Annotated in this window: 54 protein-coding genes and 6 riboswitches (2 of these 60 running past the window's edge); of the genes, 38 read left to right on the top strand and 16 right to left on the bottom strand. The window is 48.7% G+C overall.

Features of this window, described 5'->3' with window-relative positions; all coding sequences use genetic code 11:
* Positions 1-326, bottom strand: partial view of a thiamine phosphate synthase gene (locus AN477_RS21710; RefSeq protein ID WP_054971264.1) — the 5' end (the start) only. Its footprint begins 367 nt before the window's first position; the window shows 326 of its 693 coding nt (coding positions 1-326); it begins with the start codon at positions 324-326; the stop codon falls past the left edge of the window.
* A gap of 332 nt (positions 327-658) precedes the next feature.
* Here AN477_RS21710 and AN477_RS21705 point away from each other — a divergent pair, with 332 nt between their 5' ends.
* From AN477_RS21705 to AN477_RS21640, 14 genes are all read left to right on the top strand, one after another.
* Positions 659-1,678 (top strand): ThiF family adenylyltransferase, encoded by a 1,020-nt coding sequence (locus tag AN477_RS21705; RefSeq protein WP_054971296.1) that lies wholly within the window; start codon positions 659-661, stop codon positions 1,676-1,678.
* Positions 1,679-1,737: 59 nt separating this feature from the next.
* A riboswitch (TPP riboswitch) is annotated at positions 1,738-1,839 on the top strand.
* A 139-nt stretch (positions 1,840-1,978) separates the two neighbouring features.
* A complete protein-coding gene (thiD, locus tag AN477_RS21700; RefSeq protein ID WP_054971263.1) occupies positions 1,979-2,884 on the top strand; it encodes a bifunctional hydroxymethylpyrimidine kinase/phosphomethylpyrimidine kinase in 906 nt (301 codons plus the stop codon).
* A 4-nt stretch (positions 2,885-2,888) separates the two neighbouring features.
* Complete coding sequence (gene thiE, locus AN477_RS21695; RefSeq protein ID WP_054971262.1) at positions 2,889-3,518, top strand: thiamine phosphate synthase; 630 nt, start codon at positions 2,889-2,891, stop codon at positions 3,516-3,518.
* 271 nt (positions 3,519-3,789) lie between these two features.
* On the top strand, positions 3,790-4,347 hold the full coding sequence (locus tag AN477_RS21690; protein WP_054971261.1) for a histidine phosphatase family protein: 558 nt from the start codon (positions 3,790-3,792) through the stop codon (positions 4,345-4,347).
* 108 nt (positions 4,348-4,455) lie between these two features.
* A riboswitch (cobalamin riboswitch) is annotated at positions 4,456-4,640 on the top strand.
* A 109-nt stretch (positions 4,641-4,749) separates the two neighbouring features.
* Entirely contained in the window at positions 4,750-6,540 is a 1,791-nt protein-coding gene (gene cobT / locus AN477_RS21685) for a nicotinate-nucleotide--dimethylbenzimidazole phosphoribosyltransferase (protein WP_211266048.1), read from the top strand.
* Positions 6,537-7,139: a cob(I)yrinic acid a,c-diamide adenosyltransferase gene (locus AN477_RS21680; RefSeq protein ID WP_054971260.1), complete on the top strand. Its 603-nt coding sequence runs from the start codon at positions 6,537-6,539 to the stop codon at positions 7,137-7,139. The genes cobT and AN477_RS21680 overlap by 4 nt, the downstream gene beginning before the upstream one ends.
* A 6-nt stretch (positions 7,140-7,145) precedes the next feature.
* Positions 7,146-7,865 (top strand): adenosylcobinamide amidohydrolase, encoded by a 720-nt coding sequence (locus AN477_RS21675; RefSeq protein WP_054971259.1) that lies wholly within the window; start codon positions 7,146-7,148, stop codon positions 7,863-7,865.
* A gap of 34 nt (positions 7,866-7,899) precedes the next feature.
* Positions 7,900-8,077, top strand: a riboswitch (cobalamin riboswitch).
* A 120-nt stretch (positions 8,078-8,197) separates the two neighbouring features.
* A complete protein-coding gene (locus tag AN477_RS21670; protein ID WP_083486550.1) occupies positions 8,198-9,214 on the top strand; it encodes an ABC transporter substrate-binding protein in 1,017 nt (338 codons plus the stop codon).
* Positions 9,207-10,223 (top strand): FecCD family ABC transporter permease, encoded by a 1,017-nt coding sequence (locus AN477_RS21665; protein WP_054971258.1) that lies wholly within the window; start codon positions 9,207-9,209, stop codon positions 10,221-10,223. Before AN477_RS21670 ends, AN477_RS21665 begins: the two co-directional genes overlap by 8 nt.
* A gap of 4 nt (positions 10,224-10,227) precedes the next feature.
* A complete protein-coding gene (locus AN477_RS21660) occupies positions 10,228-10,998 on the top strand; it encodes an ABC transporter ATP-binding protein (RefSeq protein WP_054971257.1) in 771 nt (256 codons plus the stop codon).
* Positions 10,999-11,013: 15 nt separating this feature from the next.
* Positions 11,014-11,562 carry a bifunctional adenosylcobinamide kinase/adenosylcobinamide-phosphate guanylyltransferase gene (gene cobU / locus AN477_RS21655; RefSeq protein ID WP_054971256.1) on the top strand — a complete coding sequence of 183 codons (549 nt, stop codon included), beginning with the start codon at positions 11,014-11,016 and terminating at the stop codon, positions 11,560-11,562.
* Positions 11,559-12,521 (top strand): adenosylcobinamide-phosphate synthase CbiB, encoded by a 963-nt coding sequence (cbiB, locus tag AN477_RS21650; RefSeq protein ID WP_054971255.1) that lies wholly within the window; start codon positions 11,559-11,561, stop codon positions 12,519-12,521. Before cobU ends, cbiB begins: the two co-directional genes overlap by 4 nt.
* Entirely contained in the window at positions 12,509-13,255 is a 747-nt protein-coding gene (gene cobS, locus AN477_RS21645; protein WP_054971254.1) for an adenosylcobinamide-GDP ribazoletransferase, read from the top strand. The genes cbiB and cobS overlap by 13 nt, the downstream gene beginning before the upstream one ends.
* A 12-nt stretch (positions 13,256-13,267) precedes the next feature.
* Positions 13,268-14,365 (top strand): pyridoxal phosphate-dependent aminotransferase, encoded by a 1,098-nt coding sequence (locus AN477_RS21640; protein WP_054971253.1) that lies wholly within the window; start codon positions 13,268-13,270, stop codon positions 14,363-14,365.
* On the opposite strand, the gene AN477_RS21635 is transcribed toward AN477_RS21640, so the two are convergent.
* Positions 14,351-14,995 carry a histidine phosphatase family protein gene (locus tag AN477_RS21635; RefSeq protein ID WP_054971252.1) on the bottom strand — a complete coding sequence of 215 codons (645 nt, stop codon included), beginning with the start codon at positions 14,993-14,995 and terminating at the stop codon, positions 14,351-14,353. The genes AN477_RS21640 and AN477_RS21635 overlap by 15 nt on opposite strands.
* Positions 14,996-15,030: 35 nt before the next feature.
* On the opposite strand from AN477_RS21635, the gene AN477_RS21630 reads away from it, so the two are divergent.
* Genes AN477_RS21630 through AN477_RS21620 form a run of 3 tightly spaced genes read left to right on the top strand, consistent with a single transcriptional unit; the run spans position 15,031 to position 18,807 of the window.
* A complete protein-coding gene (locus AN477_RS21630) occupies positions 15,031-16,458 on the top strand; it encodes a cobyrinic acid a,c-diamide synthase CobB (RefSeq protein WP_054971251.1) in 1,428 nt (475 codons plus the stop codon).
* Positions 16,459-17,994, top strand: a complete 1,536-nt coding sequence (locus AN477_RS21625; protein ID WP_054971250.1) for a cobyric acid synthase — start codon at positions 16,459-16,461, stop codon at positions 17,992-17,994.
* 27 nt (positions 17,995-18,021) lie between these two features.
* On the top strand, positions 18,022-18,807 hold the full coding sequence (locus tag AN477_RS21620) for a cobalamin-binding protein (protein ID WP_054971249.1): 786 nt from the start codon (positions 18,022-18,024) through the stop codon (positions 18,805-18,807).
* Positions 18,808-19,788: 981 nt separating this feature from the next.
* Here AN477_RS21620 and AN477_RS21615 read toward each other — a convergent pair.
* Positions 19,789-20,061: a hypothetical protein gene (locus AN477_RS21615; RefSeq protein ID WP_054971248.1), complete on the bottom strand. Its 273-nt coding sequence runs from the start codon at positions 20,059-20,061 to the stop codon at positions 19,789-19,791.
* Between the two features lie 247 nt (positions 20,062-20,308).
* Complete coding sequence (locus tag AN477_RS21610; RefSeq protein ID WP_054971247.1) at positions 20,309-20,584, bottom strand: hypothetical protein; 276 nt, start codon at positions 20,582-20,584, stop codon at positions 20,309-20,311.
* Between the two features lie 146 nt (positions 20,585-20,730).
* Between AN477_RS21610 and AN477_RS21605 the strand changes: the two genes are divergently transcribed.
* The 4 genes from AN477_RS21605 (at position 20,731) to AN477_RS21595 (ending at position 23,652) form a co-directional block, all read left to right on the top strand.
* On the top strand, positions 20,731-21,345 hold the full coding sequence (locus AN477_RS21605; RefSeq protein ID WP_054971246.1) for a TetR/AcrR family transcriptional regulator: 615 nt from the start codon (positions 20,731-20,733) through the stop codon (positions 21,343-21,345).
* Between the two features lie 366 nt (positions 21,346-21,711).
* Complete coding sequence (locus AN477_RS24845; RefSeq protein WP_157062109.1) at positions 21,712-21,870, top strand: hypothetical protein; 159 nt, start codon at positions 21,712-21,714, stop codon at positions 21,868-21,870.
* Between the two features lie 348 nt (positions 21,871-22,218).
* Positions 22,219-22,995, top strand: a complete 777-nt coding sequence (locus AN477_RS21600; RefSeq protein ID WP_054971245.1) for a DODA-type extradiol aromatic ring-opening family dioxygenase — start codon at positions 22,219-22,221, stop codon at positions 22,993-22,995.
* 99 nt (positions 22,996-23,094) lie between these two features.
* Positions 23,095-23,652, top strand: a complete 558-nt coding sequence (locus AN477_RS21595; protein ID WP_054971244.1) for an NADPH-dependent FMN reductase — start codon at positions 23,095-23,097, stop codon at positions 23,650-23,652.
* A gap of 275 nt (positions 23,653-23,927) precedes the next feature.
* Here AN477_RS21595 and thiE (AN477_RS21590) read toward each other — a convergent pair whose 3' ends face one another.
* The 5 genes from thiE (AN477_RS21590) to AN477_RS21570 all read right to left on the bottom strand — a co-directional run bounded on the left by thiE (AN477_RS21590) (position 23,928) and on the right by AN477_RS21570 (position 28,485).
* Positions 23,928-24,599: a thiamine phosphate synthase gene (thiE, locus tag AN477_RS21590; protein ID WP_054971243.1), complete on the bottom strand. Its 672-nt coding sequence runs from the start codon at positions 24,597-24,599 to the stop codon at positions 23,928-23,930.
* On the bottom strand, positions 24,596-25,417 hold the full coding sequence (gene thiM / locus AN477_RS21585; protein WP_054971242.1) for a hydroxyethylthiazole kinase: 822 nt from the start codon (positions 25,415-25,417) through the stop codon (positions 24,596-24,598). Before thiM ends, thiE (AN477_RS21590) begins: the two co-directional genes overlap by 4 nt.
* A gap of 15 nt (positions 25,418-25,432) precedes the next feature.
* Positions 25,433-26,371, bottom strand: coding sequence for a bifunctional hydroxymethylpyrimidine kinase/phosphomethylpyrimidine kinase (thiD, locus tag AN477_RS21580; RefSeq protein ID WP_054971241.1), 939 nt, complete (start codon positions 26,369-26,371; stop codon positions 25,433-25,435).
* Positions 26,364-27,122 carry a thiaminase II gene (tenA, locus tag AN477_RS21575; RefSeq protein WP_083486548.1) on the bottom strand — a complete coding sequence of 253 codons (759 nt, stop codon included), beginning with the start codon at positions 27,120-27,122 and terminating at the stop codon, positions 26,364-26,366. The genes thiD (AN477_RS21580) and tenA overlap by 8 nt, the downstream gene beginning before the upstream one ends.
* 67 nt (positions 27,123-27,189) lie before the next feature.
* Positions 27,190-27,290: riboswitch (TPP riboswitch) on the bottom strand.
* 139 nt (positions 27,291-27,429) lie between these two features.
* Positions 27,430-28,485, bottom strand: a complete 1,056-nt coding sequence (locus tag AN477_RS21570; protein WP_054971294.1) for a BMP family lipoprotein — start codon at positions 28,483-28,485, stop codon at positions 27,430-27,432.
* Between the two features lie 193 nt (positions 28,486-28,678).
* Positions 28,679-28,819, top strand: a riboswitch (cyclic di-AMP (ydaO/yuaA leader).
* Positions 28,820-28,824: 5 nt separating this feature from the next.
* Between AN477_RS21570 and AN477_RS21565 the strand changes: the two genes are divergently transcribed.
* The 3 genes from AN477_RS21565 to AN477_RS21555 all read left to right on the top strand — a co-directional run bounded on the left by AN477_RS21565 (position 28,825) and on the right by AN477_RS21555 (position 31,165).
* Positions 28,825-29,688: a LysM peptidoglycan-binding domain-containing protein gene (locus tag AN477_RS21565; RefSeq protein ID WP_169787937.1), complete on the top strand. Its 864-nt coding sequence runs from the start codon at positions 28,825-28,827 to the stop codon at positions 29,686-29,688.
* Between the two features lie 223 nt (positions 29,689-29,911).
* Complete coding sequence (locus AN477_RS21560) at positions 29,912-30,673, top strand: peptidoglycan recognition protein family protein (protein ID WP_054971239.1); 762 nt, start codon at positions 29,912-29,914, stop codon at positions 30,671-30,673.
* A gap of 162 nt (positions 30,674-30,835) precedes the next feature.
* The gene (locus AN477_RS21555) at positions 30,836-31,165 is read left to right on the top strand and encodes a hypothetical protein (protein WP_054971238.1); all 330 of its coding nucleotides are present in this window, start codon (positions 30,836-30,838) and stop codon (positions 31,163-31,165) included.
* 131 nt (positions 31,166-31,296) lie between these two features.
* Here the strand turns inward: AN477_RS21555 and AN477_RS21550 are convergent, their stop codons facing one another.
* Positions 31,297-32,529: a murein hydrolase activator EnvC family protein gene (locus AN477_RS21550; protein WP_245631923.1), complete on the bottom strand. Its 1,233-nt coding sequence runs from the start codon at positions 32,527-32,529 to the stop codon at positions 31,297-31,299.
* A gap of 4 nt (positions 32,530-32,533) precedes the next feature.
* Positions 32,534-32,695, bottom strand: a riboswitch (cyclic di-AMP (ydaO/yuaA leader).
* Between the two features lie 379 nt (positions 32,696-33,074).
* Here AN477_RS21550 and AN477_RS21545 point away from each other — a divergent pair.
* Positions 33,075-35,234: a penicillin-binding transpeptidase domain-containing protein gene (locus AN477_RS21545; protein WP_054971236.1), complete on the top strand. Its 2,160-nt coding sequence runs from the start codon at positions 33,075-33,077 to the stop codon at positions 35,232-35,234.
* Positions 35,235-35,361: 127 nt separating this feature from the next.
* Here the strand turns inward: AN477_RS21545 and AN477_RS21540 are convergent, their stop codons facing one another.
* Positions 35,362-36,291: a DMT family transporter gene (locus tag AN477_RS21540; RefSeq protein ID WP_054971235.1), complete on the bottom strand. Its 930-nt coding sequence runs from the start codon at positions 36,289-36,291 to the stop codon at positions 35,362-35,364.
* 315 nt (positions 36,292-36,606) lie between these two features.
* On the opposite strand from AN477_RS21540, the gene AN477_RS21535 reads away from it, so the two are divergent.
* The 4 genes from AN477_RS21535 to AN477_RS21520 all read left to right on the top strand — a co-directional run bounded on the left by AN477_RS21535 (position 36,607) and on the right by AN477_RS21520 (position 41,178).
* Positions 36,607-37,581: a hypothetical protein gene (locus tag AN477_RS21535; protein WP_054971234.1), complete on the top strand. Its 975-nt coding sequence runs from the start codon at positions 36,607-36,609 to the stop codon at positions 37,579-37,581.
* Between the two features lie 237 nt (positions 37,582-37,818).
* Positions 37,819-38,583: a GNAT family N-acetyltransferase gene (locus AN477_RS21530; RefSeq protein ID WP_054971233.1), complete on the top strand. Its 765-nt coding sequence runs from the start codon at positions 37,819-37,821 to the stop codon at positions 38,581-38,583.
* 267 nt (positions 38,584-38,850) lie between these two features.
* Complete coding sequence (locus tag AN477_RS21525) at positions 38,851-40,242, top strand: HD domain-containing phosphohydrolase (RefSeq protein WP_245631922.1); 1,392 nt, start codon at positions 38,851-38,853, stop codon at positions 40,240-40,242.
* A gap of 300 nt (positions 40,243-40,542) precedes the next feature.
* Complete coding sequence (locus AN477_RS21520; protein ID WP_054971232.1) at positions 40,543-41,178, top strand: MarC family protein; 636 nt, start codon at positions 40,543-40,545, stop codon at positions 41,176-41,178.
* Between the two features lie 206 nt (positions 41,179-41,384).
* On the opposite strand, the gene AN477_RS21515 is transcribed toward AN477_RS21520, so the two are convergent.
* A complete protein-coding gene (locus AN477_RS21515; protein ID WP_054971231.1) occupies positions 41,385-42,308 on the bottom strand; it encodes a phosphotransferase family protein in 924 nt (307 codons plus the stop codon).
* Between the two features lie 285 nt (positions 42,309-42,593).
* Between AN477_RS21515 and AN477_RS21510 the strand changes: the two genes are divergently transcribed.
* Positions 42,594-45,116, top strand: a complete 2,523-nt coding sequence (locus tag AN477_RS21510) for a glycoside hydrolase family 3 N-terminal domain-containing protein (protein ID WP_054971230.1) — start codon at positions 42,594-42,596, stop codon at positions 45,114-45,116.
* Positions 45,117-45,159: 43 nt separating this feature from the next.
* Positions 45,160-45,636, top strand: a complete 477-nt coding sequence (locus AN477_RS21505; RefSeq protein WP_157062108.1) for a Chromate resistance protein ChrB — start codon at positions 45,160-45,162, stop codon at positions 45,634-45,636.
* Positions 45,637-45,651: 15 nt separating this feature from the next.
* Here the strand turns inward: AN477_RS21505 and mreC are convergent, their stop codons facing one another.
* Both mreC and AN477_RS21495 read right to left on the bottom strand, forming a co-directional pair.
* The gene (gene mreC, locus AN477_RS21500) at positions 45,652-46,470 is read right to left on the bottom strand and encodes a rod shape-determining protein MreC (protein WP_054971228.1); all 819 of its coding nucleotides are present in this window, start codon (positions 46,468-46,470) and stop codon (positions 45,652-45,654) included.
* A gap of 162 nt (positions 46,471-46,632) precedes the next feature.
* Positions 46,633-47,271 carry an undecaprenyl-diphosphatase gene (locus AN477_RS21495; protein WP_083486547.1) on the bottom strand — a complete coding sequence of 213 codons (639 nt, stop codon included), beginning with the start codon at positions 47,269-47,271 and terminating at the stop codon, positions 46,633-46,635.
* Positions 47,272-47,421: 150 nt separating this feature from the next.
* On the opposite strand from AN477_RS21495, the gene AN477_RS21490 reads away from it, so the two are divergent.
* Positions 47,422-48,030, top strand: a complete 609-nt coding sequence (locus tag AN477_RS21490) for a DedA family protein (protein WP_054971227.1) — start codon at positions 47,422-47,424, stop codon at positions 48,028-48,030.
* 2 nt (positions 48,031-48,032) lie between these two features.
* Here the strand turns inward: AN477_RS21490 and AN477_RS21485 are convergent, their stop codons facing one another.
* Positions 48,033-48,656 (bottom strand): undecaprenyl-diphosphatase, encoded by a 624-nt coding sequence (locus AN477_RS21485; protein ID WP_054971226.1) that lies wholly within the window; start codon positions 48,654-48,656, stop codon positions 48,033-48,035.
* Positions 48,657-48,944: 288 nt separating this feature from the next.
* Here AN477_RS21485 and AN477_RS21480 point away from each other — a divergent pair, with 288 nt between their 5' ends.
* The 3 genes from AN477_RS21480 to AN477_RS21470 all read left to right on the top strand — a co-directional run bounded on the left by AN477_RS21480 (position 48,945) and on the right by AN477_RS21470 (position 51,548).
* Positions 48,945-49,409: a hypothetical protein gene (locus AN477_RS21480; protein ID WP_054971225.1), complete on the top strand. Its 465-nt coding sequence runs from the start codon at positions 48,945-48,947 to the stop codon at positions 49,407-49,409.
* A 2-nt stretch (positions 49,410-49,411) separates the two neighbouring features.
* Complete coding sequence (locus AN477_RS21475; RefSeq protein WP_054971224.1) at positions 49,412-49,912, top strand: hypothetical protein; 501 nt, start codon at positions 49,412-49,414, stop codon at positions 49,910-49,912.
* A gap of 238 nt (positions 49,913-50,150) precedes the next feature.
* A complete protein-coding gene (locus tag AN477_RS21470) occupies positions 50,151-51,548 on the top strand; it encodes an MATE family efflux transporter (protein WP_054971223.1) in 1,398 nt (465 codons plus the stop codon).
* 84 nt (positions 51,549-51,632) lie between these two features.
* Here AN477_RS21470 and AN477_RS21465 read toward each other — a convergent pair whose 3' ends face one another.
* Entirely contained in the window at positions 51,633-52,067 is a 435-nt protein-coding gene (locus tag AN477_RS21465; RefSeq protein WP_054971222.1) for an RrF2 family transcriptional regulator, read from the bottom strand.
* 118 nt (positions 52,068-52,185) lie between these two features.
* Between AN477_RS21465 and hmpA the strand changes: the two genes are divergently transcribed.
* From hmpA to AN477_RS21450, 3 genes are all read left to right on the top strand, one after another.
* Positions 52,186-53,400, top strand: coding sequence for an NO-inducible flavohemoprotein (gene hmpA / locus AN477_RS21460; RefSeq protein WP_054971221.1), 1,215 nt, complete (start codon positions 52,186-52,188; stop codon positions 53,398-53,400).
* A gap of 321 nt (positions 53,401-53,721) precedes the next feature.
* Positions 53,722-56,256, top strand: coding sequence for a beta-mannosidase (locus AN477_RS21455; protein ID WP_054971220.1), 2,535 nt, complete (start codon positions 53,722-53,724; stop codon positions 56,254-56,256).
* Between the two features lie 12 nt (positions 56,257-56,268).
* Positions 56,269-57,671, top strand: partial view of a glycoside hydrolase family 3 protein gene (locus AN477_RS21450; RefSeq protein ID WP_054971219.1) — the 5' portion only. It continues 1,372 nt past the right edge of the window; only the first 1,403 of its 2,775 coding nucleotides appear in the window; the start codon lies at positions 56,269-56,271; the stop codon falls past the right edge of the window.

Raw genomic sequence — 57,671 nt, 5'->3', positions numbered from 1 at the left:
CATCCAATTTGTCCCGACCAATTTACCCGTCGGCGCAACTGGTCAACCACCGGAATGGGCAGAGACTTCGAAGCTAGGTGTACCCCAGCGAGATTGGCGGCGAATGCGACATCGACTCGGTCATTGACAAAAAGCGCTGGTGACTGTTGCTTGGCGAAGAGCTGCCGTTGTAACTCCGTGACCAAGGAGTAGGTCTCCGACACGGGGGCTTTCTTTTCTCGAATTTGAATGACATCAGCACCACCTTCGGCTGAGAGGCCAAGGGCCTCGAGCAGAGGTGAGCGGTGCCTGGTTCTATCACTGATGACATGCAGGACTGCGCTCATTTTTCACCTCAATAAAAAAAGCCGTGCCTAATGAATAGGTACGGCGGGTTTCCAATCTGAACCCAACAAACGACACCTTGCTTTGGTGTGTTGCATCGATTGTGCAAGTCTATGGACTTCGCGCCGGCTCAACCATTACGTTCCGGAATTCATCGCAAAGACGGACTTAGGCTATCATGCAGGGGGTAATACCGTCAAGAACGCTTTTACGCCGCCAACCAAACGTGACCTTGCGCAATGGTTTAAATTCAGGTAAAACTGAGCCATTCACGGCGATTCATATGCTGATGGATGGAAACGTGTCAATGAAGGGGAGAGACACGCCTATGCCCATGCAAAATGAACGGTACTCACGACAAATCCTATTTCGTCCAATTGGAATTGAAGGGCAGACAAAGTTGTCTGAGGCTCGAGTTGCGATTGTAGGCGTTGGTGCACTCGGAACGGTATTGGCGACTCAACTTGTACGAGCGGGCGTTGGCTTCGTGCGTTTAATTGATAGGGATGTGATTGAGCCATCCAACCTTCAGCGACAGTCTCTGTATGACGAAGTGGACGCGGAGGAAGGTCAAGCCAAAGCGGTTGCGGCGGCTGAGAAATTGCGAGACGCCAATCGAGACATAGCCATCGAGGCTGTGATTGAGGATGTGACTTGGCGAAACGCTGAGACTCTTCTTACCAACGTGGATGTTATTCTTGACGGAACCGACAATTTCCAAGTCAGATACCTCATCAACGACGTTTCGGTAAAACATAACATTCCTTGGTCCTACGGCGGCGCGGTAAGCTCATATGGAACTACCTCCTTCTTTCGCCCTGGAAAGACACCATGTCTTGTATGTCTATTTGGAGCGGAGTTAGGCGGAAACCACGACACATGCGACACTGTCGGTGTGATAGCGCCTGTTGTATCTATCATCGCTTCGTTTCAAGTTGCAGAGACCATAAAATATCTGACTGGAAATGTAGAGGCGCTCAATGATGCCCTGATCCATATCGATGTTTGGGGCAATGAGTTTCGCAGTGTTCAAATGGGCAATCCGAGAATGAACTGCTCTTGTTGTCATGATAGACAGTTTGATTCGCTTCAGCCGAACTCAGACAGTCTGACTGTCTCTATGTGTGGAAGAAGGACCATTCAAGTTTCCCCTTCTGGTGGATTTCATTTAAAGCTTGATGAGATGGCCAGTCGGTTGTCCCAACTTGGACACGTTCGCCACAATGCGCATCTTTTGCGATGCGATTTTGGAGACACCCAAATTACGTTGTTCGCTGACGGGCGAGCCCTTATTCACGGGGTGGAAGACGAAGTGATTGCCCGCAGCCTATATGCACGGTACATCGGCATGTAGTTTAGGCAAGAAGCATTGCTATAAAATTCATGATTCGTGATATATTGACCCTAACAGAATAGAGCCACTAGGGGGGCAATCTGCTGAGACAGGGAATACTCCTTGGACCCTTAGCACCTGATCTGGATAATACCAGCGTAGGAAAGTGGCAGAAGTCCGTCACGGCGCTCCTGTGGATTCGGAGCTTCCTGTCCCCTAGAGGCCTCTATGATAAGGAGGCTTTTTGCATGTCGTTTTTGAATAACCTCGAATGCAATACAACTCATTTCTCGATTCCTCTGAACGCGTTTTGATGGCATCATGATTCGAACGGATCAGGGCCATGTTGTCAGGGCACTTACCATTGCGGGATCGGACAGTGGAGGCGGTGCTGGGATTCAGGCAGATCTGAAAACCATGCATCAGTTCCAAGTCTACGGAATGTCAGTGTTGACATCCCTGACCGCACAAAATACAAACGGCGTACAGGGGATTTATGAAGTAACCCCCGAATTTGTGCGACTTCAATTGGAGTCCGTGTACACGGATCTTGGGATAGACGTCGTGAAGACGGGCATGCTTGTCAACACTAAGATTATACATACGGTTGCTTCTTTTCTTCGAGAAATAGACATTGAAAAAGTAGTAGTGGACCCAGTGATGGTTGCGAAGGGCGGGACTCCTCTACTTCGACAAGAATCCGTCGAGATACTCAAGGACGAACTGTTGCCTTTGGCAATGGTCATTACACCGAATGTGGTAGAGGCTGAAGAGTTGTGCGGATACTCTATTCGTGATTTTGAGGACTGTCACCGCGCCGCTATCGATATTGCAGCCCTCGGGCCACGGGCAGTCATCGTCAAAGGCGGCCATATGCCACCAGACTGGATAAAGGATGCCCCGAATTTAGTCGTGGATCTCGTGTATGTAGGTGGTGAATTTACCTATTTTGCGTCAGAAAGAGTGGACACGTACAAGACGCACGGGACTGGGTGTACGTTTTCTTCCGCGATAACCTCAATGTTGGCTCGTGGAGCATCGATTTTGGAATCCGTAGGTATGGCGAAAGCCTTTATATATGAAGCCGTGAAACGGGCGAAAACGTGGGATGTAGGTGCGGGGCATGGCCCGACGGACCAATCTGCCCCAATTCCTGCAAGGTTTGAACCGATGTCTTCGGCGTTCTACGTGTTTCGAAATGGACGATGGAACGAGGAGAGTAGATAAAGATATGGCATCTATTCGCGATTTGCGTAAAAGACTCGCGTTGTATTTGGTAACCGATGACAAGAGTTCACCAGAACAACTTCTTACAACCGTCCGAAGTGCGCTTGAGGGTGGCGTAACGACCGTACAACTGCGCAGGAAACACGATGACGGCCGGAGGCTTGTTGAACTCGGTCATGGCATTCGAGAGCTTACGAAATCTTTTGGTGCATTGTACATTGTGAATGACAGAGTGGACATTGCGTTACTTACCCAAGCGGATGGGGTTCACGTGGGACAAAGCGACATTTCTTGCCGAGATGCGCGGAGGTTGCTAGGAGATAAACTCATTGGCGTGTCGACATGTACGCTCGAAGAAGCAAAGACTGCTGAGCGGGACGGGGCAGATTACTTGGGCGTCGGTGCTGTATTCCCGACGCGGTCTAAGTCAGATGCGGATATGTGCGGGATCGACGGATTGGCCGCGATTACACAATATGTTTCGAGCCCGGTCGTTGGCATCGGGGGCATTGCATTAAACAATGTAAAATCAGTCTTGGAAGCAGGTGCGGACGGCGTCGCTGTCGTATCTGCCATTTTACACGCAGAAGATCCCCGTAGAGCGAGTGTCGAACTAAAGCAGTTTCTCACTTAATGGCCAAGAATCAAAGGTTTGTGCGTAAACGGGCTACCAAAATAGCACGAGGTGGCTGGGATTTCCGACCACCTCGTTTTTGATGCTCAGTTTGACAGTTTGCTAATGTTCACGAATTTCAAATCGGGATTTCGGAGGACGTTCAGACCACGCTGTCTGCCGGGAAGAGAGCACGTACGCTACGGGGTGGAAAAACCATGGGCCGCCCGCAGCAGTGTTTGCGGACGAACAAACAGGCATGTAAAACCAAAAGAATTTCTGGGGGCCGGAAATGAAAATTCACCTGTTACGTCACGGGCAGACTGACTGGAACCTCGAAGGACGTCTACAAGGGCAAATGGATGTTCCACTCAACCAGACAGGTGAGCAACAAATTGTCCGATTCTCTGCTCGAGTGGAGTACCCTTATTCACTGGTTGTTACCAGCCCATTACGACGAGCGGTTCAGTCAGCCGAACTTTGCTCAGTATGGCTGGGTCTTCCTCTTGTAAAAGAATCTCTTTTTGCAGAACGGGCCTTTGGTATGTTCGAAGGTCTGCGAAAAGATGAGGTTTATGAACAATTTCAGATTGCTGACATCGAGATGCTGGATAAGTTTCCTGGTGTTGAACTGATGTCGAGTTTTCGAGGGCGCCTAGAAGCAGGACTAAGGAGACTCACAAAACAGTATTCTGAGGAGCGTATTTTACTGGTTACGCACGGAAGCGTGATTCGTTTACTTACGATGATGACCAGAACAACCTCCACTAAATCCACACAGATCACGAGAATAGATGATTTACCACCGATTGTAGCGAATGGTTCTGTTGTAGAAATAGACATATCTTAAAACAGTAACTCCGCGTAGAAAGGACAATTGGTGTTGATATCCTTAAAGTTTCCTCAGTACCTAGACATGGACATCTGTTGGGATTACGATGAAAGTGTAATGATGGACAACTTCATAGTCAGGAAAGGTGTTCACTGAGAAGTGAACAAAATAGGGAAACCGGTAAAAGTCCGGTGCGGTCCCGCCACTGTAAGGGTGAGTCCGGTTCGACACCACTGAACATATATGTTTGGGAAGGTGAACCATGGACAATGATCCTAAGCCAGGAGACCTGCCTTTCCTGTTGTTCGACCATAGCCTACGGACGATAGGTGAGTGTCACTCGTGAAAAATACGTGTATGACAGCTATCTCCGGTTGGAGATAGCTTTTTTCATGTCATCTTGACTTGGAGGAGTAGACTTTGACATCTGCGTTGAATCGCGTCTTAGGTGATATTCCACCACAAAACAAGGAGGTCACCGAAAGAGCGCGTCACCGACTCGACGACCTCACAAAGCCGATTGGCAGCTTGGGGACACTTGAAAACATCATTCTTCGACTGGCTTCTATGACGGAACGGGTCATCCCTACTCTTCAGTCGCCTCATGTGCTCATCTTTGCTGCTGATCATGGGATCAGCGCCGAGGGTGTGTCTGCGTACAAAGAGGAAGTGACTGAACAAATGGTGGTCAACATGTGCATGGGCAGCGCTGTGAGCAGCGTGCTGGCCCGGGAGCAAAATATACCGCTTCAGGTCGTAGATGTAGGGATCCGTTCGCGCGTTCGTCACCCAGATGTGCTGGTTCAAAAAGTTGGGCTCGGAACAAAAAACTTCGTTCATGAGCCTGCCATGACCATAGACCAGGCGCAAAAGTGCGTGGAAATTGGAATTCAAGCTGTTGAGAAACACGTCAGTCAGGGGGCTGATATATTTGTCATCGGGGAGATGGGCATCGGAAATACCACTTCCAGTACCGCTCTGCTCTCTGTGTTTCTGGGCCTTTCTCCCGGGCTTCTAGTTGGTGACGGCACTGGTATATCCACAGAGCAGAAGCGGTTGAAGATTCAACTGATTGAGGCAGCGGTAAAGCACTTGTCACCGGATTCGAAGGATCCCTGGGACGTGTTTCGGAAATTTGGCGGATTTGAAATTGGGGCCGTGGCAGGAGCCTATCTTGCCTGTGCTTATCATCGTATCCCGGTACTGCTCGACGGCGTTATTACAACAGCTGCGGCACTCTTTGCTTGTAGATTGAACCCAGCCGTAAAGGACTACCTGATTGCTTCTCACGAGTCTTCTGAACCAGCCCATGCTTACGCACTAGCTGCGCTCGGCTTCGAGCCGTTGGTAAAGTGGGGCATGCACCTCGGTGAAGGGTCTGGGGCGTTGTCTGTACTGCCTGTAATTCGAAACATGTGTCAGGTCATGGCGGAGACTGCAACATTTGAAGACGCGAGGGTATCAAACCCCCATCGAACTCATCACGATTCCGAGTTTCGTCCTGTGCACGGTAGCGCTGGTTCACCGATGATATCTGGAAGTCCGACCGTGACAGATTTTACAGAAGCAGAGCGAAACGCGGTGTATAAGGCCATTCTTGCACGCCGGGATATTCGGTCCTTTCTACCGGATGAAATTGATGAAGGTGCCCTCTGGCGGATTCTTGCGGCGGCACATCACGGGCCGTCTGTCGGCTTTATGCAACCGTGGAATTTTATACTGGTTCGAGACAAGGAACGCCTTCGTGAGATCCAACAAACCGTTGAGGGAGAACGGGTACGGGCAGCGGACAATTATCAGGACCTCAAGCAAGATTACTATTTACGATTAAAAGTGGAGGGGCTGTTGCAGGCCCCACTCACGATTTGCGTAACCAACGACTCCACCCGCGGCGGTCCACATGTGCTGGGGAGAAATACCATTCCTGAAACGGATCTGATGTCTACTTCCTGCGCGATTGAAAACATGTGGCTGGCTGCGAGGGCTGAAGGCATCGGATTAGGATGGGTGAGTATTTACCAGAAGGCTGACATTCGTCGAATCCTTCGGATTCCCGAGCACATCGATCCGGTGGCGTTACTCTCCGTAGGTTACACATCGCATTTCCCGGACATTCCGCTACTCGAACGTGTCGGCTGGGGAAAGCGATTGGAATTGCAGAGTCTAATCTATCAAGACTATTGGGAAAACGAGGAGGATACAAAGTTATGAGAATTTATACACGTGGTGGAGACAAAGGGAAGACTGCACTGATTGGCGGAGAGCGACGTTACAAGCATGACTTGCGTATTGAAGCCTATGGAACAGTGGATGAGGCAGGGGCGTTTATTGGCATGGCAATCAGTGAATTGAATGAGTCAACGGATGCAGATATCATCAATTTGCTCTATCAGGTTCAGCAAACCTTGTGGGATGTAGGAGCTGACTTGGCTGCAGTTCCAGGTGCCAAGTATACATTTCGGACCAAGGAAGAGGCAGCGGGAGAACTCGAACCTTTCATTGACCGGTATAAGGAGGAGGCAGACAAGGTTACCAGATTTATCTTACGCGGCGGTGATAAAGCGGCGGCAACGCTTCATGTTTCCTGTACGGTTGTCCGGCGAGCTGAGCGGCATGTGGTTGCGTTGATGCAGGTCGAAAATATCTTCGAACCTACGCTTAAATACTTGAATCGTCTCTCCGATTTGCTCTTTGTCCTCGCGCGCGCCGTCAATGCGAGACGGGAACAAAAAGATGTCCTTTACGAGAACAGTACAGAAGTTTTCCGAGAAGGAAGAAATCATTCAAGCACCACCTCTACGGAGTCTTGACGGATAATGTCTATGAAAGACCCTCGGCAATCCACTCTGTTCTGGGAAAATCGTGGTGTTCACTGGACGCAAAATAGGGAGCTCATTCATATTAGATCCAATGGAAGATTACGCACCATCAGTTCAGCCATCCACGGCGGAGGCATGAACAATTTGTGTGATATCGTGAACTTCAAAGTTCCCAAGACGTACAACTGCGAAGCCCCGAAACTTGATCTGTCTCTCCAGTTGTCTAAGTTGGGGATTCAGGAGAATAACGCTGCAGCTCTGATGACGGCTGCACGTCTTGAAGACGCTGGATGGGCGGAAGTGCAAGGGGCACAGTGGAGTATTTTAGTATGTGTTACAGCCGGATTTTCCAATGCAGCCCGTGTTGGCGGCGAATACCTCAAGTCTTTGGAGCCCGGCACGATTAATACGATTGTTATCGTTGATGGATACATGACTGAAGAAGCATTCGTTGAGTCGGTGATCACTGTAACAGAGGCAAAGGCTGCGGCGCTTTCCGATCTTGCAGTCACGTGTCTTGACGGGCGAATCGCAACGGGTACAACAACAGATGCTGTGGTCGTCGGTGCTACTCAAAATCCCGAATATCAAAGGGAGTGCCCCATCGAGTACACAGGGCTTGCTACCGAGTTTGGAGAGCGACTCGCCACGGCTGTGTACACTGCGATTTGTGAGTCTGGGCAACGTTATATCCTGCGGCAGCAAAATGATACTTGACGTACTATCCGATATTCAATAGGATTACTAACGAATTGAATCTATCTCTTCAGGTGCTCTGGGAACAGAGATAATAGGGAAACCGGTGAAATCCCGGTACGGTCCCGCCACTGTAATCAGCATGTTTCGGAACAACACCACTGCAATACGTGGGAAGGTGTTGAATATACCGAGCTGAGAGTCAGGAGACCTGCCTGAAGAGCCAGAGCGAAACCTTCGAGGAGAGGTTGCGAGGATAGGTAATTTATTATCCGACCAAACAATCTCTGCCTATGGCAGAGATTTTCTTTTTTGAAGGGGACGCCTCATGACCTATATCAGGAGGTATCTCGATGAAAAAGTCTGTCTTCATCATCCCCACCGTGTTAACTGCTTTGACACTGGGTGTTGCAGGTTGTGGTACGAATACCGCATCCGACAATGCAAATGCTGCAACAACGTCCACAGGGTCTTCAGTCAGCACAGCCAATCAAGCGTCATCATCCTCGCAAACTACTACGTCTCAGGCTGCATCTGCGTCGTTCCCAGTGACGTTAAAAGACGGTGCAGGCCATACGGTGACCATCTCCAAGCAACCGCAGCGCATCGCCTCAACAACGGAAGGAACGGACGAGATTCTGACAGCGTTAGTCCCGAAGAAAGATATCGTTCTCGTGACGAACTACGCGGATGATCCGCAGTACTCGAATGTGACGTCCTTTGTCAAAGGAATTCCCACCATCCAGAATCTCACGGCTGAGCAAGTTATTGCTGCCAAGCCGGACCTCGTATTAACGGCCTCGTATGCGAAGCAAAGTGTGATCAGTCAGATTGAACAAGCGGGTATTCCAGCATATGAGTTCAACACTTTTAATTCCATTGCTGATATCGAACGAAACATTCAGGTCGTTGGCAAATTGGTTGGGCAAGAAGCTAAGGCCGCGAAGGTTGTTACGACCATGCAGTCTCAGTTGCAGAACGTAGAAGATGCGGTCAAAGGCCAGAAAAAAGTATCTGTTCTCGACTACAGTTCCTATGGGTATGCGGCTGGCTCCTCCACGACAGTAAATGATGTCATCGTGGATGCTGGTGGGATTAATGCTGCATCTAAGCTGAACGGATGGAAGCAGATTACGGACGAAGAAATTGTGAAATTAAACCCGGATGTAATCATCGACGCAAACAATGATAAGGGATTTGTTCAGAAAATCCTTTCTGACCCGGCCTTGAAAGATGTTTCCGCCGTGAAGAATCACCGCGTTTATAGTGTTAACAGCGCAGATTTGACAAGCGTCTCGCAGTATGTGACACGGGGAGTGCAAGATGTGGCAAAGCTGTTGTATCCGAATGTACAGATTGGGAATGAGTAATCTTCGGATTCGGTGGACTTTTGTTGCTCTCGGTATGGCACTGTTGGTGGGGGCAGCGCTAGAGCTGTCTCTGGGACCTGTGAGTATCCCGGTTCGCCAACTCATTCCAGATGCATGGGGCTATTTTCAGGGTGTGCATGATACCAACGCCATTGTCATTGGAGCCATTCGTATGCCGCGACTGTTTGTTGCGGCACTCGTTGGAGCCGGATTGGCCACCACCGGGGCTGCTCTCCAGGCCGTTTTTCGGAACCCGATGGCTGACCCATCGATTATTGGAGTGTCAAGCGGTGCTTCCCTTGGAGCAGTGTTGACCATTCAATTAGGTTTATCTCAGCTGAATGAGTGGTATACCCCTGTAGGAGCGTTCGTGAGTGGGCTGATTGTAGTGCTTGTCATCTATCGCATAGCCACTGTGCGTGGAAAAACATCCATTTATTCCTTACTCTTGTCAGGTGTTGCGTTTAGCGCACTATGCAGTTCTATTGTGACATTGGTTCTCTCACTCGCACCGCTCGAAACGATGCAACAGATGCTATTTTGGTTGATGGGCGGGCTGGATGGAAGTACATGGCGCGAAGTTTTAATGCTCCTTGTATTTGTTGTTATCGCGATTGGAATTTACCTGACCCAAGCACACGCACTTGACGTACTGTCATTGGGAGAAGAGCAGGCGCAAGGAGTTGGGGTGTCGTTGCAACTGACAAAGCAGGTCGTGCTCGTTACCTCTGCTTTCGTGGTCGGCGCATGTGTTAGTTCTACAGGGGTAATCGGGTTCGTTGGATTGGTCGTACCCCACCTGTTACGGATTTGGATTGGGCCTGCAAATCGGCGGCTAATCATTTCCTCAGCCGTTGGAGGTGCCGTTCTAATGCTGTTCGCGGACTTAATCTCCCGAATGATACTGTTGCCGACGGAGTTAAATGTTGGCATCATTACGTCTTTACTTGGGGCACCATTCTTTCTGTTCCTGTTGCGCCGTCAAGAGTCGCGCATGTATCGGGGGTAAGGAAATGAACCAAACTGCAGCGCTCCATACGGAGGACTTATCTTTCGACGGTATATTGGAACGTATTCAGTGTGAATGGGCGAGCGGGCAAGTCGTCGGGCTTGTGGGCCCGAATGGAGCAGGTAAGTCAACGCTATTGCGTCTACTTGCAGGGGTGATTCGACCGACTCGAGGTCGAATCTATATCCGTGGCCAGTCGATTTCCAAAGTATCTCCGAAGGACCGGGCAAGGGACGTGGCTTATCTGCCGCAACAGATTCCGGACAACGCATCGTTTACGGTTGAACAGTACGTAGAAATGGGACGCTTCCCTTATCGTACACTCTTTGGAGGCCTCGATAGGGAAAGCCGTGAAGCTGTGAATCGAGCAATGACTGGCTTGAACTTGTTGTCCTTTCGAACCGCCCGGCTTGATCAAATATCCGGTGGAGAACGGCAGCGTGCAGGCGTTGCACGTTGTCTGGCCCAGGGCAGTCCAATCATTCTGCTCGATGAACCGATTGCAAACCTTGATGTTCATTACCAGTTGGATATCCTTCTTCATCTGCAAAGGTTGGCCGAAGAGGGGCGACTCATCGTCATGGCGATTCACCATCTTGAGCTTGCCGCCAGGTATTGCGACAGGCTGTTATTGCTGCATTCAGGTCGAGTGTACGCCGAGGGACCTCCGCAGGATGTTCTGTCAGAGCGTGCTTTAGAAGAGGTGTTCCAGGTGAAAGCCAAAACGTATGCTGATCCGTTTGGCGGACACCTGCGTGTGAGTTATTCGCCTTGAAGGGAGGAAATTGTGTTGGGATATACCTTTGTTCTTGGCGGTGCGCGTAGTGGAAAGAGTTCGTTCGCAGAACAACTGGCACTGCGCCTATCCGAGATCCATTCCATGAATGTTGCGTACGTGGCAACCGCACAAATCAGCGATGATGAGATGCAAGAACGTATCCAACGTCACCGTTCAGGGAGGCCGTCACAATGGGAGACGGCTGAAATCCCACTCAACGTTTCCAGTTGGCTCCAAACAGAGCGTGCGCCGCAGGTTATTCTCATTGACTGCCTGTCCCTGCTCCTAAACAACTGGATGTTTCTCGAGGGCTGTGACGAAGAGCAGGTCTTCGTCAGAATTGACGCGCTTGTTTCGGCAATGGCAGAAACGGAGCACCGCGTGATCGTTGTCAGCAATGAGGTTGGGCAAGGCATTGTCCCGGGGGATGGCGTGTCACGCCGGTACCGGGATTGGCTCGGTGTCATGAATCAGAAGACGGCCCAATCTGCAGAGAAGGTGATTTGGGTTGTTGCGGGAATCCCAGTAGATTTACGAAAACTGCAGGTATCCATTCCATGAATCTCCTCTTCGGTGCTGCCCTAGCTCTGTTCGTTGACAGAATGATAGGAGATCCGAGATTCATTCCACATCCCGTAGTATGGATTGGTAAGTACATCACGCTGTTTGACCGCCGATTGAACCGAGCCGTTACCTCGCGCAACGTAAAACGCGCCTTGGGTATCTTCCTTACCCTCACCACCGTATTGATTGCAAGCATTATCCCGTGGTTGTTCCTTTTTTTGCTGAAACGATACACGACGGTGTGGGTGGCTTGGACGATAAACGTGTTTCTCATCTCTACAACGATAGCTTGGAACGGTTTGGTGAAGGCAGGGTGGGGCGTACTCCATCGGTTGCAAACAGAGGGGATAGAAGCTGCACGGCGAGAAGTATCCATGATAGTCGGGCGGGATACTGAACATTTATCGGAAGCCGAAGTGGTACGTGCCACGGTAGAGACCCTTGCGGAGAATATCGTGGATGCGATTGTCTCCCCTATATTTTATGCCTGCATCGGTGGGGCCCCATTGGCACTCCTTTACCGAGCAGCCAATACACTCGACTCTATGGTCGGGTATAAAAATGAGCGTTATGTGGACTTTGGGTGGTGTTCTGCTCAGCTTGACGACGTATTGAACTTCATTCCGGCCCGTCTGACCATTGGTCTCCTATGGGTTGCCACGTGGATGACAAAGAACAACGCACGCGAGGCAATCCGAATCATGCAGAGGGATGCCCGCAAACATCCAAGTCCCAACAGCGGCATCCCGGAATCGATGGTTGCAGGTGCACTCGGCGTTCAACTGGGCGGCGTCAACTTCTATGGAGGTATCGAATCCCGGCGAGCGACGATGGGCGACCCCAGCAGAACTTTGCAAGCCTCCGATATTAGGCGCACAATTCTTATTGTTCATGTCACGTCTATCGTGATTTTGGTCATGGCAGGGCTAGGAGGTGTGTTGGTTTGGCAATTGTAAGATGGTTCATTCTCGCGACACAATTTGCAACAGTGATTCCAACACCCTCCATCCGGAGTGTAAGTGACAGTGATGTCCGAACGAGTGCGCTCTTTTTTCCAATTATCGGCGGAGCGCTTGGGTGCGTCCTTTGGGGTGTGCAATATTTTCTAACGAGACATGTGCCAAGCTTGCCTGCCACGGCAGTTTCACTGACGGTGTACACGCTTCTTACAGGAGCGCTTCATCTGGATGGTCTGATGGACACGGCTGATGCCATTGGTAGCAGACGCCCGCGCGAAGAGGCGCTCCACATTATGAAAGACAGCCGCGTTGGAGCCATGGGGGCTGTGGCTGCCATCCTCGTCCTCATTGGGAAATTGACAGCTATATCAAGTGTTTCCCCGCAAGATTGGGAGCCCTTTATCGTTGTTCCAATGATGTCTAGGCTGTCCATGCTCTGGTCGATGGCGGTGTCTCGCTCTGCCCGACAGGAGGGGTTAGGCAGTTTTTTTGCACGAAGGGTGTCGGTGTGGGTCTTGGCAGGCGCGACCATTTTTAGCGGAGTTGTATGTATTTTCATTCTGCCATTGAAGGACGTACTATGGGTGCTTGTTTACGTTGTCGTAACAGTCTCACTTTTTAACGGTTGGATGGTGCGCAAATTCGGAGGAACGACAGGAGATACTTACGGTGCTTTAAACGAAATCACGGAATGGGTTGGTTGGATGGTATTTGCAGCCATGGTCCATTAAGGGGCGCTATAGATGCACGGCGGACGAATTTACGAGTATGCAGAGAAGAGCGGACGCAGCTCTAACCACGTGTTTGATTTTAGTGCAAACATCAATCCGATGGGACCTCCCAAAAGCGTTATGACGGCCATTCAAGGTGCGCTTAATGGTATTCGACATTACCCGGACGCCCGGCACATCAAGGTGATTCATGCCATCTGCAGCAAGTATCCGATTGCGAGTACCCAGAGTGTTTTTTGCGGTAACGGTGCGTCAGAGGTGATCGATTTGACCATCCGTGCACTAACTCCGAGGAGAGTTTTTCTGTTTGAACCCGCGTTTGCGGAATATCAACAGGCTGCCGAGCGGGTTAGAGCCGAGGTCGTCCATATCCCCCTCTTTGCAGGATCGTCGTTCGGAGAATCCCTGACTGATCTCGGAGAATTGTTGCATGATATTGTAAGCCGATGCAGACCCGCCGACTTGGTGGTCATCAACAATCCGCACAACCCAACGGGCCTGTGTTGGCGGAGAGAGGAGTTCATCGGCTTCGTTGCAATGCTTGGCGAGAGAGGGGTTTCGGTTCTCGTAGATGAATCGTTTATGGATTTTCGACCCGACGAGTCGGAGAGAACAGTCATGCCAGACACAGAGCATCTGAAAAACCTTATTGTTGTGCGATCCGCGACGAAGATCTATGCCATTCCAGGCCTTCGGTTTGGCTTCGGCGTAGCGCATGCAGATCTGGTCCGGAAAATTGAAGTGAATCGCGACAGGTGGAGTGTCAATCATCTGGCACAGGCTGCGGCCATCGCAGCGTACCAAGATGAAAAGTTTGTTCGGGAGACCTGGGATTGGCTACAAGCAGAACAAGAGTTCGTTCTTGAGACGTGGGGCAAACATTGGGCCGTCCAACTCTACATCCCCAGTGTCAACTACTTCTTGGTTCACGTACGGGAAGACCTGCCTGTTGAGAGCATTTTCGCACGACTTGAGCGAGAAGGAATATTTGTACGCCGCTGTGGAAATTTCAGGGGCCTCGGGGCGTTTGACATTCGAATCGCAATCCGGTCTCACGAAGATAACGAGCGAATGTGGAACACCTTTCATGATGCCTTACGAAGGCTGTGATGGGGGTTTCATGAGTCCATTTGACAAATGGTCCGTGCTGTCAAGAGTGTCTACGTGAAATCTTCTGTCGCGGTACGTGACACGTGCGATCGATGCATGATGAGGTTGCCAGTGCCGAAACCGTCCTAGCGGATCGCCATGGTAGTCTGCCAGCCAAAGGCCGAGCGGTCCGCCGTGCGTCACAATGCACACCGTACCCTCTTTGTGCTTCGCGACAAGGGAGTCAAGCCCTTGTTGAAAACGGCGCAGTGCTGCACTGCGTGACTCACCGGATGGAAACTGAAAGTCCGACAAGGAATCGTCCAGCGCGGCATCCATCAGAGACTTGTACCGTTCATACGCGAGGAAGGAAGACATCCCGTCAACGATACCAAGGTGAATCTCGCTCAGAGCCGGACATGTGTTTATCTCAAGATTTCTGCGCCTCTCTGCTATGACACTGGCTGTCTGCAAGCAACGCTTCAGCGGACTGGAGTATAGGCAGTCGATAGATACGTTCCGTAGCGCGTTTGCCACAGATTTGGCCTGCAAGACGCCAAACTCATGCAACGGAGGGTCAGTATGACCAATCAAGGTATAGTTCAGGTTCTCTGCTGTCACACCATGCCGCACGAAGATGAGCGTCGTCACATTGAGTCCTCCAGTTTGAAAGGGAGTTGAAATCATTGAATCTACCTCGAATCGTCATTGCAGGCACACATAGCGGTGTGGGGAAGTCCACCGTTTCTCTGGGCCTCATGGCCGCATTTCGTCAGCGCGGGCTATGCGTACAGAGCTTTAAAGTCGGGCCGGACTACATTGATCCAAGTTATCACACGGCCATTACCGGCAGGGCATCGAGGAACCTGGACAGTTGGATGCTAGCTAAACAGATGGTCCGGGATATCTTCGTCCATGCTGCGACTGATGCGGATGTCTCTATTGTAGAAGGTGTGATGGGATTTTACGATGGCAAGGATGTCTTGTCGAACGAGGGAAGCACTGCGGAGATTAGCCTTTTGCTCAATTGCCCCGTTCTTCTGGTTGTCGATTGTTCTGGGATGGCCCGAAGTGCTGCGGCGATTGTGAAAGGATATCAAGACTTGGACCGTCGTGTAAACATTGCCGGTGTCGTAGCAAACCGTGTAGGCGGGGAAGGGCACTTTCGTCTGATTCAACAGGTGGTGGAACATGAATGCGGTATACCCGTCGTGGGGTACCTGTCGAAGCATTCGGAAATCGAGATCCCGGAACGACATCTGGGGTTGATTCCGGCTATCGAAAGGGGAGAACACACGCCGTTGCTGGAACAACTGAGCACGGTGGCATCGTCTGCGATTGATTTGGATGCGGTGCTCTCCTTAGCGAAGGCTGCACCGGAGATACCAGAGAGTGAAAAAGGCCAGGTGTACCCGTCATTTTTATCGAAATACACTGCGTCGGACGATATGCGAAAGACCCGGATTGCCATCGCCAAGGATGCTGCCTTCAACTTTTACTACGAAGAAAACCTGGAGCTACTTGAGCACTACGGGGCGGAACTTGTGTTCTTCAGTCCACTCTCCGGGGAGAAGATTCCGGAAGATGCAGGGGGCTTGTATATCGGCGGAGGATTCCCTGAAGAGTTTGCAGCTCAACTTAGTTCCATGAAAGATGTTCGGGATGACTTTCGAGAGAAAATTCGAAACGGCTTACCGACCTACGCAGAGTGTGGAGGGTATATGTACCTCACGGAACAACTGACGGACCTGGCGGGGACTACGCATGACCTGGTTGGCCTCATTCCTGCACGGGTGACCATGCAGAAACGCCTTTCCGGATTTGGCTATCGGGAGGTCACGGGCATGGAGGGAAACTGGCTGGTACCTGCAAAGGAGTCTGCGCGAGGGCACGAATTTCACTACTCAACAATCGAGTTTCGTTTGCCGCAGGTTTTTGCGTATGAAGCATCTGCGTCTCGTTGGTCAAGCCGACGAGGTGAGGGGTATTTGAACGGTAACCTTGTCGCTGGATACACGCATCTTCACTTTGCTTCGAATCCGCTTGTCGCCGAGAAGTTTGTGGACAGGTGCAGAACGTATCGAGCAGGTGAATCAGGAAGGCAGGCGACATGAATGACACGGAGCCTAATGGTTGTTGGTACCTCTTCGAATGTCGGAAAAAGCATCCTGGCAACGGCCCTTTGCCGTATCCTCACACAAGACGGCCATCGCGTAGCACCGTTTAAGGCACAAAACATGTCTCTGAATTCCGCGGTGACGCCTTCCGGCCGCGAGATTGGACGGGCTCAGGCTGTTCAAGCAGAGGCATGCGGGATCCTATCCAACGAGCACATGAACCCCGTTCTGTTAAAGCCAACTGGGAACATGCAAAGTCAGATTGTACTGCAAGGTCGTCCAATTGGAACGAGATCGGCAAAGGATTATTTCTATGATGAAAAGGAGCTGCTATGGCGGGCGGTCGCGGAGAGTTATCAGTTCCTCGCACAGCGGCATGACATTATTGTCATTGAGGGTGCGGGGAGCCCTGTGGAGATGAACCTGAAACAACGGGACATTGCCAATATGAGGACAGCAAAGATGGCTGACGCGGGTGTACTGCTTATTGCAGACATTGATCGCGGAGGCGTGTTTGCGTCAATTGTGGGGACGCTTCAACTGCTTGATCCTGACGAGAAAAAACTGGTCAAGGGTATCCTCATTAACAAGTTTCGCGGAGACGCTAGATTGTTTGATGAGGGGCGCCGATGGATCGAAGACTATACCGGTGTGCCTGTGCTTGGGGTCATTCCATATATACCAAATCTGGCGATTGATGAGGAAGACTCCGTGGGTCTGTCGGGGGATCGTTATCACCAAGTAAAGCCAATCAGGAACGGTATCCGCGTGGGCATTGTTCAGCTTCCTCACATCTCAAATTTCACAGACTTCGATCCGCTCTTCCTCGAACCGGGCGTTGACACAAGTTTCTGTACGAGTTCAGAGGATTTGCATCATGTAGATGCCATCGTGATACCTGGTACAAAGAGCACCTTGATGGACTTGCGGTGGTTGGATAACACCGGCTGGACTGCGTCGATTCAGAGGACGGTTCGTGGTGGGGCACACGTCCTTGGTATCTGCGGCGGATATCAAATGCTTGGAATGGAAGTTCATGACCCGGAACACTTTGAATCTGAGATTGACACTTCTAGCGGATTAGGACTCTTTGATACGGTAACCACTATACATGCGGACAAGACAACAGTTCTAGTGGAAGGTGAGTTCGCAGGCGAATTTACAGGTATTCCAGTCAAGGGTTATGAAATTCACATGGGAGTCACCGAGTTTTCCGGAACCCAGAACCCGCTTGCCATGACATACCGGGTCTACAGCGATGGAGTACACACACCCCCTTCAGACAGTCCAATACCGGAGGGACATATATCTACAGATGGGCGAATCATCGGAACGTACCTTCACGGGGTATTTCACAACGATGTTTTTCGTAATGTCTGGCTAAACAGGATACGACACGACAAGGGATTGCCGTTACAAGAAAAAATTACGAATGTCAGGGCACTTCGTACCGAAGAATTTGACCGACTCGCCCAAGTAGTTCGAACCCACCTGGACATGGGCAAATTGTATGACGTACTCGGCCTTGCATGAACGATATTCACAGGAGGTGTTCGTACTATGTATCCACAACGAATTGTTTGTCTTGCTGCAGAAATTCCAGAAATCCTGTATCGGCTGGGGGCTCTTGACCGGGTTGTCGGCATTTCCGCCTACACGACACGCCCGGCGGAGGCGCTTCTCCTGCCGAAAGTATCCGGATTCAAGCATGGTAGTACCAAACGAATTCTTAAGGATCAACCAGACATTGCGATTCTAACCTCTGGGGTACAAAAGGAGCTCGCTGCTGAGCTCTCTAAACAAGGTGTGACTACGGTGCATTTTAACCCGCACCGGCTTGAGGATATGTTCCATACCATACAACTGATTGGCAACTTGATTGGGAAATCGGATGAAGCCTTGGCGTATGTGGCCGAGCTCCGTCAAGAGGTGGATGAAGTCCGTCAGAGTGCGGCTGAACTTCCCTTTCGACCGCGTGTGTATTTTGAAGAGTGGATGGACCCTATCATCGTTGGAACGGCATGGGTAAGTGATTTAATAGAGATTGCAGGCGGTATTGACGTGTTTCGTGAAAAATCATTGGAGGGACGCCATGCATCGGAACGGGTTGTAGAAGCTGATGAGATTGTTACTGCCTCCCCGGATATCGTGTTCGCATCTTGGTGCGGAAAACCATTCATTTCCGAAAACTTTCTTACGAGACCGGGTTATTCCGAGATACCTGCTGTTAAGCATGAGATTGTTTTCGAGCTCGACTCTGAAATACTTCAGTGTGGCCCAATGTTGCTCGACAGCTTGAAGAACATACACGGTATCATTCGGACCTTCGTCCGTAGTACGTTCTGAACGTGGTGTCCGCCTATGGGGATAATACAATAAATCCATTATCGTGACGGTTGTGATGCAAAGAGAGATGTACGACCATCTCGTCCTTCATAAAGTGTTCTGATGGTTAAGCGTTGATACAGATGGTCTCCAATGCTCTCGTAGTCAATCTCTTTGAATCCTTGAAGGGAACCTTGTTGCGGATAAAAGGCTTTAGTTGAGAAGAGTACAGTCCGCCACATACAGAGTTGATTCTGAATAATTGTGCAAGAAGTGCTACCAAGTTGGCGTCGACTTGCCGCCGTTTAAGGCAGTGTGGCGGAACAGATAGAAACGAGTGTTGCATAGGAGATTTCAACGGCACGCGTGAAGGGTGGGGACTCACAGGGAAGCACTTAATGCTCACTGTGAGTTCCCGTGAGTTAAATTTCAAAAATCTCATTTTCGGTATCTGATTTAAGTTGTGAGTGACAGGTTTTTTAAGGATGAAGATACCTTTTCATCAGCAAAAGACCTTCTCCTACCCGAGTGGGTGTGCTTAAAGCATTGGCTGGCAACGGGCAACTTATGCTTCAAGTCATTATGTCCACTTTATTCTATCGCCGACGTGTACGCATGACAGTTCGGGAGCTAATATGCTCGACGGTGTAGACCTGTCTCTTACCTGGATATGAACCATGTCTGCGGGAAGTTCCTCCACGTAAAAGTCGTCCATGAATACGTTTGTGATGCGGATACGCGTTCCGAGACCGAGATTCTCGACCATTTAACCCGAGAGAAGAGACATGGACAAGCTTGGGGGCTTTTGACTGGGATAGCCATGCTTCAGCGCCAAACGCCTATCTACGCGGTATGGACATCGACAATTCAATAGTTAGGCTTTTGATGGGTGTAGGCTTCTCGACACCATAAAGAGGCGAAAAAGCCTTGGTACACAAGGGATTTCACGGACATCACCGTGGAGTCCCTTTTGTCGTTCTAGGGACGAGCATTGTTTACGAATCAGGTGCTGTTCTTGCGCAATCTGCCTGCGCCGATGGGACTCTCCACATCGAGAACGTGAGACTGTGGGAACCACTCGATGTTGGTAGCCTTTTTTGCGGCAATGATCCTTACGATTGTGTTTGGATATGAAAAAACGATAAACACGCCAAAGTCAGAATCAAATGGTGTGACTAGTGGTGAAACGTAAGTGTCGACCGCCATTGCCGGGAAGGCGCTTTTAAACCCATAGATCATCAAAGGAGACGTACTTCGCATCAGGGATACCGTCACGCTGGATTCAGTCCTATGATTCAGAAAGGAGCGTTTAAAGTTGCAAGGGGGCTTGACACCGCATGGTGCTAGGCCCCCTTTTTGACTAAGCTGGTTGCAGTTCAATCATGGGTTAGCATGATTTGATATGCCAAATCTGCGAGTAACTGCCTGTCGTCCATTGGCCGGGTCACCATTCAATCCACCATCCACAAAGTTTTCAACCGAGATGAATTCACTGGAAATCTATTCCTGAATTCTGCGTCCCCTAGTGTTGATTGACGTGTTGTGTGAGATATTTATTGAAATCTTTGTCACATCCGGAATAATAAACTCCACCGATGTTCGTAACGATGACATGGTCCTGACTGTTCATCACTGACAGTACCCGTTTCCCAATTTCATCTTTGGTGCAATCGCTATAGACAATCCATAGTGACTCTTGAGGTTGGTACACCTCTCCGAGAGACGAAAGGAGTCGTGAGACTTTTTTGCGTGTTGTTGACGAGGTATGAAACTCGGCGGAGATAAGGAACCGTTTCATTAGGAATGCCGCTCCTTACATTTGATTTGACTCATCTTTGAAGACAATCGATTAACTGGAACGTAGTCCACATAATCATTTTATGTGGACCATAGTCCATTTGTCAATCTGATAAGGCTATACTACAGTTGTATAGGGAGGATGACATGAGCGACATAAAAGGCATCAATGTGGAACGGAAACGTAAAGAAAGACGAGAATCCATTGAAAATCGCGAACTCATCTTGAGTACCGCCAGAAGGCTTTTTGCTGAAAATGGAGTAAGAACGGTCAGCATGCGTCAGATTGCACGTGAGGCCGGTATTGGTCAAGGTACCTTGTACCGTCAATATACGGATAAGGGGGCCTTGTGTGAGGCACTGCTCCGGGAGACGATAGAAGAGTTCCAAAACACCTTCGAAATACGAATTTTAGCGAGCGCCGACAAGGCGTTGCAACTCGTTGAAGATTTGCTTGAACATATTGTGCACTTTACTGATGAGAACGCCGAAATGGTTAGTGCACTCGTAGAGGTTGCACTCACCGAGCGCCATCATGTGTTCTATCGCATACCTTTTTACGCGTGGGCACGCGAAAAGATTATGCAACTTTTAAATAGGGGTATTGAATCAGGAGAAGTTCAACCACTTGATGCGGAGTACACCGCTTACGTCCTCTTATCTCCGCTGGTCATGAACATCTTCATTCGGAAGGACTTTTCTTCTGAGCGAATTCTGCAAACAACTCGACAACTGTTATTAAATGGGGTCAAAGTTCGGTAACATTCAATGTCCGTTGTGTTGCAGCATGCGATTGTATGTGTCACGGCCACGGCATGAGCACCTCATGCTACCAGGCAGGGCACTATCACTGCGAATACCTGCTGAATTAGATTTTTAGAACTAGTTCCCTGCCGTTTTGTACGAAGCGCATCATGTTGACACGTCATTGCGCGACGCACATACTCTTATTAAACGGACTTCGGTCCGTTTAATATACAAACATATTATCACGATGGTGGAATATGGAGAAGGGATCTGTCGAGAAACATGTCGCACGTTACTATGGACAGCAATTATATGTATTGTGTCGTCTCTGATATTTGTTTCCGAAAAGTCCTATCCCCCGAAAGTTGGGAGGTGTGCGTAGTGGGAGCGAATGGCAGCTACGATATCGCCTTTACGGTAGGGAAGAATGGTAACGAAGCAGATTTTGTGGGAGCGTGTGAATTGTTCGTTAAGACACAGCAGATCCAGAAAAACGCTGAAGGCTACGCGGCAAGTTTACCGACCGAGCCAAGCCAGTAACTAATGAGACGAGTCAAACGGAGCATAGGGCGTAGCTTCGGGACGTGTTTGTTGTCAAAGAGGGCAAGGGAAATCGTGAAGGTGGTTCAAAAGGGGTCCTAACTGTCTTAAGTATTATCGGGAGTGTCGACTATGTTTTTTCGACGGGTAATGACGGATTTAGTAGTTTGACGACACTGACTTCAATTTTATCCCGCCACTTTTAAACCTCCAATTGGCTCAACACTCTAATCAGACCTTATTCCGTTGATTGTATTGACGAAATGGAAGTAACTATTGTATTGTTATTAACATCAAATAAAGCTCTGGCTGATTGACGATTTTCACAACAACCAAGGGGGTGTCAACGTGATTCCAGCATTGTTTATTGCACACGGAGCTCCGCTCTTAGCCATTGAAGACAATGATTACACCCAGTTTTTAAATGGACTAGGACAAGAACTTCCGCGTCCTAAAGCGATTGTATTGTTTTCTGCGCACTGGATTGCGGGTTCTCAGAAGGTCAGTGAAGTGGCGGAATATGACACCATTTATGATTTCGGAGGATTTCCAGATGAACTTTACCAGATAAAATATCCCGCTAAAGGGAACCAACAAATGGCACACCAAATTTCAAATTTATTCAGTGAGAACGGCATCCCGTTTGAGATGGACACAAGACGCGGGCTTGACCATGGCGCTTGGGTCGTTCTGCGTCTGCTCTATCCGAATGCTGATATTCCGGTGATCGCGATGTCCGTCAATCCGCGCCTGTCGCCAGAGCAACAGTACAAAATTGGACAATCGCTGGTAAAGTTACGCGCAAACGACGTTTTGGTTATCGGCAGCGGGGGAACGGTACACAATCTGCGGGCCGTTCAGTTCCTGGAAAACGATTTAGACGAATGGGCACTCGAATTCGACCAATGGTTGGAAAAGCACCTCAAGAAGTGGGATCTTGACGCACTATACAGCTATGATACGCTAGCGCCGAATGCCAGCCTTGCCGTGCCGCCTCATGGAAACGAGCATTTTGTTCCACTGTTTTACGCAATGGGTGCTGCTGATGATGTTCGGCAGGCGACATTGTTGCACCGCAGTTATCGTTACGGAAATCTCAGTCATAGTGTTTGGGCATTTGGATAAGTGATGATTTCGTAATGCTTATGAGAATGTACCCTTAGCGCACAATAAGTCTGATTTCGATTTCCAGCATGGAACTAAACTAAGAGAGGCGGATTTCCATTGACAAAAAAGGTAGGTATTATAGTCGGAAGCTTGAGGAAAGATTCATTTTCGAAAAGGTTAGCAGCAAATGTCGCTTCATTATTCCCTGAGGGATTTGAAACTGCATTTGTGGATATCGGAGGTTTAGCGCTGTACAACCAGGATTATGATGATGAAAACAACGTTCCGGCAGCATATACGACATTTCGCGACGTAATGAAAGAAATCGATGCGGTATTGTTCGTAACACCTGAATACAATCGTTCGGTGCCTGCCGTATTAAAGAATGCGTTAGACGTTGGTTCTCGTCCGTATGGAGCCAGTGTATGGAATGGCAAACCTGCGGCGATTATCAGCCAGTCTCCTGGCAGCTTAAGTGCTTTTGGTGCAAACCACCATTTACGTCAATCGCTTGTATTCTTAAACATGCCCGTCGTTCAACAACCGGAAGCCTATATTGGTAATGTTGCTGAGTTATTCGATGATCGTGGGCAGATCAAAAGTGAAGGAACTGTAAAATTCCTGGAATCATTCGTTGCTGCATTTGTTGATTTGATAAAGAAACAACAAGGGTAATGTGGTTCATCACTTCGTAAGTGGTTCATCACTCCGAATAGGCTTATTTGGCGCTGCAAGACAAAGTTTTGCAGCGTCTTTGTCAATGCCTTTCGTTTCGCCAGAGTGTGCAAAGATTACCTTGATGGATGCAACGATTTTTTAACAGATACTCGAATAGATTGGATGGTCCAATAGTCTAGACTGGAAAGTACTTTTCTGCTGCATGGGGGTACAAAAAAAGAAAAGAGGAGACACACTGGTTCATACATTATGGTGTCTCCTGTTTTCTTTGGTTATGAATGAGAGGTTCTGATCAACTTATGAAATCCACGACTGGCAGACGTGGGATCGACTGCCTGCATGATGGCGGAGACGACTGCGAGGCCATCTGCTCCGGCGGATAGGACGTCAGGTGCGTTCTGGAGGTTGATGCCGCCAATTGCGACAATCGGAATTTGTGGCACTGCTTTTGCCATCGCCTCAAGCCCTGACAATCCACAGACGACTGCATCGTCTTTTGATTGAGTTGTGAAAATTGCACCCGCACCAATATAGTCTGCTCCATCCTCAAACGCCGTTCTTGCTTCGTCTAATGTGGTTGCAGATACGCCGACAATTCTGTCTCCAACCAATCGCCGGACATCTTGGCACGAGATGTCTGATTGCCCCACATGGACGCCATCCGCATCCGTTAACAGAGCTATATCCACTCGGTCATTCACGATATACAGGGCATTGTACCGGTACGCCAACTCGCGAATTCGGCGGCCGTATTCCACCAAGGCACGGCCGTCCTCACGTTTCCGGCGTAGTTGAATCGTGGTTGCCCCTCCTTGCAGGGCCATTTCAATCACACGCAATTGTTCGTCAACGTCCTCGCGCTCATCGGTCACGACGTACACGGATAATTTGTGTGCCAGTTGCTCTGGGGAGACTCGGGAATTTGTCCCTTCTGTCCTGTTCATGCGTTCACTTCCATGAGCTCAACCTTTGCACGGGAGTTTACTTGCGCTTCGGTCAGCCCGTAGAGCGCATCGAAAAGGGCTGCCTGGAATGTTCCGGGGCCGTGCGCGGTTTCAGCGGCGATTTCTCCAGCTACATTTAAACAGGTGATGGCTGAGATGGTTGCTTCGGCATAGACGTGAAGCCCGCTTCCTCGTTCTACGACTCCGATGAACGCTCCAAGAATGGCAGTCAGTGAGCAGCCCGATCCGGTGATGATGGCAAGGAGTGGATGACCGTTACCTAGTTTCCACATGTGCTGCCCATCCGTTACAAGGTCCTGCTCGCCGGTTGCCACGACTACCGTTCCATGGGCTCTCGCATACTCCCACATATGAATCGGCAAGGTGTTACTTGACCCGGATGAGTCTACCCCAACGACCTGCCCCCCAGCGCCCACCATTAGCCCGATTTCACCTGCGTTTCCGCGCAGAACCGTAAGCTGCAGTTCACTGGCCAATTGTGTGGCAACACTGGTACGGTATGGGGTCGCACCGACGCCAACGGGATCGAGAATTACAGGAATGCCAGCGTTGTTTGCCGATTTCCCGGCAAGTCGCATTGCGGTGACGACATTTGGGTCGAGTGTCCCCATGTTCAGTGAGAGAGCTCTTGCGATTCGAGCCATGTCCGCCACTTCCTCATGGGCATATGCCATGACGGGGGAACCGCCGACTGACAACAAGGCATTTGCCGCCGTGTTGGTAACCACCAAATTGGTGATGTTGTGGACAAGTGGGCGCTCATTCTGAACGCGTGTCAGCCAATTTCCGATTTCCATTACAAAATCTCCCCCTTAAACGACTCTCCATTCAGTATCCTGGTAGACATTAAATTTGCCGACTTGTGGCCAGTAGGCCTGTGGTATGGGTGTTGAATGGTCAGTCGGACCGTGACCATGTCCAACGTCCCAAGTGCGTGCCCGTGATATGGCTTCGTACACAAAGGCTTTCGCACCCGCAATCGACGCGAGTGAGCTAGCCCCAGACGCAAGCAGAGCCGTGATGGCTGCTGAGTAGGTACAGCCTGTACCGTGTGTTTTCTGACTGTCTACTCGTGGCGTAACAAGATAAGTGAACTTGTCTGTGTCCTTCTGGTAAACGATGTCTGTTGCAAACGCGGAGGCGTCATATAAGCCGGATGAACTCTTCTGATTGGTTTCGATTGTGACGGACGTCGGAACATGCCCGCCTTTGATCACGACCAAATTCGTACCGAGGCTTGCAATATCGCGAGCGGCCCGGTGGCAGTCCTCCCAACTGTGTAGAGGATAGCCACAGATGACCTCAGCTTCCGGGAGGTTGGGTGTCACGATACTTGCCAGCGGCAGAAGTTGATGTTTCAGGGCTTCGACCGCATCGCTCTGCAAGAGTGGTGCACCACCTTTGGCCACCATCACCGGATCGACAACAACTGGGGAGGTTACGTTTTCACGTAAAAACGAGGCCACCTCACGAATGATGGAAGTAGATGACAACATGCCTGTTTTTATCGCGTCCATCCCGATGTCGTCGTAAACCGATGAAAGCTGGGCGCGAACGAATTCAGGGCTAACGTCATAAATCGCTTGAACGCCGCGTGTATTCTGAGCTGTAAGTGCTGTGACAACCGAGAGTGCGTAGACACCAAACTGATGGATGGTTTTCAGGTCAGCCTGGATGCCGGCTCCGCCGCCACTATCCGATCCAGCAATCGTCAAGGCACGTGCCACATGTCCACTCGGCTGTCTAAACACAGGTGTTCACCCGCACTGAGAGTGAATCGAACGAGTCTGAATCCGGCTTTTCCCCGAGTGGATAGGCACCCGGACCGCTTGGTGTCCACTTCTGCAACGTAAAGGCCATATCAAAAAATTGATACTCCAGTCGGGAACTATCAAGAAAAGCGGATCTCATCATGGCCAAGTCAAGTTCTCTCGCACCAGGAGCGAGATGGTCGAGCAACGCCGTCAATTCCATCAGGCCTTGGTGCATCTCGTCGCTTGCATAAAATGAAATCCAATCGTAAAAAGGATGTTCAGTCGTTGGCTGGAACTCTTCTATGATTCGTCTGGCGGTATCCACATAGACCCATTGGCAGGGGAGCACGACTGCAACAATCTCGCCGAGGGTTCCTTGCTGGGCGACGCACAGCATATGACGAGCGTAGTGATGGGCTGTCGGGGCAAGTTCCACGGGATGTTGCATGACCTCATCGTGGGTAACACCTGCGACTCTGCACAGGTTAAGATGAGGGATGAGCTCCCCTTCGAGCAAAATGCCGATGCGGTTGTAGAAGAGGCGCATCTGGTCCGGTGTCTGGGCTTTGGAGAGTGCCATGCCATAAACTTTGCTGTAGGTGTTCAGATACTCTGTGTCTTGACTCACATAATGAATGAGTGATTCGGGTGGAAGCTGGCCTTTTGCAATTCCCTGGACAAACGGATGAAGGTAAATCGCTTCAAAAATGGGGTCTGCGTCCTGACGAAGTGATTGCGCGAAAGACAAAATGATAGCCTCCTTCTTCGTTGGAGGCCGCTTGGGGGAGAGAGGTGAGCATACTCCCTGGTAATGGGAATGCTGCTCGCCACTTTCCTACGCTGGTATTACCCAGGTCAGGTTCGAAGGGTCCAAGGATTTCTCCTTGTCTCAGCAAATGCTCCCCTAGTGGCTCCGATTGTTTGGTTTCGATGTAACTATACCATGTTTTCGTAAAGTGTCCTTCGCAAATTGAAAAAGTCCCCGGTGTCAAGGCACAAGGGACTCGAATCGTAATAAAGCGCGGACGTGGGAGTTCTTTGGAATAGACCGCAATCTACTTTTGCACCGTGGTCGAAATGTGAATTTTGCCGTCGATAATATCTTGTTTCAGCTGGTTTACCTGACTGACGATGCTCTGTGGGACACCTTGCATGGGGGCTGTAATACCTACACCGTTTTGCTTTAAGCCAAACGTATCAACACCTGATTTGAATGTATTATTCTTGACCGACTGAACGACATCGTACACAGAGGTATCGACACCTTTCGTAGCACTCACAATCACGTTTTTCGGGGCTAAGTAGCTCTGGTTTGTGTCCACTCCGATAGCGTATTTGTTTGCAGCTTGGACGGCACTAATTACGCCTAAGCCGCAACCACCTGCGACAGGAAATATAATGTCTGCGCCTTGTGACATCTCGTTCTGTGCATATTGAGCACCAAGTGCAGTATCTGTGAAGCTGTCTGTATAAGTTACTAGTACCTTGCCGGTTGGATCTTCACGCTTGAATCCCTGCTGGAATCCTGCGATGTAACTGTCAACTGGTGGTGATGGCTGCCCGCCAACGACACCAACAATATTTTGGCTGTTTAAATTCGGTAAACTGTGGCCCTTTTGAATCAGTCCCGCCATAGCACCCGCGAGATAACCAGCTTGTTCAGACTGGAATACAGCTGATACCACGTTTGAACGATTGGTGATCACATCATCGATAATCATAAACTTGATGTTCGGATATTGCTGTGCTACCTGTTCAACAGCATCATGCATGAGAAATCCGACTGCGATAACAAGGTTGTATCCATGGGATGCAAAATAAGTCAGGTTTGGGACGTAGTCGGTGGCTTGTTTGGACTGTACGACCTTTCCTGCAGCGCCCAGCTTTTGTTCTGCTTTGGTCAGTCCGACGTAGGCTAGATGATTAAATCCGTTGTCATTCAGTCCTCCAATGTCGGTTACAAGTCCTACCTTGAGACCCGTCCCGGTCGTCCCAGCCCCGGTAGTTGGGGCGGGTGCAGTATTATTTCCTGCTGGCCCACACCCACTGACAGCCAACGTCGCTACAAAAACGGATAATGACATAAATGACACAATTATCTTTTTGCTCATGGACAGTGCCATCCCCTCGATGTGTCTCATTATTGGTTGTAGGGTTTTCATGCACTTGCAATTTGATACTCTTCATGGGGACGCGGGGGTGTTCATGCGCAACTTTTGAATCTCTTAAATCCAAATTTTTATACTGCAGTCATGATTTGTGTAATGAAGGTAGTGATAGAAACGTGGTACATTTTCACCAAGTTCAACCATAAAGCCGAATCGTCAATGAGACTTGATGTACGGGGGATCTTTCGTCCAATCGGACTTGGGGAGAGGCGAAATGTGCCGGGTTAACTCGAACCCGATCCCGACAGCTAACCTCGGAGGCAATACGAGAGGATGAATTGTTTGCGTAACTTGAAGCTGGGAATTGGTCTCTTAACGACTCTTGTTGCAGGTGGCCTCGCTATCCCTTCCGCACTTGCTGCGACCACAGGAGCCAATTCAACGACGGTACAACCGGGCAACACATTTTGGACAATTTCGCGGGCTTATGGTGTTTCCATGCAAGCACTCGAGGCTGCAAATCCGTCGGTCAACCCAATGGACCTCATTCCCGGTACGGTATTGACCCTCCCCTCATCAATCGGCACAGGACAAAGCAATTCACAGGACGCAACTTCGCCTCAAGCGGTGACTGTACAGCCGGGCGATACCATGTGGACGATTTCACAAGCTTATGGTGTGTCGTTGCAAGCAATCGAGACAGCAAATCAATCTGTGAATCCGAATAATCTCTTGGTGGGAACAGCTCTTGTACTGCCTAAGACCGGTGCCTTGGCAGGAGACAGTTCGACAAAGAGCTCAGCAGCGATTACGAGTACACAGACTTCAACCGTGCAACAGCAGAATTTGTACTGGATGGAACATGCCATTAATGCGGAGGCCGGAGCTGACTCACTGCAGGCTCAAATCGCTGTGGGGGATGTGATTCTTCATCGTTTACAGGCAGGTGGGTATGGGAGCACCGTGCATGATGTCGTGTTTCAGGTGATCAACGGTCATTACCAATTCACGAGTGTTGCGAACGGTTACATATATACCACTCCTTCAGCATTAAGTATTCAAGCTGCTATGGACGTATTGAATAAAGGTGAAGACGTGGTTCCAAGTGCAATGGTTTTCTATAATCCTGCGTACACACCGACTTCAAGCTGGGTGAGGTCTCAGCCGTATATCACGCAAATTGACAATCTTATTTTTGCCAAATGAACGGGAAGCTTAGGACAGCCCGCGTTACTGGTTAAAACCTAGTTGGGTAAAAAGACTACCGCTGGTAGTCTTTTCTTTATAAGTATAGAGGGAGTCTCATCAGTTTCTACTGGCATCACGGTAATACCGTGGGGTGAAATGCCACTCGACCACTCCGACGGATAATAATGCTTCGTTGAACACAGTTTATAAGAAACATAAAATAAACGGGGTCTTATGGTCTGTGAACAAAAATTTTCTCCTTGCATTTACCTTGATGACGTCACTTCTAGTCAAGCCCTCACTTGTGTATGCAACTGCATCGGATGCTGGAAATGTGGATAACGTGGTTCAGAACCAGTTCACCATTGAGGGACAATACATGTTGATGACAAAGGAGCAATTCAAGGATTGGCTACTTCACAAACAGTTTACGAGAAATATCAAGTTGATACAGGAGCATCATACCTGGAGTCCATCATACAAGGACTTTAATGGGTCAAATTATTTGCCGCTGCTGAAGTGGATGGAACGATATCATGTCAACGTGATGCATTGGAATAACATTAGTCAGAATTTAACTATATTTCCAGATGGGGAAATAGTGGTGTGCAGACCACTTGATTCGTCTCCGCAAGGCTCAATCGGGCTCGAGAATTCAGCTGCGCGGAGAGCAATTGAATCTAAATCCATAACAATCGAAAACCTTGGGAATTTTGACGAAGGTAATGATGTCATGACTCCAGAGCAAAAGGATGCGATTGTTTATGTTACAGCACTGCTTTGTATCAAATTTGGCCTGACACCGTCAATCAACACGATCACATATCACCATTGGTGGGATCTAGGTACGGGACAAAGAGTCTTAGACCGTGGTCAAAAGAACCGTGTCAAGACGTGTCCCGGTACTGGATTTTTCGGAGGTAACTCCACAACAAGTGCAAAGGCGAATTTTTATCCCCTCGTATTAGAACAAATGAAACAGATAGAAGTTTCTATGCACTAACAGATAGAAGCTTCTATGCACTAAATGATGGGGATTAAACACACGTTTGGCCTCATCTGAATTGGGTAGCCAAGTATCCTCGCCATGGATTGCGTTTTTCTATTCAGGAATACCCGAGCCTAACAGCTTGGGATGTTACGAAGAATGGGGAGGGAGTGCTGAATGAATAAACAGATAATGGCAAACCATTTAGGGTTTTATACATGGGAACAACTGATTGGTGCGTCTGACCTAGTGTCAAATGATGAGGCCCGTACGTGGTATGTAACGGCGACACGGACATGGTACAAATGGATCCTATGGAACACAGACGGGGATGTATATTTCAACAATTCCACCAAGGAAGAAGCCTTAAGTACTTTAAAGTACATATACGAAAAAAATGCAATTCATAACTTCGTGTGGCACGATGGCTATGATTTCAGTCAATTTGAGCCACACATGTACGGCATACTTGACGACTCGATTACTTGGCTCGAATTGGAGATGTAAGGGTTTAAACCTCCCGGTGTGGACCCGGTATGATAAGGGTCGTTGTCCGTTATCAAGACGTGCACGTGAAGTACGCGCACGCGCCTACTTACACTTCCTCCACTGTGTTCTCCTGCAGACCTAATCTTTTTTCAAGAATGGACGTAACTTGAAATTTCGTTAAAGAACATTCGCACCCCGTACGCCCAGTGCGGATCGGTGGCATACACACCTCCTTCGTGATTGCTTGGATCGTTGATCCAGATAATAGGGTCAATGCCAGCCGGTGGTGCAACCGACAACTTCACCTGCAAGAACTGCGCCGCGTACGCGGCCGACTGTGCAATTGTCGTGTGATAAAGCGCCCAGCTGCCAAATACATCAAATGGATTTTCGAGTTTCCACCTCTCGTTCGCGATACCACTTGGAACGAAGTCGAGTTCCTGTCCGGCAATCGCAATCATCAAGGCAGGGTTGACATCATACGCGTGCGCCACGCTGCAAATGGTTTCAATGTCGGAAAGGGAAAACGCAGAACCTTGCATTTTTACAAATGCGTATAACTTTTGTGCTGAAATCGGTTGGTAGCGAAGTGTCGGCTCAACGATCGAAGAAGACGCACGCCTGGCGGCGAGAATTTCTTCCTGCTGTTTCGCTTGTTGCTCGAGCATGGCAATCTCACTGTCCGTTAAGTTTAACTTTTTTGCGAGCGATCGCTGAGCTTGACTAAGCGCGTTCACTTGCCTCTTAGCAGAAGTTGTGGCTTGCTGTGCCAGCGCTTCTTGACTGGTTGCCTGTTGTTTCAAGGTGTAGAGTGCCCGGCCCTTTTTGACTAACAGCACATAATTCTGCTTTTGATTCTGTTCTTGGAGCAACAGTTCTTTTTGAAGTGCCTGACTTTCCTTCAATAGTCGGTTCTGACTTTTTGAGATATCCGAGAGCATTTGAAAGCGACTGAGTAAGTCGCTGAAGCTGGTTGCGCCAAAAAGCACAGCAAGATAGGGCACCTGACCGTCTTCGTACTCGGCGCGCAAAACTTCCTGTAAGTCAGAACGGTTTTTGTTCAGTTGAATTTCCGTATTTTTAATTTTGGTCGTAAGCAGGGTGATGTTTTCGGTAATTTGCTCCGTCTGTGATTCGTTCTGAAGGATTTGAGCGTTGAGACTTTGGACCGCCGTTTGGCTTTGCTTCGCTTGATTCTCAGCGACGGAAACGACGTTTTGCTGTTTCTGAATTTGATTTTTATCTTGTGTAATCTGATGTTGAATCTGCTGTTTTTGTTGCTGTGCTTGGCTCAGCGAGTCCGCGTACGCATTTTCGGCGATCGCGCTCATACAGAGCACGATGGTTCCAAGCCACAGGAACAATTTTTTGGAGGTATTCAAAATATCATCCTTTCGTGGAATGCCTCCGAGGTTAGTTGTCGGATTCGGACGACGAAGACGCCCGGGAGAATGGCTGGGCCATTCTCGCTTCACCCCAAGCTTGCCTTGAACAGACGACAAGCGAAGTTCCCCCGTACACATTGCTGTGATTCGGCTGATGATAGAAAGAGTATAGCATTGGAATCTAACGACCACACGAAGTAGTGACAGTACCAACATAGAGTTCGTATATTTGTCGGTTTCATGAGGGTCGTCATCTGGCACCTGTTACTATCTCATCCAATGCACCCGTGTTTAGCCGCCATCTGTATAGCAGACGACACACAAAATTGACGTGTTCTCCAACGAATCTTGACATTTAACCGATAATATCAGATCAAAATTGTATTTTTCTCGATTGCTGTGATATACGTTTCGCGTCCAGATTCCAGTTAAGTCCTCGGCCCTCGAAGAATCGCTGGGTCCAATCCCGTTCCGAATCCTCGCAGTCGTCGTCATCGCTCGTGCTAGCAGACCGTAATTGTGTTCCTGAAGGAGGAACGGATGTGAAAACGTACCGCTTAAGCCGGAATCGAAAACGGATTCTCGGAATACATATCGGTTTAACGGCGATGCTTGGAATGGTCGTCTTTCGAATCGGATACATACAAATGGCTTACGGTCAACGTCTCTTGAACCAGCAGAGTCAAGTCGTCGATGTAAGCAGGCCCCTGATTGCTGCAAGAGGGGCAATTCTCGATTCAAGCGGAAGTAAATTGGCATATGATGTTCCGGCTTATTACGTAGATATCAAGACAGTCAATTTTCGCAATTACGCCGCCGCCGCATCTAAGATCTTAGCGCCAATCCTCTCTACATCGAGTACGACGCTGCAGTCTCTGCTTCAGAGCAACAACAAATGGATTCAACTATCCTTCACCATCATGGAACCGCAAAAAGTCCGCCTTCAGAACGCATTCAATCAACATCAATGGGATCCAAAAAATAAAAGCATTCAATGGAGCACAGATGTTACCTTTACTCCGACAGAACAGCGGTATTATCCATACGGTACCTTCGCGGCGAACACGCTCGGCTATGTTTCAACAAGTGGGACGAGTGTTGGGGGAATTGAGCAAGAGTACAACCAGTTATTAGCGGGAACCAGTGGAGTGGTGACGTACAAAAAGGATGGATACGGATTTCCCCTTCCAAATACAGAAAAGGTTACGAAAGCAGCTCATGCCGGTGACAATATACAACTTACACTGAATGGAAGCATTCAGGGTTTTGTTCAAAATGAAATGAATAGCCTGGTGAATCAGTTCCACCCCGATCACGCGGCTATCATTGTCGCAAATCCCCAAACCGGGGCAATATTGGCAATGTCCAGCAGCCCCACTTTTAATCCCAACTCTTACTGGACAGCGACTGCGAAATCCTTTGAAAATTGGGCGGTCAGCAGTACCTTCGAGCCTGGTTCCACATTTAAACCAGTCGTACTAGCGGCGGCGCTCGCTACCAATTCGATTGCGTTGAACCAAACTTTTCAGTCGGGACAAATTACGATTGCCGGTGCCACCATCCATGATTGGAACTACTTTGGGTGGGGCAAGTTGACTTTCCAGCAAGCTCTAGAAAAGTCAAGTAACGTAGGATTTGCCACCATTGCCGGACGGCTAGGGTGGCCAAATCTCTCGCACTATATGCAGGTTTTTGGGTTCGACAGGCCAACCGGTATCAATCTTCCAAATGAAGCGAGTTCGATTTTGTTCCCGTCTTCACAAAGGGGTCCTGTACAGCTGGCAACCTCGGGTTTTGGACAAGGAATTTCTGTGACGCCACTGCAACAGATACAAGCCATTGGCGCCATTGCAAACGGCGGTAAACTGATGCGCCCATATATTGTGAGCAAAATTACATCGCCGACTGGTAAGGTGATTAAACAGTACGGCCCTACGATAGAGAATCCCCGAGTCGTACCGCCTGCGGTCGCTCATGCCGTGAGCCATGTCATGGTGCTTGATGTGTCTGGAAAAAGTGGGATCGACACTACTGCGCAGATCCCCGGGTACTTAGTTGCAGGAAAAACGGGTACGGCTCAGGTGCCAGGACCGAATGGGCAGTTTTATACCAATCGTTTTATCACCTCGTTTATTGGATTTGTACCGGCAAACAACCCGAAAGTTGAAGTCTACGTAACAGTGGATTGGCCCAAGGTGGCGCTGTCAAAAACGTGGGGCAGTACGGTTGCTGCACCATTTGCAACTGCGATTATGAAATACTGTCTGCAGTATTATCATATTCCGCCGAATACTGTCACAGCGTCTTCGAGTACCTCGTTACCACAAGGGCATGCGCAATACGTAGTGGTTCCAGACATCGTTGGAAGCACCCCACAACGTGCATTGACGACACTGCAGCAATTAGGGTTGAATCCGTCTATCATTGGCGTGTCTGGAAACGTGACTGAACAGTGGCCGCTTCCGGGCACAACAGTTGAAAAGGGGAGCAGAATGATTGGATTAATGAGCACGGTGGATATTGGCAAAAGCGTAACGATGCCTAATTTGGTCGGGTTGTCCATGAGAGATGCAGACAGTGTATTGTCGGCCTTGTCGTTGACTGCATCGCTTCACGGGGCGGGGTACGTCGTTCAGCAGTCCGTTCGTGCTGGGTCCAAAGTGACAATCGGTACCACCATATCGATTACTGGCGCCCCGTAACTGATCAGGTGACTTATGGGATTTGGCAACCTAGCTTAACATCGCTGCAGCCCCGTCTCTGCTGAGGCGGGGCTGCACTGTATGGCGCCTGGGATCCCTCTTGCTGGAAGGAAGGGGATTCTAATGATTAGCGCGATCGCGATGGTACGGATACCACCGTCAAACTGCCAAGAATCAATACCGCGCCTAGGATCTGCAGGTTCGTCAGACCTTCACCCAGAACCATCCATGCACAGGCTACGGTCCATACCGGCTCGAGATTAAAGGTCAGCGCCGCTTCCGTGGCTGATATTCGGGATTGCCCCCAGACCTGGAGCCAACTGGTGAGGACCTGTGCGATGATAGCTAGATAGATGATCCGCAGCCAGTCTGAGGCTGGCCAGTGGAACAGACCTGTGTAAATGTGAGGCGTTGTGGTGCCTTGTATCGCAAGCGCAATCAACAGCGCCGCCGTAGCTCCGATTGACTGAAGTGCTGCGAGGGATAGGGCGGGGACACGGCGAGATAGCGATGCCGTGCCGATGATCTGCACTGTGAATCCTACCGCTGCAAGACACGACCATACTACACCAATGTGGGCACTCCAAGACAAATGTTCAATGAGGAGGGCGACGCCGCCAACGCTTGTTGCCACAGAAAGCCATACGAGCAAATGCGGCCATCGCCGATGCAATACCGCAGCTGCAATGGGTGTCAGAACCACGTACAGCCCCGTAATAAAGGCAACTTCATCGACAGGGATGGATTTCATCCCCCACCCTTGGGCTAGGACGGATAACCCCATAAATGCGCCCATACCGAGCCCGAGCCACCAGTCTTTGGCTTGGAGGCGTGCACGTAAAAGAACGGGTGCCAAGATTACAGCCGCAATGCAAAACCTCAACCAAATTAGGATTGCCGGGGCAACGGTGGCCTCTGTCTGTTGGATAACGACATTGGCGTAACCCCACACAGCGGTCGCTAAGGTGAGTGACAGCATCCCGAGGATCCATCGACGCAAGCCGGAATTCATTTTGGGTCTGTTCGCCGCAACTTGTATCTCCAAGCCTTCGTTCATTCTCGCGGTGCTCCTTTGTTAGCCATTGACGGCCCAATGTGTAGGACGGGTTATCCGGAACTGACTCCATGATCGACTGCACGCCGAGGAAATGACAGTGCCTTTACTGCTGTAACCTGCATGAAGTCCATCTGCGTGGTTTCATCATCCAAATTTTTCTTTGCGAATTTATGTGTAACCTTTATAGAGTCATTACGTCTACCCCATTGTACCAAGCAAGAAGGCAACGGAACATGCGCATGGTTCCGAATCATGATCAAGGCTTTTGATTCACTAAGGTCAATTCGAACTAAAAATGAGCGGAGCGTGATTTAGATGAAATTAAATAAATTCGTCGTCTCGGGTTTGGCTCTCGCATGTGTGACAATGGCATCTGGGGTGGCGGCAGTGCCGGCAATGGCGGCAACGCAGTCTGGTGGATATACGATGGCAGCAACACACATTAATCTCGACGGGCAAAATGTCTCGAATCCTGAGCACGTGATTGCGAAGGACCCATGGAGCGGATCCAATACAACTTGGATACCGATTTACTACTTGCAGCAAGCCTTGAAGCGAGTGGGCTTTCAAACAACGTGGAATGGAACGGACTTGGTTTTCACAAAATATCCGACAAATTGGAAGTTTGGGGCTCTAGGCAATCAAGAAGCCAATCCAGTTGTTGCACCGACGGGGCAAATGCAGATAAGCCTTGTTGAAGGAGCTCCACCGTCAATGAACTTTCCCAGGCTCGTCGCTATGGATCCGGCCTCTGGAGCGAATACGACGTATGTTCCGATTTACTACATTGACTCAGTACTGAGACATGATTTTAGTATGGGGGCGACTTGGGACGGGATCAACTGGGATTTGACAGGGCAAGGATACAACCCGATTTCGACGACTTCCTATGCAACCTCTACCGAAGCAGCAAATCAGATTGCGAGTATTCAAGGTGGAAGCCTGTCAGGTGCGCCGGTCAACTTGGGATATGGCATTACAGCTATGGAAAGTGCAGGCATGGGGCATGCCAGATATGAGTGGCAAGAAGGAAACTGGGTGATCGAGGTCCGCTATTATACGATGAATACGGGCGTAAAACAGGTCGCCGAGGACATGGTGTCTTATCTTCACACACACATGCTTCCAGCGCCGAACAACCATGGTGTCATTATTGTTAACAGTACGGATACGAGCACGGCGTTTAATTCGAAGACCATTATCGCTTGGCAAGAAGGAACTAAAGTTAACGAGTTACAGCAAAGCGGAAACCCCGTTCAAGCATTGGCAACCGTAGTCAATCAAAACTAGTACACAAGGAAGGACCGCTCCTGGTTTGCCTAGTGCAACAATGGGGTGGTCCTTCCTTTTTTAATTACGTCGTTCTTGAGGGGGTTTCCAGTGTGAGGCTGGTTGGGGCAAGCGCGTAACGGATCGGATTTAAATCCGTGTGTTTAAAAGGTGATAAGCCATCTTCGTTGAAACACTAGTATGTCAAATGTGTATCGCACATCTGCATATATCGAAGTCTTAGGAGGATTCACGGATATGCTTGACGTTCTTAGTCTCTATGATCAGGACGAGCGCCAGTACGCAGAACAACCAGGTATGCGTCACGAAGTCGCCGCGGGCGTTGTCCGATTGGTCGACACAGTCTCAACCTACAGTACGGTCATTTACTCCTGTCTTACGACAGATGATGCTGACCAAGTGATTCAACGTGAGGCACTCTATTTCAAGCAGCTGGCCCACACGGTTGAGTGGAAACTCTTCTCTCATGATGCTCCACATGATCTGGGGGAGCGACTGCTGTCAAAAGGATTTTCCGCCGAGGAGCCTGAATCGATTATGGTTCTTCAATTGGATCAAGCTCCACCTTCGTTGCTCGCTGAGGCGCCCTTCGAGATTCGGCGAGTTACCGATCTCGATGGTCTCAAAGATGTCGCTCGTGTGTGGACCATGAACGACCATCGGGTAGCTCTGTTGGCGGAACTTGGCCACTTGCTTCTCCATCACCCGGAGTATCTCAGTGTTTACGTAGCATACGACAATGGGGTGCCTGTGAGCACAGCCCGAGTTCATTTCCCGAATCGAAGCGCATTTGCAAGCCTATGGGGAGGGGAGACAGTTCCCAGCCACCGTAAGCGTGGGTATTATACAGCGTTGTTGGCGTTACGCGTGCAGGAGGCTGTCAGACGCGGCTACCGCTTTTTGACCATAGATGCTGGTCAAATGAGTCGTCCAATTGTCGAAGAACATGGATTTCGGTTACTCACTTCCAGTCAGCCATATGTGTTAAGTCCCAAAGGCTAACAAAATTCGCGTCGGCTTTCTGCACACCTTACAGAACTATCGTGACATGAAGTGTAGAATGATGAAATGACCAGTTATCAGCCTTAGCTGTTAGTAGACGTGGGGAAATTTGCTGCCGAATAGAGAGGTTTTATGGGGGAGATGGGTTACATTTACTCAACAAATCAAACTAAGGGTGTGAATACCTATCGCACTTTCGTGAGATCACTCATTATAAATTACCTTATCGGTTCCGTAATTGCGGTAATTGGTGTGGGCGGATCGCTCATGTTTTCTACGCTTTCAGTTTCGCAAAGTGACGATTCTTTGCTTGCAATGACCCTCGGCATATCCCTCGTTATCATGGTCTGCACCGAGTCCGTAGTCTTCGCACGACATGTCTCCCCGATACGAGCAGTGTTTTTATCTAAGGATTTATCGAAGGATATCTACATCAAAGCTTATCGTCGGATATATAGATTTCCTGTTTTATCCGTATTCAGGATAATGGTACCGCATTGGTTGGGTGCACTGGTACCGGGTGTAACTATCTCCCTAATAGAAATTCATTATCACATACTGTCATTGCCGTATTCTTATGTTTTTCTAGCCGTCTTGGGATCGTTTTTAGTAGCAGGCATGCACGCCATGGTTGAATTCTTCTTAACTAGCAGAACAATTCAACCGATACTTACATTCTTTTCCGAAGTGCTGGATAGCCCGTATTCCACCGCTGCTCCTGTAACCGGTCAAGTGCTCGTGCCTGTGAGAGTGAAATTCTTACTTAGCGTGCTCGTCATTGGCGTACTTCCTTTGCTTTTATTCGGAATGGCTGGACAGATAAGATTGTCACAAACGGACGGTGGCGCTTCCTTTCAGTATTGGAACTGGATTGCGGCCGTGATGGTGATTGGCATTGCATTTGCCTCTTATGGTGCCTGGCTGCTCTCAAACGATGTCAAGAGTCCAATCGCAACATTGGAACAGTTGATGTTTCAAGTACAAAATGGTGATTTTGAAGTTAGAGCGTTGGTTCCATATTCTGATGAATTTTCAAAACTTGCTTCAGGATTTAATCACATGGTTACTGGTTTGGCAGAGCGTGAGAGAACCAATGATCAGCTAGTGGACAGTTACTTTGCTACATTAGCAGCGGCTCTTGACGCAAGGGATCGGTACACAGCAGGACATTCAACTAGAGTCGCAGAGTATGCCGTCATCATTGGGCGTGAAGTAGGATTGGCAGAATCGGAAGTATCGCTTCTGCGCAAAAGTGCATTGTTACATGATATTGGGAAGATAGGAATACGTGATGAAGTGTTGCTGAAAGATGGGAAATTGACAGACGAGGAATTTGAGGTCATTAAAAACCATCCGGTAATCGGAGAATCCATTCTGCAAAAGATACAGCCAGAATTGACGATGCAGCCCTTACTGCCTGGTGTCCGGTCCCACCACGAACGCTACGATGGTAAAGGTTATCCGGACGGCTTAAAGGGAGAACAGATTCCGTTATTTGGACGTATTTTGGCAGTGGCAGATGCTTACGACGCAATGACATCAGACCGTCCATATCGTGCAGGCATGACTCAGAATAAGGCACTCTCAATTCTGGAAAGCGGAAAAGGAACTCAGTGGGACCCCCAATTTGTCGATGCGTTTATCTGTGCAACGCGATAGGTCTGACTTAACAACTGACGAACAAGCAAACAAAATGCGGTTATTTATGCGTAAATATCCAGTTTTAGCTGGTCGCGAATAGCTCTGCGTCCATAATTGGGCACTAACGGGTACATGAAGAGCTGCGTTTCCACTGTATAAGTGCAATGACCATAAACTCGTTTCCCGCTACGTTTCCCGACATCAGTCTTCATATGTGTTAAAATACAGAGTATCTCTATATCCCACATAACTTAAGGAGGAGGATGTGAGCACGCTGTCCGGCTTAATCTCGCAACTGGATAAGGAGGAGAGTAATCCGTGATAGGTTACACAATTCACGCACTAGTTGGCATATTTGCCATCATGAACCCCGTAGGAAACGTCCCTATATTTTTGTCCCTCACTGAAGGCTATGACATCGATAAACAGCGAAAGACTGCGCGGAAAGCCATATTTATAGCCTTTTTAATCATCATGATATTTCTATTGTTGGGACATTACATTTTCCAAATGTTTGGAATCACAGTAAGCGCATTTCGGGTGGTTGGTGGGATTTTGATCTTTGGAATTGCCTATAACCTCATTCAAGCTAAGCCCTCTCACGCACATGTACCCCACGAAGATGAACACGAGGACAGCGTAAACAAGGAAGATATATCAGTAACCCCGCTTGCAACTCCACTGATTGCCGGTCCCGGAACAATTGCAACCGTAATGGCACTTGCAGGTGGAAGTAATTTACTTAAGGATTCGATATCAGTTTTTATCGCCGTTGTCATTGTAATGATGGGAACCTACGTGATCCTGTACTATTCCGGGTTCATTGGACGTCACTTGGGTAAAACGGAGATGAACGTGATCACTCGTTTGATGGGGTTACTTCTTGCCATTATCGCAGTTCAAATGGCGGTGTCTGGTTTAGACAAACTGTTTCCCGGATGGCTTCACACCTAAAGTTAAGTAGCTTGCCTGTGCAATGGCTACACTTGGACGTTTATATCACGAAAATCACGCTCTCGTGGAACCGGAAAAGAACGGATGAAAGGAGGTGTCCACCGCAATTAGGCCCTGATAGTGACCTTGAAAGGGGGCATCTGTCCACATGATGTACAGTCTACCCCTTGGGATATTCGGTAACAGTTGCTGATGTGGAATTTGATCTATAGTTCTTCCACCAAAGACATCAAATCGGCTTTCGATAGAACATTGGTCTCAGTCTGATACGCAATTGCCGTCATGACAGACAACACCATGACCACTCTCCATGTGTCCATAAAGGTGTCCCCCACTTCTTGTTCGCTGGTGTATCCCGCGAGAACGGCTTGACGGTCTTCAGGTAAGTTCCAACGCCACAGGTCCAATGCAGGATGGCTGAAATACGCATCCCCGAAGTCGATGAGCCCTGTAAACCGTCTGGTAGAGTGATCGACAAATGTATGTGTGGGGCCAGGGTTTGAGTGAAGGGCCACACGTTGATCGGATTCCGGGAGAGCCGCAATCGCTTTTTCAGCGATCTGTTCGGGTGTGTAAGGGAGGGTCCACGCAATATTCCTGTCGCGCATACGTTCGATACGCCCCTCAAACGCTTCCTGGAAACGAGCCTTCACCTCGCTGAAATTGGTGTCGCCAGGGAACAGTCCGCTTTGAAGAAATGGCCCCTGAGGAATGGAGTGAATGCGTCGCAATGTCTGACCAAGCTTGAACAGGGTCTCCCTGCGCGCATCGCCTTCCACTGTGGTATTGACGATCGCGATGCCAGGCATTCTAGTCATCACAGTATATTCAATGGAGCCGGCCCGTCCATAACCGAGAACCTTTGGAACGCTGATGACCTTGTCAAGCGAAAGCTGATTTAGATAGAAGACTTCCTTTTCGAGACTCGTGAGCGGACGTAATTGCTGCGGACGTTGAACCTTTAGAATGATGTTGTCATCAATGGCATAGGTACGCGCTTCTCCACCAGATTCATCGATGCCGGTGACGGAGTTCACGTCGGGCACATGCTTGCGAACGATTGCTAGCACGACATCGTCGCTATGGATCGGATCGGGTGCGTCAGGTTGAAGATAGATATGTTTTGGCAAGGTGATGTCCTCCAATACGACACTTATTGTTCTAGAATGGAGTTATAGAATGAATAGAATCTCCTTATTGAGTTTACAACTCAATAGCTACATCCTGACATTATCATGAATTGGTGCTTTGTTTCAGCCGACATCGTGTCGGCGGGAGGAGAAATTTTTACTGATGATTGATTATCTGACAAATTCGGACGGTCCTAAACTTAGTTACTCTTCAACCTCGGAGGTTGGAATATTGTACAAAGATAGGCTGGCCTTCAAGGTTTGGGCAAAAGGGAGTGACGAGGAATGACTGGACATTGGCATGCTATCATCAAACTTCTTTCAAAAACAAAATGGATGTTTGACATCACTCGGTCGGGGGACACGTACGCAGTGTCTGTCGTTACTGAACCGATTTCTATGAACGTGGCAATAGAGACCGTCCACGTTGAAGGTTCGACACTGAAGACCTCTGGGCACATGACACTGTTCTCTGAACTACCTCTCACACTGGAGTTGCACTTTGATGGTGATTCGTTGACTGGGTGTCTGAGTGTGCCGCAACTGGGAACTATCGAATTCCAAGGCGGGAGCGGTGATGGTCCATCACTCACGGATATTTTGGTACAACAGTTGTCTCCTTACCGTAAAGTGGGCGTGCGAGAAAGAACGGACGCAGAAATTCGAAACGCGGTGGACGAACTGCTCAGTCAAATGACAGTCACAGAGAAGATTGGGCAGATGAGTCAGTGCACTGCATCGGCCTTTTCGTTTGGTGAGGACATCATTACCGCCCCGCCGGAAGAGTTGGCAGCAGCGGGCAAGGTCGGTTCCATTCTTGGCGCATTCGATATTGACCGTGTGTTTGAACTTCAGAAAATTGCCGTTGAAGAGTCACGGCTCAAGATACCTCTCTTGTTTAATGCAGACATCATTCACGGCCACGAAACCATTTTTCCTGTTCCGTTAGCCTGGTCTTGTAGCTGGGATTTGGAGGGTATCCAGCGGGCCTGCGCTATCGCGGCGAAAGAGGCATCTGCATCGGGCATCACCTATAATCATGGGCCGATGGTTGACATCACGCGCGATCCACGGTGGGGCCGTGTCGTCGAAGGTGCCGGTGAAGACCCGTACTTAGGCGCCAGAATCGCTGAGGCCCAAGTTCAGGGATTTCAAGGAGATAGTCTGTTTAGCCAAGAGACCATCATCGCCTGTTTGAAGCACTTTGTTGCCTATGGCGCGGCTGAATCTGGCCGGGATTATAATACCGTGGACATTTCCGAGCGGACGCTTCGTAACGTATACCTTCCTCCGTTTCAAGCTGGCATTGAGGCAGGAGCGGGATCGGTCATGAATGCATTTAACATTTACGACGGCATACCTGCTGCGGCAAACCGCTTCTTGCTCAAAGACGTGCTGCGTGACGAATTGGGCTTCGATGGCATGCTGATTTCCGATTACGGATCTATCAATGAAATCGTGATTCATGGCGCAGCGAAGGATGAGGCTGAGGCCGCGAAGAAAGCTATCGACGCGACGATGGACATTGAGATGGTGACGTCGTTGTACCGCGAACACCTGCCTGCTTTGATTGAGGCCGGGTTTGTCAACGAAGCTCAAATCGACCTGGCGGTTCGGAGAATACTCACCTTTAAATATAAACTCGGTATTATGGATGATCCATTCCGCTACATCCGCCCGGAGATAGAACAGGAAGTTCACTTCTGTGATGAGCATCTGGAAGCAAGCCGGGAGCTGGCACGAAAGTCCATTGTACTACTGAAGAACGATGGTGTTTTGCCGATTAATTCAGCGGAAGGTCAAACCATTGCTATTGTGGGACCTTTTGCGAACAGTCGAGACCTCCTTGGACCTTGGCAATTTTCGAAACGCGGCGATAAAACGGCTACCCTGCTGGAAGGCCTCACTGGCAAACTAGCGGCAAGGAATCAGGTACTTCTGGCGGAAGGCTGCCAAGTCGAGCATGAGATAGAGTGCGGCTTTGACGATGCTTTGGAGAAGGCAAGGCGCGCTGATGTGGTGATTCTGGCACTGGGTGAATCCAGTCAAATGAGTGGTGAAGCTGCGTCCAGAGTTGATATCTCACTCCCAGCGGTGCAGATAGAGCTAGCTGAAGAGGTTGTCAAACTTGGGAAACCAACCGTACTTGTTTTGACTAACGGTCGCCCATTGGTCCTGGAATGGTTCGAGGAAAACGTAAACGCCATCTTGGAAACCTGGTTTCTCGGGTCACAAGCGGGACACGCGATTGCGGATGTGCTGTTTGGTGATTACAATCCAGCTGGAAAATTGACCATGAGTTTTCCGTATCACCAAGGTCAAGTTCCTATTTATTACAACCATTTCAACACGGGGAGACCGCTGACGCGTGATAATCAACATTTGAAATTTCTCTCCAAGTACCTAGATGCACCGAACGAGCCGTTGTATCCGTTTGGATACGGACTGAGTTACACCACGTACGATTACTCGGATATTCAGTTAGACAAGCACAAGATTACGCAGTCGGAGACATTGTGTGCGAAAGTAACGGTGACCAATACGGGAGTCTGTGCCGGTGAAGAAGTGGTTCAGTTGTATATTCAGGATTTGTATGGAAGTGTGGTTAGGCCGGTTAAGGAGCTCAAAGGATTCAAGAAGATTCACCTCAATCCAGGTGAAAGTCGAGAGGTTACCTTTTGCATTACTGAACAAGACTTGCGATATTTCAACGCTGATAGAACCTATACAGCTGAGCCTGGCGCATTCAAAGTTTATATTGGCTCCAGTTCGAAACATGTACAGGAATCAGAATTTGAGTTGGTTTGAGACACTTCCAGAAAACGAAATGTCCGTGAGGTGATATGTGACGTTGGCTGAGCAAATTCCATGGATTGTATTTTCATACAAGATTGCATCGGACACATCTACGCTTAGAGTCCGTGCATGGCGTATCCTGAAACGAATTGGGGCGCTGTCCATTCAAAACTCTGTATGCATCGTTCCAAAAACTTCCTTAACAGTGAGGAAACTAAACCAACTGAAAGAACTTGTCGAAAATGCTGGGGGACAGACAACGTGGCTGGATGTGACCATTGTATCGTCAGAGCAAACTGAATGGCTGGTCGAACAGTTCAACCAGGAACGTGCTGAGGAATATATGGAAGTTACCGAGATGTGTCACGGGTTCATGGCCGACACTTCGGTTTTGGAGTCTGAGGCGAGAATCGCTCTGATTGAAAAATCACTCCGTAAAATCGCTGCTAGAGATTACTTCGAGTGTCCCGAACGGAAGCCGGCTGAGTCTGCTTTGTTCAATGTGAAAGGCAGGTTCAAGAATGAGCATTAACATCCACTCCTTGCCTCAGGAGGAGGGGGACTGAATGACGAAAACGTCTTGCAGGAAATTTAACTTGGCAGCAGGTGCGATGACTGCAGTTTGGGTCAACCCTTGTACACCAGGAGTATGACTGACGACTTTTCCAATCACGATTCCTTTGGGGTAGATTGCTCCGATTCCAGAAGTAACGACCGTGTCCCCGTTTTTAATTGTCGCTAGAGGAGATATAAACTGCATGTCCAACATTCCAACTGTCTGACTGGATCCAAAAACGACTCCTGAGAATGGTGCTGTGCTATCTTCTATATAGCTGCTGACCCCGTCACTGCTGGAGGGGCTTGTGATAAGAACAACCGTCGCACTGTGAGATGTGGTATTGGATATTCTCCCGACGAGGTTCCCATTCGGAGATATCACCACCATGTTTGCGTGAATCTGATTTGATGTCCCGACGTCGATGGTGAACTCGTTATTCCAACTGGCAGCACTTCTTGTACTCACATGAGCAGGAACCAACTTCCATCCCGTCTTCAGTTGTTTCTCAAATTGAATCATCGCTTGTAAGCGGATGTTCTCCGCTTGAAGGTCAGACAGCTTCGCCTGTAATAAGTTGTAATTCTGCATCTGAGATTTGAGGAGCGTATTCTGCAGGTACATTTCCCGCAAACTCTGCAGATCACTCGTCACCGCATGGTATTGCTGTATGGGGCCTCTAAACACGGAACCTACGGATGACCCCATTTGTCCTAACATTCTTCTGGTCGCAGGTAAGACTGCCATCCCTGCCAGCAGGAGAATGACCACCATGGCTACGACGGTTGAACGGATCGATCTAGAACGCATAAATATCTTTTCACTCCAATCATTCACTCCACTACTTATAGACTGTCATATTGAGAAATAAGTTCGCAGTGAACGGAAAGTGAAGTCGCGCAAAATGAGACTCAATACATGATCAAGCCCCGCAGATAATTACCGCGGGGCTTTGCTAACAAGGTATCGGTATTAAATGGATCGCGTCGATGAACGAGTGTGTTTGCCAGCCTTTGCCGAAGGTCCGAATCGAAACAGTTTTGCGATAAACGTTGAGAGCGGTAGAATCACACGTGAAAATCTCCACATGATTTTGCTTGCAATGATACCAACAATCATGCCGCCGATAACATCAGTCGGGTAATGGACGCCAACAAACACGCGTGCAATCATGACGATGATAGCGATAATTGTGAAGGTATAGCTGATCCATTTCTGCTGCTTTCCCCACGATCCTGCCGCAAAACCAAAACTTCCTGATGCGTGATCGCTGGGAAATGAAGCGTCCTTACTGTGGGGGACAAGCTGTGTAAAGGTTCCCTTGTGAAACATGGTAAATGGTCTCGGACGAAACCAGATGTGAGAAATCACCACATTGATGATGAGTGCCAGGATCCCCGACAGCCCAGCCATCACCAATGCATGGCGATTCTGAAGGTCTCTTTTTGGAAGTGTAAACCAAGCGATAACGAATAGCACAGCATAGATTTCGAGCGCATCCTTGGCAAAGAAAATCATAATGGCGTCAAGCAGCTTGCTGTGGCCTGCTAGTCCATTGATCAAATGATAAACAGCAGTGTCAAAAGGGTTCAGAAACGCGTTGTGTATCACATCATCACTCCTATAATTTTTCGTTTTCATTTTCTCATATGTAAAGACTTTGTAAAGACCAATTCGGTTCAGTCACAATCTGAACTTTTTTCTTCTTTATCCTGTCATTCGTTTTGAGTGAGTTCTGAGTCTGCGGGAGGTGACAGAGGGATGCAAGGGAGCGTTCAACAGTTATTCCATCATTACGGTTACTTCGGTGTGTTCTTCGTCTTCGTGGCGGAAATGGTTGGTGCACCTTTCCCTGCAGAAACGACCTTGACCTTTTGCGGCGTTGAATGGGCTCAGGGCAATTTTGCATTTGTTCCTTTGTGGCTCGCCGCAGCGCTAGGCAACATGGTCGGGTCAACGATTTCATATGCAGTGGGACATTACCTCGGTTATCCCGTTGTGATTCGCTATGGGCGGTTTGTTGGACTCAAGGAAGCACGGTTGAAAAAAGCCGAAGAGATGTTTGCGAAGCATCGCAACAGTATCGTTCTTTACGGCAAGTTTGTGTCAGGGGTTCGGGTATTGACACCATTCCTAGCTGGTGTAAACCGTATGACCTTTGGTTGGTTTTCGTTTTGGAATGGATTAAGCGCTCTTGGATGGTCTGCTTTCTTTATACTGGAAGGGAAATATTTAGAAAAACTGTGGAAACACTATGATGTTTTCTTAAAGCATCATGAAATTGCCCTTATCCTTGCTGCCGGCACAGTGGTGTCCATAGTGTGGGTTTTGTTTACAAGGAAGCGGTGGGCGGCGAAGAGGTCAAAATAGCCTCATTTCGTGTGTTTCTCCTCAAACAACTCCTTTGGACCCAATCGAAACATCCTCACAATCAACATTGACAGCGGATGAATCCATCGTGAAAACCGCCATATGATGCGACCTGAGAAAACACCTACCACGAGACCGGCCAATACGTCCGTCGGATAATGGACACCGACGAACACACGTGCAAACATGACGACGACTGCGATAACGGTGAACGCGTGGCTGATCCACTTTTGTTGTTTTCCCCACGAACCAGCTGCGAAGCCGAAACTCCCCGATGTGTGATCGCTTGGAAAAGATGCATCTGCACTGTGTGGTACAAGTTCTGTAAACGTTCCCTGTGGAAATACTGTAAAGGGACGGGGCCTAAACCATATGTGGGAAATAATCATATTGATGACCAGCGCCAAGATACCCGCGCAACCCGCCATCACGAGCGCGTGTCGGCTTTCCAGGGCTTGTTTGGGAAGTACCAACCATGAAACGATAAACAATACCGCGTAAATTTCAAGGGCATCCTTGGCAAAGAAAATCATTACATCATCCAACAAAACATTATGTCCTGCCAGTCCATTAATCAGATGATAAAGGGTTGTATCGAATGGATTTGGGAAAGCACTGCGAAACACACCATCACCCCTTCACAGCAGAATATCGCTTGTTTTTTTCGTAGGCATTCATATCTGGTAAGAATTATTTAGTAAGCATTTATAGGCACCAGAAGGCCTTGCTTCAGAACGGAACATGATTATCCCCGAGCCATTATTCTTTCTGAATAAGCTGATCGTATGTATGGATTTAGACAAAGGGATGACTTCCTCGATGCAGTGTACATGTTGCAACCAAAGGCGCACATACTGCCATGCTCAGAACGGGAATAATAGCAAAATCTTTTGCGGCGTCGGGGAGGGATACGATTGGTCGTTGTGTTTGCAACCATCGTAGTGTGGATCGCCGTAACTGTTTTTTGGGTCGTTCCTAAAAAGATGTTACCCTTTGAGATTATATTTTTATTCTTGGTGGACACTGTCTTGGAACTTGGTACGATCGCTGTTTTGACTGCAAATCTTAAGTTTATTCAGTTGAGTCCAGGTATGGGTAATCTGATTGCAGATTTGATGTTTCGGCTCATAGAACTTCCACTGCTGCTGGTAACGACTTCAAGCCTGTTCTTGCATGCCAGCAAAACAGTAAAATGGGGTGGTGTTACCGCAATTATTGTGTTCACGCTTCTCGTCCAAAAACTCTTACTATGGCAAGGGATCCTCCGGTTTCACCATTGGAATCTCTTCTTTTCATTGGTGTACATGTTGGTATTCGTGTCCTTTTCCAGGGCAATGACCTGGGTCATCATGCGAGCTTCTCCGAGAAAGGCGTTGTAAGCATGACCGTTTTTGACACATCATTTAACGTGAACGAATGGGCAATCATTGTCGGTCTATGTATTGGGCTATCATTGGTCATTTTTTTGCCAAAACGATTTCCTGTAAGAGCGTCTCTAGTTTTCTTTATGTGCGGCGTGTATAGCGGGTTCATTTTTGACAACTCGTTCACTACAGAACCATACCATTTGTACGAGGTGAATGATGGTTCGCACTATCAGCTCATGGATTACACATTGTACTTGGCATACGGACCGATTAGTTATCTGTTTTTCTATATTTGGGATCTCATGAGCCTGACGTCTAAGGCAGTCCCTTTTTACGTTTTGATTTGGGTGTTGATTGCATGGGGGCTTGAGTGGTTGAGCACGTCACTAGGGATATTTCATTATTTTCATGGGTATCAATTCCTGTTCTCTATGCCGATTTACCTAGTGGTATTTTTTCTGTGGTTCACGTTGTACAGCTATTACAAAATCCTTTCTGCAAAAAATATGGTCTAAAAACCACATATATTTTCGCACGAAGGTTTATCCAGTTTGTTTTGAATGTGGTGAGTTGAGTTTCGCCCCACTTAACACAAAGTGCTCCCATGAAAATTCGGTGGGCTTTCGAGGCTATGCTTGATGATGCTTGCGTGTTATTGTTAGCTACGGAGTCGATTTAGATAGAGCGTGTCACCAAAAGTATTAACGGATTTTTTGGATTTTTAAGCGGCTATTATGGGGGAAAGATGACTAGATGGAAAGCAAACAACTCACAGAAGGTTCAATTTACCGAACTGTTTTTTTCTTTTCCTTACCCTTGTTGTTCGGTAACATTTTACAGTCATTAAATGGAACGATTAATTCAATTTGGGTCGGCCACTATTTGGGAGCCAATGCGTTCGCGGCTACAGCGAATGTGAATAACATAAATTTCCTCGTGTTTAGTTTGACGTTTGGTATTGCCATGGCTTCGTCAATATTTGTCGGTCAGCATTACGGAGCGAAAAGATATGTTGAGGCCAAACGCGTGATTGGCACCGGATTTACGTTTTTCGTGTTGTTTTCGCTGATCGTTACCATTCTTAGCGAGGTTTTTGCCACGAACCTTCTCGGGCTGTTGCATACACCTAAATCTGTGATGCCTTACGCTGTGCCGTATTTGCGTATTTTCATGATAACGGTTACGTTTTCTAACTTGTACAACTTTATGACGATGGCGCTTCGAGGTACCGGTGATTCAAAAACACCGTTTTACTTCTTATTAATTTCCGTGGTGATTGATACGGGAATGAACCCCGTGTTGATTTTTGGTCTTGGTCCTTTCCCGAAGATGGGTATTGAAGGGTCTGCAACGGCTACTTTATCCGCGCAGATAATTAGTTTGGTGTGTTTAGTGGTTTTTCTTTATTGGCACCAACACCCGTTATCGCTCCGGGGAACGGACCTTCGCTATCTATGGCCGAATGCCCACCTGATGAAGTTAATGATACAGCGCGGGATGTCGATGGGCCTTCAGATGTTGGTTGTTTCTACGAGTTCTATGGCGTTGATTAATTTGGTCAATACGTTTGGCTCTACAGCCGTTGCAGCATTTAGTGCGTCGATGAACATTACGAATTACATCAGCATGCCTGCGATGGCAGTTGGCGCCTCTGTATCGAATATTTGCGCACAAAATGTCGGTGCAAACCAGTGGGACCGGGTGAAACGCACATTTGAAGCCGGTCTATTGTACAACCTGGTGATGACAGGTGCACTGGCAGCACTGGTTTATTTATTTAACAAAGACGTTCTACACTTATTTGTTACGGAGCCTTCGGTGGTTGCGCTAGGTATGCATGTGAATGAGATAACGGCTTGGAGTTTCATTTTGTTTGGCGTGATGAACATCATCGTGAGTACTGTGCGGTCCACGGGGGCGGTTCTATTCCCGCTTCTGATTTCATTTGTGACTCAGTGGGTGATTCGTATTCCGTTTTCCTATATTCTAGCGTATCACTCGGGAATCGATTGGATTTGGTGGAGTTTCCCGATGAGTTTCTTCGTTTCAGATGTCTTGCTATTGATCTACTACTTTCAGGGAGGATGGAAGCGGATCACACTGCACGGCTTGTCCTCGAAACAGGCAGACACGTTGGAAGAATCCTTCTGATATGTGGTGTCTATATGGTGTCGCGTGTCAGTGGAAAAACTTCTAAAACCTCAAATTTTAGTGGGTGATCCGGACCCGATGCCTCTAGTTAGTGGTAAAGATCCCCACTAGGTCACGCTTGTTCGCTGTGATATCGGCCAATGTTACACCATCCAAGACATCTAAGTAAGCACTGAGTGCTCTGGCAAGCACGCCCTTGAGTCGACAGGCCGGGTTTAGAATACAAAAATTTTTAGGATCAAAACATTCCACAACGTCCCAATTTTCCTCTGTTTGGCGAACAACCCATCCGATATTGATTTGCTTTGGATCTTTGCAGATCTCAAACCCCCCATTTCGTCCGCGAGTCGTACGAATTAGCCCAAGCTTAGACAACTTGTGGACGCTTTTGGTCAAGTGATTGCGAGATATCCGGTACACCTGTGCTATTTCATCAATGGTGGATAATTCCCCTGTCGGTTTTGATGCGACATAGATGAGCACTCGAAGCGAGTAATCCGTAAACGTGGTCAGTTTCATGGCTTCCTCCAATATGTGAGCGTGATTAAAACCAACGAAAACATGTATTTGAAATATATCTTTGTGGTATGATGAAATTCCGTCACTCGAAATTACTGCGAAAGAGGGCACTAAAGTAATGCTATCGAAAAAGAACCGAGAAGTCATTCGTTCCACAGTACCTGTCCTTGAAACACATGGAGAGGCAATTACCACACAGTTTTATCAAAAGTTGTTTGCCTCAAATCCTCAGTTACTGAACGTCTTTAATACAGTAAACCAGACACAGGGGCGTCAGCAAACTGCCTTAGCTAATGCGGTGTACGCAGCAGCAGTTCATATAGACAACCTGGAAGAGATTCTGCCTGCCGTATCGAAAATTGCACATAAACACCGCGCCTTGGGTGTTTTGCCGGAACACTATCCGATTGTAGGAGAAAACTTGCTGGCAGCCATGAAAGAAGTTCTCGGAGATGCAGCAACCGACGAAGTGCTTGAGGCGTGGGGCGAAGCTTATGGCGTAATCGCTGACGCGTTTATCGGCGTAGAGCACCAAATGTACCAAGAGGCGTCCTCACAATCTGGAGGGTGGACTGGCTTTCGGGAATTTGTTGTGGACCAGAAGATTGTCGAAAGCGATGTGATTACGTCCTTTTATCTCAAACCGGCCGACAACGGGGCACTTGCTGATTTTCAGCCTGGACAATATGTGACTGTGAAAGTGAGTGCACCAGGCCAAACGAACACACAGCTACGTCACTACAGCTTGTCTGACGTTCCAAACGGGTCGTATTACAGGATTAGTGTGAAACGTGAAGCGGGTCGTGAAGATCAACCATCAGGTATTGTATCAACGTCGCTGCATGATCACCTTTCAGTTGGAGATACACTGTTGCTGAGCGCCCCAGCTGGAGACTTCGTATTTGATTGCGAAACATCGGGACCAGTCGTCTTTCTCAGCGGTGGTGTCGGAATGACCCCATTGGTCAGTATGTTGAAAACAGCCCTGGAGAAGCAGCCTAAAAGAGATGTCACGTATATCCACGCGGCCATCAATGGATCCGTTCATGCCATGAAGGATGATTTTAACCAGCTGGCTGATACACACGATCAGCTAAAATACTACATTGTTTATGAGCGCCCTTCGGAAGAAGACAGGAAACGTGCTCACTTTTCAAAAGAAGGCTTTATTGATCTCTCGTGGTTAAAATCCGTCGCTGACAAGGACAGCACGTTTTACTTTTGCGGACCACAACCATTCATGAAGGCCATATACCAGGGACTAAAGGAATGGGGAGTGAGCGCAGACCAAATTCGGTACGAATTCTTCGGACCACAGGGCAGCCTGGAATAAAAGCAGGTAATCGAAATTTGGGTCTGAGCAAAAACGCGGAGATGGAATGGCCCCTCATCTAGCTCGCTTGGGCAAGTGAGGGGCTAGTTTTTTACATTTTCACAGAAAGCCGTCATCAGTACTTCTTTCAGTACGTTGGCTCTACATCGGTATCTCGGGTATCGGTATCCGTGGAGAATCGCGTGTTGTATATTAGAGAAGCGGAACAAGATGCCCTCTGAAACAACTCTTTCGGCTGCAAGATTCGATTCCAATGTTGCAGTCTCATTTTGCTATCTTCCATAGTCTTTCTATTCGGAATCGGGATCGGGGCGCTACACTATGATGCGATTTGACCTAGGAGGTACCTGGATTCTTTCAGAGCCAACGACTCAGTTGAAGTTGGAATGTGTCGTCCCAGGCTCAGTGTTTTACGATCTGCTGCGTCAACAGAAAATTGACGACCCGTACTACCGCTTTAATGAAGAGGAAGCCATCGAGATTTCGGAAAAAACCTACACGTATACGCGAAGGTTTACACTGACTGACGAAATCTTGAACAGCGACAGCCTCTTTTTAGTTTGTGAAGGGCTCGATACACTGGCTGACGTGTACCTCAACGGTATTTTTGTAGCGCACACAGAAAACATGCATCGTACCTTTGAGTGGGAGGTGCATCATCTCGTTCACCCTGGCGACAACGAGATTCGTGTTTTGTTCAACCCTTCCGTCTCCTACATTCGTGAGGCTAATCGTAAGAATCCCATTTGGGGGCAATCTGATACCATTGAAGGATTCACCCAACTTCGCAAAGCCCATTACATGTTTGGCTGGGATTGGGGTCCAAAGATTCCGGATGCGGGAATTTTCCGCCCCATTTATCTCGCAGGTTACAGAACCGCGCGTCTGACTGAGGTGCAGTCTTTGCAGTTTCATAACGAAAAAGATGTCCGCGTACAAATCGACGCAGACATTGATTGGTGCTCCAATGCATCCCTTGCAGATGGAACGCTCTCAGTTGCCATCACGTTGATTCATCCAAGTGGGCATCAACAGTCAAAGATGCTGGCAGTGACCTGCAGAAATGTAAGCGTGTACTTTGATTTGGACAATCCTCAGCTCTGGTGGCCGAATGGCTATGGCAACCAGCCTTTATATTGTGTAGAAGTGCGTTTACTGAGTTCTTCTCAGGAATCGGACAGCAAGGAAGTCGGAGTCGCTGAGGTGGATTGCAGAAAGTTTCACATTGGACTTCGAACACTAACAGTAGCCCGTGAAAACGATAACTGGGGTGAATCCTTCAAATTCGTAATTAACGGCGTTCCTATATTCGCAAAGGGTGCCAATTACATTCCCGAGGACAATCTTCTGGGACGGCGAACGGATATAAAGACAAGACGGCTGTTTGAAGACTGTGTGGAAGCAAACTTTAATCTGATTCGAGTTTGGGGCGGCGGGTTCTACCCTGATGATGGATTCTATGATCTCGCCGATGAGATGGGACTCATTGTCTGGCAGGATTTTATGTACGCCTGTGGGGCATACAGGCTTACCCCAGAATTTGAAGCGAACATTCGCGCGGAATCGGAAGACGTGCTCCGTCGGATTCGCCATCATGCAGCCCTCGGCTTGATTTGCGGCAATAACGAAATGGAACAAGCCTGGTGTGACTGGGACTTTCCAAAGACCGATGAGCTTAAGGCTGACTATTTGCGGCACTTTGAAGGGATTTTACCTGAGCTTTGCGCAAGATTAGCTCCGCAAACCTTTTATTGGCCCGCGTCTCCTTCGTCCGGCGGGGGCTTTGACAATCCAAATGCTGAAAATCGCGGTGACGTGCACTACTGGGAAGTATGGCACGGATTAAAGCCGTTTACCGAGTATCGAAAACACTACTTCCGCTTTTGTTCCGAGTTCGGGTTCCAGTCCTTTCCCTCCATGAAGACCATTGAGAGCTTCACGTTGCCGGAAGACAGAAATGTGTTTTCATATGTGATGGAGAAACACCAGAAGAACAATGCTGCAAACGGAAGGATTCTGTTCTACCTTGCGGAGAACTTCCGATACCCCAAAGACTTGGATTCTCTGGTCTATGTCTCGCAAGTCCTGCAAGCAGAAGCCATCAAGTACGGCGTTGAACACTGGCGTCGTAATCTGGGACGTTGTATGGGGTCTATCTACTGGCAACTGAACGATTGCTGGCCCGTCGCTTCTTGGTCGAGCATTGATTATTATGGTCGCTGGAAAGCATTGCACTATTTTGCGAAGCGCTTTTATCAGCCAGTCCTGCTGTCTGCCGCAGAAACAGCAACCAGTGCCCAGCTTTACGTAACCAATGATACGTTGTCCTCAGTTGATGGCATCGTTCGCTGGGCACTGAGACGGCTAGATGGATCCGTCATTGAAGAGGGTGAGAGGGTGATTTCTGTGCCGCCTCTTACCGCCATAGAGGTAGCCGATCTCGATTTCTCCACCCACTTGAGTGATATTCACGCACGCAGAAGAACCTATCTCACCTATGAACTTGTGGTCCAAGATGAGCTAGTGGACGGCTCAACTGTGCTTTTTGAAAAGGCAAAACATGTTGAGTTTGAAGCCCCCGAAATCACCACTGAGGTCGAGGAAACCGAAGACATGTTTATCATTCGACTCTCAGCACGGGGCTTTGCAAAATATGTCGAGCTTGAGTTGAAGAGTGCTGACGCTCGTTTTAACAACAATTACTTTGATATCACGCCAGGAATCCCTCGGGTGGTTCAACTTGAGAAGCGTACATTATCCAGGTCCTTGACACTGGCAGAAATCTGTCAGGAACTGCGCATTCGCAGTCTGTTTGACACCTACAGTGCCCCGTCTGCAATGACACAGAAAGCATAGGGAGGAATCTCCATGTCGAAGTACACGCTTGATTTCAATCATTACCGGGAGTTGGCTCGAAGTGCCATTGCGGAGGGAGCAGTTCTGCTCAAAAACGACAACCAGACGCTGCCGATAAAAAAAGGAATCACGGTGTCCGTATTCGGTCGTAATCAACTAGCCTATTACAAGAGTGGCACAGGATCCGGTGGGATGGTAAATGTTACACATGTGACGACGCCACTCGATGCGCTGAAAGATTGTGCCGATGTTCTACTCAACGAGTCACTTCTCCATACCTACGAAGCGTGGGTTGCAGCAAACCCGTTCGACAAGGGAGACGGTTGGGCTTCAGAACCTTGGTCACAAAAGGAGATGCCGCTTGACGATGCCCTCATCGCCGATGCTGCTGCGAATTCCCATCTGGCCCTGATCATGATCGGGCGAACGGCAGGTGAAGACCGGGATAACACTGCTGACCCAGGAAGTTATACGCTGACAGACACTGAAAAAGAGATGATTGAAAAGGTCTGTAAGGCATTCGCAAAGACAGCAGTCATCCTGAATGTCGGGAATATCATCGATATGCAGTGGGTGTTGGAATACAATCCAGGTGCTGTGTTGTACGCGTGGCAGGGTGGAATGGAAAGCGGAGCGGGTCTCTTAGATGTCCTGACGGGAAAAGTCACCCCATCCGGAAAATTGACCGATACCATCGCGAGGTCCATAGAGGATTATCCATCGACGGTGAACTTTGGTCATGAAGACACAGACATCTATCAGGAAGACGTCTATGTTGGATATCGGTATTTCGAAACCTTTGCCAAGGACAAGGTGTTATACCCGTTTGGGTATGGGCTGTCGTATACCACATTTTCTACGGACGTGTTAGCTGCTTCAGAGACGGATGGGCAGATTGAGTTGTCCATCCAAGTCCTGAACACTGGGGAATTTTCCGGCAAGGAAGTAGTCCAGGTCTATGTTGAAAAGGCGCAAGGGGTGCTCGGGAACCCGGCCCGGAGCTTAGTTGCCTTTGCGAAGACCAACTCTATTCAGCCTGGTAAGAGCGAGACGCTCAGTTTTTCCATGCCTGTTTCAGACTTCGCATCGTATGACGATGGAGGCAAGACAGGAAACAAGTCGTGCTACGTGCTTGAGCCTGGTACACATCGTATCTACGTCGGCACAGATGTCCGTACTGCCTCACCATGTATGGAATACTCCGTGGAAACGCTGCAAGTGGTGAAACGGTTGAGTGAAAACATGGCTCCTGTCACAGCGTTTACAAGGATAAAACCGAAGACAAGTCAGTCGGGATATTCAGTGTCCTATGAAGACGTACCGCTGCGGACGGTCGACATTCATCAACGTCGTCAGGGTGAGTGTCCGAAGAGCGGGGGATGCACCGGTGACAAGGGGTACAAGCTGGCAGATGT

The sequence above is a fragment of the Paenalicyclobacillus ferrooxydans genome, assembly GCF_001399675.1.
GTDB classification, from domain to species: Bacteria; Bacillota; Bacilli; order Alicyclobacillales; family Alicyclobacillaceae; genus Alicyclobacillus_B; species Alicyclobacillus_B ferrooxydans.
The sequence above is the reverse complement of the archived record's forward strand: the minus strand, read 5'-3'. Positions and strand labels throughout refer to the sequence as shown.

Bases quoted from the DNA above. Each gene is read 5' to 3' on its own strand.
- thiD (WP_054971263.1), top strand. From the start codon at position 1,979: ATGATTCGAACGGATCAGGGCCATGTTGTCAGGGCACTTACCATTGCG.
- thiM (WP_054971242.1), bottom strand. From the start codon at position 25,417: ATGGAAATCGGAAATTGGCTGACACGCGTTCAGAATGAGCGCCCACTT.
- AN477_RS21625 (WP_054971250.1), top strand. From the start codon at position 16,459: ATGACACGGAGCCTAATGGTTGTTGGTACCTCTTCGAATGTCGGAAAA.
- AN477_RS21455 (WP_054971220.1), top strand. From the start codon at position 53,722: ATGATGCGATTTGACCTAGGAGGTACCTGGATTCTTTCAGAGCCAACG.
- AN477_RS21665 (WP_054971258.1), top strand. From the start codon at position 9,207: ATGAGTAATCTTCGGATTCGGTGGACTTTTGTTGCTCTCGGTATGGCA.
- AN477_RS21470 (WP_054971223.1), top strand. From the start codon at position 50,151: ATGGAAAGCAAACAACTCACAGAAGGTTCAATTTACCGAACTGTTTTT.
- hmpA (WP_054971221.1), top strand. From the start codon at position 52,186: ATGCTATCGAAAAAGAACCGAGAAGTCATTCGTTCCACAGTACCTGTC.
- AN477_RS21570 (WP_054971294.1), bottom strand. From the start codon at position 28,485: ATGAGCAAAAAGATAATTGTGTCATTTATGTCATTATCCGTTTTTGTA.
- AN477_RS21525 (WP_245631922.1), top strand. From the start codon at position 38,851: ATGTTTTCTACGCTTTCAGTTTCGCAAAGTGACGATTCTTTGCTTGCA.
- AN477_RS21530 (WP_054971233.1), top strand. From the start codon at position 37,819: ATGCTTGACGTTCTTAGTCTCTATGATCAGGACGAGCGCCAGTACGCA.
- thiE (WP_054971243.1), bottom strand. From the start codon at position 24,599: ATGAACAGGACAGAAGGGACAAATTCCCGAGTCTCCCCAGAGCAACTG.
- AN477_RS21670 (WP_083486550.1), top strand. From the start codon at position 8,198: ATGAAAAAGTCTGTCTTCATCATCCCCACCGTGTTAACTGCTTTGACA.
- AN477_RS21555 (WP_054971238.1), top strand. From the start codon at position 30,836: ATGAATAAACAGATAATGGCAAACCATTTAGGGTTTTATACATGGGAA.
- AN477_RS21640 (WP_054971253.1), top strand. From the start codon at position 13,268: ATGCACGGCGGACGAATTTACGAGTATGCAGAGAAGAGCGGACGCAGC.
- AN477_RS21605 (WP_054971246.1), top strand. From the start codon at position 20,731: ATGAGCGACATAAAAGGCATCAATGTGGAACGGAAACGTAAAGAAAGA.
- AN477_RS21660 (WP_054971257.1), top strand. From the start codon at position 10,228: ATGAACCAAACTGCAGCGCTCCATACGGAGGACTTATCTTTCGACGGT.
- AN477_RS21475 (WP_054971224.1), top strand. From the start codon at position 49,412: ATGACCGTTTTTGACACATCATTTAACGTGAACGAATGGGCAATCATT.
- AN477_RS21690 (WP_054971261.1), top strand. From the start codon at position 3,790: ATGAAAATTCACCTGTTACGTCACGGGCAGACTGACTGGAACCTCGAA.
- AN477_RS21490 (WP_054971227.1), top strand. From the start codon at position 47,422: ATGCAAGGGAGCGTTCAACAGTTATTCCATCATTACGGTTACTTCGGT.
- AN477_RS21620 (WP_054971249.1), top strand. From the start codon at position 18,022: ATGTATCCACAACGAATTGTTTGTCTTGCTGCAGAAATTCCAGAAATC.
- AN477_RS21510 (WP_054971230.1), top strand. From the start codon at position 42,594: ATGACTGGACATTGGCATGCTATCATCAAACTTCTTTCAAAAACAAAA.
- AN477_RS21705 (WP_054971296.1), top strand. From the start codon at position 659: ATGCAAAATGAACGGTACTCACGACAAATCCTATTTCGTCCAATTGGA.
- AN477_RS21675 (WP_054971259.1), top strand. From the start codon at position 7,146: ATGTCTATGAAAGACCCTCGGCAATCCACTCTGTTCTGGGAAAATCGT.
- AN477_RS21610 (WP_054971247.1), bottom strand. From the start codon at position 20,584: ATGAAACGGTTCCTTATCTCCGCCGAGTTTCATACCTCGTCAACAACA.
- AN477_RS21465 (WP_054971222.1), bottom strand. From the start codon at position 52,067: ATGAAACTGACCACGTTTACGGATTACTCGCTTCGAGTGCTCATCTAT.
- thiE (WP_054971262.1), top strand. From the start codon at position 2,889: ATGGCATCTATTCGCGATTTGCGTAAAAGACTCGCGTTGTATTTGGTA.
- AN477_RS21535 (WP_054971234.1), top strand. From the start codon at position 36,607: ATGAAATTAAATAAATTCGTCGTCTCGGGTTTGGCTCTCGCATGTGTG.
- AN477_RS21680 (WP_054971260.1), top strand. From the start codon at position 6,537: ATGAGAATTTATACACGTGGTGGAGACAAAGGGAAGACTGCACTGATT.
- AN477_RS21540 (WP_054971235.1), bottom strand. From the start codon at position 36,291: ATGAACGAAGGCTTGGAGATACAAGTTGCGGCGAACAGACCCAAAATG.
- cbiB (WP_054971255.1), top strand. From the start codon at position 11,559: ATGAATCTCCTCTTCGGTGCTGCCCTAGCTCTGTTCGTTGACAGAATG.
- mreC (WP_054971228.1), bottom strand. From the start codon at position 46,470: ATGCGTTCTAGATCGATCCGTTCAACCGTCGTAGCCATGGTGGTCATT.